Raw genomic sequence first — 57,027 nt, forward strand, 5'->3', positions numbered from 1 at the left:
TATCCATACAAAAACGCTACAAGCAAAAGTGTAACGATGAGATAAATCTCTTTTTGATGTATAATGATGAACTGCATAAGAGCCTCCGGTATCATTACTGTCCTGCCTGTGATACCTGTGTCGCTGCTCGGCGAGATTGCCCAAGGCTATTCATATATGCAATAAGTGCTACAATCTGTTTCACTTCGCCCTTTTCAAAAGCATCTTTCACATCTTGGCTTATCATATCATCAACAACTGCTTTTGCTTCTTGCATAAAGATTTCTTTTGCCTTTGCCAAAGATTCTGTATTGCCTTTTTGATAGCCTTCGGCACCGATTTGCACACCACCTTCAACATCATAAGGCACACCAAATACAACCTTTTGTGTATAGGCTTCAGCAAATGCGGTTTCAAAATCAGCATTTTTTGTAAAAAGATGTTCATACGCTGGCATAATGGAGCCGGGCACACGCGATTTTGGATCTCTCATATGCCCATCGTGCCAATCCGCCGCATTACGGCTATCGCCAACCCTATGCAAATCTGGTCCAGTGCGTTTTGAACCCCACAAGAAAGGTCTATCATAGGCATACTCCCCGCTTAAGCTATATGCACCATATCTATCTGTCTCTGCTTTGAATGGGCGGATAAGCTGCGAGTGGCAATTATAGCAACCCTCAGCAATATACACTTGTCGTCCAGCTGTTTCAAGCAATGAATAAGGCTTTAACCCCTCAATAGGTTGAGCCTTTTTAGCAAAGCCGGGCAGAATCTCAACAAGCCCAGCAATAGAAAACACTAATAAAAACGCAACCGTGAAAAAGAATGGATTTTTTTCTAAAAAACTAAACATCTTTCACTCCTTTATGCTGCCATTGGTGTGGCATTTTGTGGCTCTTTGTCAAGCACTCTACCTGATGAGATTGTCATCATAATGTTGTAAATAAACATAATGAATCCTATCAAATACATCAAGCCACCAATCGCACGGATAAGATAATAAGGGAATAGTGCCGTAACAGTGTCAATAAAGCTATACACAAGACTTCCATTCTCATCTACATCTCTCCACATCATACCTTGTGTGATACCTGCAATCCACATACTTGAGAAATACAAGATAATTCCTGTTGTCATAATCCAGAATTGCGCGTCCATAAGCTTTTTGGAGTAAATCTCACGCTTAAAGATTCTAGGCACCATATGGAAGCACGCAGCAATCACCATAAAGCCAACCCAGCCAAGAGCCGCATCGTGAACATGCCCGATAATCCAATCTGTGAAGTGTGCCAAGCCATTTACCGAGCGGATAGACTGAATCGGTCCTTCAAGTGTGGTGAGCATATACCAAGTAGAAGCAAGGATTAAGAATTTAATCATTGGCGATTCTTTGATTTGATGCCACTGCCCTCGCATTGTAAGAAGCATATTAATCGCCGTTCCCCAAGAAGGCAAAATAAGAATAACAGAGAAAACAGATCCAAGAGTCTGAATCCAATCAGGCGTAGTTGAGTAAATAAGGTGATGCCCACCCGCCCAAATATAAATAAACATAAGTCCCCAGAATGAGAATAGCGTGAGCTTATAAGAGAAAATAGGCTGTCCAGATTCTTTAGGAAGGAAGTAATAGATTAACCCGATGATACCTGAAGTAAAGACGAATGCAACGGCATTATGCCCCCACCACCATTGCACCATCGCATCATTTGTCCCTGCATAGAATGAAATTGAATGCAGCACACTCCCCACACCTGCGACAAAATAAGTAGGAATAGCAAGGTTATTAAAGATATAAAGTGCAGAGATTCCCACAAATGTAGCGATAAAATACCACAACGAAATGTAAATAGTCTGCTCACGCCTTACACCCATACTTCCAAAAAGGCTAACTCCCCACAATACCCACACAACAACCACGATAATATCAAGAGGCCAAATAAGCTCGGAGTATTCTTTTGATTGTGTTAAACCAGCAAAAAGCGAGATAACAGCAAGTGCCATAAGCACGATATAAATCCAAAAATGTGCTAAACCAACCGTACGCAAAAATGGATGCTCTTTGTAAGTAATCTTTAGCACTCTTTGTCCTAAATAATACCACGAAGCCCAAATCCCACTAAGAGTAAAACCATAGATAATACCATTAGTATGAAGCGGTCTAAGTCGCCCAAAAGTCCCGTATTCTGAAGCTAGATAGTTTAAATCTGGGAATGCCATTTGAAATGCGATAACTACCCCAATGAGTAGTCCCACAAAGCCAAATGCCATCGCAGAAAAAACAAATAACTTAGCAATTGAGTAATCATACTCGAGCGTATTTGTCTGCATGCAATCTCCTTGTTCGTGTTTTGAAAAATACGAGATTTATTCTAATGCCTTTGAAGTTATAGCTACCTTAAAAAGTTAATATAAAAATAACAAAACGCTTTCAAATGGCAAAAAAGTGGCTGATTTTTTTCATAAATTGCTTAAAATCGGCTTGTTTTTCTTTATTTTTTGATAGATTAGGATTTTTTTCATCATCTGCTTTTTGATGAGATTCTAATAGACAAAGCTCCGCAAAGAGCAGTTTTCTAAGCCTTGGTGGAATTTTTGATTTTTGACAAAAAGTTTTAAAATCCCTTGTCATCGGTGGAATCGTTACATTTTTATACATATCAAATATATCCACTGCCACAAAGAGAGCCGATTCACTATGTGTAACCATCAAATAATGAATCTTAACGCAAAATCCACCCTTCACAATCTCTTTGCGTTGAGCAAAACTTAGCACATAGCCGCAAAGCTTTGCTATCTTATCGCAGCCTTGCAAAAGCCTATTTTGCTCTATTCCCCTGCTTATGCTGTCGTTTTCACCCATATTTTCACGCTTGTTTTCCCGCCACAAAGTAGATTCTAGCTTAAAAATCACTCCGCCCTGACTACATATACAATCCTTAGAATCTTGCGTAAGCCTTGCCACACACTCTAGCCTTAGCCTTTTTACACTTGGCGTATTTAGGCGTTGCTTATCCTGCTTAAGATATTCTAGGCTTTTAGCAATCCCCCTGCCATACTCCCTTGTTAGCTCATTAGCAAATCTCACCCGAAAAGCATTCCGCTTAAAGCCTAAATCCGCATTGCTAGAATCTTCAAAATACTTTAGCCCTTTCTCCTTGCAGTAGGTATAAATCTCATCTTTGCTTATAGATTCTAAAGGTCGCACGATATGGTAGCTTATTTTAGCATTCCGCCAAGATTCAAAACCCAGCAGATTTTCCAGCCCAGCCCCACGCGTAAGCTGCATAAGCAACCACTCAAAGCGATCATTAAGCTGATGAGCTAAAATCAACGCCCCATAGCCATACGATTGCATAATCTCATCAAAAAAGGAGAATCTAAACGCCCTTGCTTGAGATTCAAAGTTTTGAGAAAATTGCGGTGCGTGGGAGATGAAGCAGTGTTTCTTATAGAGTTTAGCCAAATGCTGTGCGTGGGATAGCTCATCATCAGCTTCCTTGCGTGTGTGATAATGCACAATGGCTATATCAAAGGGAATCTTATATTCCACAAGCAAAAAAAATAACGCCGTAGAATCCACCCCACCAGAAAAGCCAAGCAGATTCTTAGAATCTGCTAAAGGCAAAATCTTTTCTTTCAAGCGAAGTGCTAAAGGCGATAAAAATGTGGGCATAGGCTAACCTTAAAGTAAATTACTAAAACGCCCCGAATTATAGCAGAATCTACTCTATGTAGAGATTCTAAAAACCTAGCTATCCTTTATAAAATCATCATTTATCTTTAATGTATGTTGGTAATTTTATCATTATGTAAAGCGGTAAGAAACTCGCTCATTTTCTCACCAAAATATTTTTTAAAGTTCTCCGCATTTATCATATCGCTCTTGGCATTGTTGCATAACGCACACGCAAAAACGCAATTATTAGGCTCATACCCAAGATTGGGATTAAGCCTATCAATATGAAGTGTCCCTGTGAAAGAGGGCTTTTTAGATTCTATTTTATGGGTTTTTACATTTTGTGTTTTATCGGTATTCTGCTGATTATCTTCATCTTTTTTAGGGAAAAGCTCCTTTAGCACTTCCTCTGTCGTGCCACAATAATAACAACTTTTTTCTTGCTCCTTATACCACTCATAAAATTCTTTAAATTCAAACCCACCGTTCTTTTTAATCCGAGACTTAAGGGAGCTGTATCTCCGTTTAGCGTCCCTTATTTCATTATTAATCTCATCTTGATTCTTTTCCAAAATTGTTTTATTTCATCTCTACTAGCTGATAGCCCTGCTAGGTTAAGTTGCTTTTCTACGCTGTTTATCGTATTGACAAAGCAATTCCCAACACATATAAGAAACTTAGCCATAATATCCATTTTCACTCCTTATTTTGATTTTGAATCTCTTTTGTGAGATTTTCTACTTGCTCCTCTAAAGCTTAAGACTTTATTGAAACAAACACACAAATTGCACTCACTTATGAAAACGAGTGCTTCCTAAAGCTGAGCAATCTCAGCTAATACCAAAACTCCCTATTTATAGTCTAATAGGCTAATACTCAACCTAAGACTCAAAGGATCTTACAAAAAAAACGCTGATTAAATTAATCTCTAAGGCTCCAGCATACAGCTAACATTGCAAACAATTTTTGGCTCAAGAAGCGAGAGTTTTGCTAAAAACTTCGCTTGTTTTCTTGCTTTGAAACTAACAAATAATCAAAAGAAGTGAATAATCCCCAAAGAAGCACCACAGCTTAAACATATCAATGAAACTCCCCAAACCCAAAAGAAACTTTTGCTGATGTGTTCTTTAATACTAACACCGCTAAGTCCGCACCCTAGCAGTGTTGCTGGGACAACAGGAGAAATAAAAGTGGCACAATTTCGTGCGACAACCATAATGATTGCAATACTCATAGGATCTATGCCTAAACTTTGGGTAATTCCAACCACGATGGGCATAATGCCAAAGAAGTAAGAATCCGTGCAAAAAATTAATGCCATAGGCACAGCACTCAAGCCAACGATTAAAGGGATTAAAACCAATGCCCAATGGGGTAGAATCTCCAAAATTACACTTGCCATAACTTTCATAATCCCAGATTTGTCAAATACCCCAATCAAGATTCCAGCGGCAAAAAGTGTAGTGGCCATCATAATAGCACTTTTAGAGTATTTGTCTATAAGTTTTTGAGCTATCTCCAACTTGGGATAATTAATAAACAAGATAAGACAGAACCCTAACATAAATAAAAAATAGCTAGGCAGGACATTTACAATGAGTAGCACCAAAATCCCCAAAAGCACAATGAGATTCAAGAAGAAGGACTTATCTCTTGTATATTCCCCTTTTTCTAGCTCGTGATGGCTTATGCTTATCTCAATCTTCCCAGCTCCTAGTGCTATTTCCCTTCGTGCCAAGATAAAGGCAACTCCAAATGCACAAAGCAGCCCGATTGCTTGAATGGGGATAAGGTTATACCAAATGTCATTTGCCTCTGCACCAATAATCGTAGCAGCCCTGAGTGTAGGACCACCCCAAGGAAGGAGATTCATAACACCCAAAGAAATCGCCATAATCGTCATTAAGGTTGTTTTACGCATTCCCAATTTTTCATAAATAGGCAACATTGCCGGAATTACTATTAAGAAGCTAGAAGCCCCAGAACCGTCTAAATGTGCAATAACCGAGATAAGCACGGTTAAAAAGCAGATACCATACACATTGTTTTTGCTAAATTTTAATAGATGATTGATGATTTTGTTAAATACTCCTGCTTCATTCAACAATCCAAAAAATAAGATAGCAAAGATAAATAACACTGCCGTGGAGCTAACGCTGCTAATCCCTTGTTTGATGAAAAAACTCAACGCCTTAAAGTCAAAAACGGGATTTTCTATTTTTGCGAAATAAGCAATTTCAAATTTATCCTTTAACAAGCCTCCAATGCCCAGCTGCAAGTTTATATCCAGCAAGGCAAGTCCAATAGCACTACAACCTGATACGATTATGAACGCCACGGCAGGATTTGTCTTTTCTGTTAGCAGTAAATACACAATGAGAATGAGCGAACCAAATCCAACAAATGCTAAGAAAAATTCCATTTGAACACCTTTGTAAGTATAGAAATAGGGAAAGAAATAAGGTAATGTAAAAATTTTTTTAAAATATTAATACGGTGAGAAAAGTAACCCAGATTTACTAAAATGTTACATAAAGTAATCTAGGAGATAGTAGCACATAAACAAGGTGTGAAGCCACCCTGCAAAAACAGAATCTTAGCTTAAAGTCTAAGCTTTGTGGGGATTGTGTGGGCTATGGGGATTCCCGTGTGGATTCCCACTACCGCCAACTTGCTTAATCTCACCATTTGGCAGAATATCATACGCCGCACCAAATCCCTTGACAAACCGCCCAAGACCAAGCTCTAGCCTGATAAGATGAAAATCACTCATTTTGCGTATGGTCTTTATGCCACCAGCTCCGCCCATAGCAGATTCTAAACTATCCAGTGCCTTTTCAAACTCGCTAGAATCTCGCTCAATAAACACCGCATTGACACGATATTTAAGCCGCTTACGCAAAATCACAGACTTTGCCTTGCTCTCATCTTCTAAAAACATCACCTCTACTTTGCTAGGATTTGCCGATATGCTTTCAAAATGCTCCGCCACTTCGCTAATGTAGATATACAACGCCCCATCAACCTGTATAAGCGGAGAATATGAAGATATGGCATTGCCCTGCTTATCAATACTTGCGATGATTATTGAGCCAAACTCTTTTTTAAAAGATTCTATCTCATCGGCTATACCGCTGACATCGGTGGCTTTAGCCGCCTGACACAAGGAAATAATAGAATCTTTAATGCTCTTTTCATCTGCCTTTTGTGGAAACTCCACACGCAAGGACAGATTCTCGTTATACACAATATCTAACCCCACAAAATCCACGCCTACAAGCTTGGCATTTTGCACTTCAACCTGTGGATTGCCATATTTTTTACACAACGCAATAAGTTCGCTTTGATGATGCTCATTCATATGGGCTAAAATACTTTCAAAACTCATAAAAACTCCTTTGATAATAAACTGAAGAGGGTTGCATAGAGGCTACCTTAAGGAGATAAGATAGCCTATTTATGCAATCAAACAACAAATAAGGAAGGAAAAGATGCTTTGCTAACCCGCCCAGCCCTACCAAACCATACTTTAGATTCTAGATTTTGCATTGTCTTTTTTGCAGTGTTCTTATCAGTCCTGTCGGCGTCTTTTAAGATTCCCTATCCCTTTCAAATGGGGTATGCCTTAAGCTTGGTAAATCAATCGCACATTTAAGACTCCAAAATCTCGTATGATTTCGTTAGCAATTTTAAAAACAATTCTCATTTTAATATATAAAAGCTTAAAGACAAATTAATAAGCATTATTATTTTAGTAGATTCAATATAGATTCTAGAATCTTACCGCCCCACACTCAACAAACACATTGAAACATTTTTAAAGTATTTGCCAAAATGCCCTACACAAGCCCTAGATTCTCAAACACTTTCCATAGTGTCAGCAGAATAGAAAAGGCATAGATTCCAATCAGCGCATAGCGGTGATTACTCAAAGTAACCTTGCTTATAAGGTAGATTCCAAGCCCCACGCCAACAGATGAGCTAAGCCCCACGATAAGCCCAGAGTGAAAGTCAATCAGCCCGTGTGAGCCAAGCGAGATACTCCCTGAAATTGAAGCAAAGATAATGAAAAAAAGCGAGATAGGCACGACTTTTTTAGAGTTAAACCCCAAGTAATACGCCAAAATGGGCGCGAGTATCAGCCCACCGCCCACGCCCAAACTCACGGCGAAAATCCCCGTAACAAGCCCAGCTAGAATCATCACAGCCTTTTGCCTGACAGAATCTGTGATAGGTGGCGTGGGGTTGGCATTTGTTTTGACATCAAAGACATATTTGTAAAAACTCACTAAAGAAAGAAGCAAAAAGGCTAAAAGCAAGGTAAAAGAAGAGAGAGAAGCCACGATTACCCCGCTAAATGCCGCCCCCATAAGCCCACCTAATCCCACAAATACGCCATCTCGCACATCTAGCTTTTTGTGATAGATATTAATCATTGAACCTACACTTGAAGAGAATATCATCTGCATAATGGATATGCCAATGGCAGATTCCATATCCACACCACAAAGCAAAAGCACAGGTACGATAATCACTCCGCCCCCTATGCCAAAAAACCCAGCCGCCGCTCCACTCACAACGCCCAAAATCACCAAAAACCACGCACTTAATGCCACTTCCATTTACAAATCCTTATATTTGATTTTCTTACACTTTTACACATACAAACGCGATAAAGCCCTACTCTAGCCTAAGCAATACAATCTCACTAGGGGTTAGAAAACGAATAGCTGGTCCCCAAAAGCCCACACCGCTACTGACATAGAGTTGCGTTTTGCCTGAATCTGCACACATAGAATCCTGAATAAGTCGCTTAGATTCCATATTCTTATGCGTAATGTCATATAACCCATAGACATAATGCTGATCTAGCCACACAAACAAAGAGAGAGGAAACACCTGTCCAGCGTGTGTATGTCCGCATAAGACTAAGTCAAAATCACTCACATCATTTTGATACACAAACTTTGGCTGATGGGAAAGTAGAATACTAGGCTTTTGCGGATTTAAGCCCTTTTTAGCAGATTCTAAATTTGGCTCTAGATTCTTAAATCTAACCCCTGCTAAATCACTCACTCCCGCAAGATTAAAGCCTTCAAGTTCAATGTTGGTATTATGTAAAATAGTAAGATTTAATGTGTGTAAATATTCTAAAATAGAATCTAGCCCGTGATAATACTCGTGATTCCCACAGACATAATACACACCCTCTTTGCTTTTTAGCCACTTTAAAGGCTCCAAATCATCTTTAATATTTTCAATCTTATCATCTGCTAAATCCCCCACAATCACCACAATATCCGCTTCCAAAGCATTAATCTTTTCTACAATCCCCTCCAAAAACGCCCTGCCTAGATTCTTGCCAATATGCACATCGCTTATCATCGCAATGCTTTTTTTAGCCTTTAAATGCGGAATCTTTATGCGAACTTCTTTAATGGGTGGCAAAGTAAGGGCAGCAGAAAAGCCCTTAAAAGTGAATAGCAAAAATAATCCAGCCACCGCATAGTCTTTGCATTTACTCAAAAATGTGCGTCTGCTTATGTTTGTGTCATTGTGCTTTGAATCTTGTTGTGTAGCTAAGGGGCTTGGTTTTTTAGATTCTCTATGTTGAATCTTGCTAGAAAATTTAAGGCTTAAATTTACCCCAAATCTTAGTATATCCACCGCCACACACGCCATAAAAAGTGTGAGTGTCAAAACCAAGCACGAGCTAATCATAAGATATTGCCAATGGCTAAAACGCACATCTTTTAGCACAAGCAAGGCTATCTCGCCCAAAGCCAAAGCCACTAAAATCCCAATCCCCGCCCATTTTGGCAAAAGCACACTATGGCGAAAAAATCGCATATACACATACACTTTCATCGCATTGAGAACAACAAACACAACACCCACAAAAACTAAAATCATTCTATCCCCACACTCAATCTATGACTAATATAGAATCTATCACTATACGCAACGCAAAATACAAAATTTATTATATATTGCAAATAATTAACGCCATTATTACGCTTCAACTACTTTCATTATATATAATTGAAAATAATTGACTTTCATCGTGGAGAGGTGTGTTATAGATCCCTATTTTGTTATCCTTTGCGTTTTAGCAATGGCGGTTGTCTCGGGCATTGTGCTAAGTTGGCTCAAAATCCCAACAATCATCGGCTATATCATTACAGGTGTGCTTACAGCGTATATTTTTGGCTTTAGGCTTGAAGATTCTGAAAGTCTTAATAACATTGCTGAGTTTGGTATCGTCTTTTTGATGTTTATGATTGGGCTTGATTTTAGTTTTAAGAGTATCACGGCAATGAAGCAAGAAGTGCTTGTGTTTGGCGGTATGCAGATTGGAATCTCCATTGCCTTTTTCTTTGTTGTGTGCTATTACTTCCTAGGTTTTAATTTCTCCACTTCTATCATTGTAGCAAGTGCAGTAAGCCTATCATCTACGGCGATTGTGCTGAAATTCCTTAATGAAAGTGGGCAAACTAAAACGCCCTATGGAATGTCATCTGTGGGGATTCTTATCTTTCAAGATATTGCTGTTATTCCTATTTTGCTGATGATTAAGCTTTTAAGCGATAAAGATTCAGAAGTTGTAGCCCTGCTTCTTACCACGCTTTTTTCGGCTATCATTGTGCTTGTGGTGCTTGTGCTTCCGGGTAGAATCTTGGCTAAAGTGTTTTTGCGTTTTTCAGCAAATATGAAAACCGATGAAATCTTTGTAGGGGCGGTGTTTTTAATCGTGCTAGGGGCTGCGTATATCAGCAAAGCTTTTGGCTTTTCACTTACACTTGGGGCGTTTTTGGCAGGTATGATTATCTCAAATACACCTTATAAATATCAAGTCTCATCCGTGCTGGTGCATTTCCGCGACATACTTTTGGGTGTGTTTTTTATCACGGTGGGAATGCAGGTAGATATTCTCTTTTTGCTTGAATATTTTATTGTCATCATCATTTTAGTAGCATTGATGATGGGAGCAAAAACGCTACTTATGTATCTCTTTTTGTGCTTCTTTAGGGGTGAGCGTGTGGGTATGCGTGTGGCGTTATCACTCGCACATATCGGGGAGTTTAGCTTTGCGATTTTTCTCCTTGCAAGTCAGCACAAGATTCTAAATCTTACACTTGATGGTGGAATCTTGGGTGTTATTTTTGGCAATGCGTTCTTTGCGGGTATTACTCCACAAGAGATTTATCAATTCCTAACACTTATGGTGATTTTCTCAATGATTGCCACACCTTTTATCCTTGATAGACTTGATAAGGTTACGGACTTTTTCTTACGATATATGCGACCTTTTAGCTTTTTACAGAAAAAAATCATAGAAAGTCAGCAAGATTCACAAGAAGAAGGGGAAGGGGGGAAAGCAGATATTGAGGGGCATATTGTTGTATGTGGCTATGGGGAGCTTGGCAAGGCGATTTTGGAATATTTCAAGGGCTGCAATGTGCGTTATGTCGCTGTGGATAAAAACTACAAAAAAGTAGAAGAAGGAATGAAAAAAGATGAGCCTGTTATCTATGGGGACATTACACATAGAAAGATTTTAGAGGAGCTTGGGATTAGCCAGTGTGCGGCGGTGATTATTGCCATAGATTCTATTGAAACTGCACAGAGGGCATACCAAGATATTCACTCTCTCTCACCTTTGTGTAAGATTATTCTTAAAACCAAAAGTTCCGCTTTTGCCCTGCAAATTCAATCGCAAGGGGCGTATGCTGTGGTGCAGGAACGCAGGGAAGTGGCTAAGATTCTAAGTGATTTGGCTCTCCAAGCAGTGGAAGAAGATATACAACATAAGCAGGAGTAGAATCTGCTTGTGCTATATGGTGTAGAGTTAAATCTCTAGTCAAACCAATCAAGCATATTTAATCAAATCTGCCCCAATCAATAGGGCTTTTAGAGCATTCTTGCAAATACACATTAGCATTCACAAAGACATTGCTCCCCACAAAACCTTGTGCCAGTGGGCTAGGGTGCGGAGCGGTGATAATCTTATGTTTAGTAGAATCTATCAAAACCGCCTTTTTCTTAGCATAGTTCCCCCATAGCATAAAGACAAGATTCTGCTTGTTTTGCGATAATGCCCTAATCACACCATCGGTAAAATCTTCCCAACCAAAATGCTTATGTGAAGCCGGAGAATGTGCCTTGACACTCAAAATGCTATTAAGCAATAAAACACCTTGCTTTGCCCAAGCACTTAAATCCCCGTGCAAGGGTGGCGTGATATGCAAAGTCTGTGCGAGTTCTTTATAAATATTTTTAAGCGAAGGTGGGATAGGCACTCCACGCGGCACACTAAAGCTTAAGCCCATAGCTTGTGGGACACACTCTCCATTCACCATAGCATAGCCGTGATAGGGATCTTGCCCAAGTATAATGACTTTGAGATTTTCAAGTGAGGTAAGGCAAAAGGCAGCAAAAATATCTTTTGGCAGTGGATAGACAAGTTCGCCTCTAGCAAGGGCGTCCATATAATGAGATTTAATCTCGGCAAAATACGGGCTTAAAAGCTCATCTTTAAGGAGATTTTTCCAATCCTGTGGAATCTTTACTTTATCTAACTCAATACTCATTCAATAATTTTTGGAACGATAAAAAAGTTATCCTGTGCGTTTGGTGCGTGATTTAGCACATCTTGGGCAATACCAGAATCTTTTGGCTCATCGGCTCTTAATGGTGTTTTAAGATTCTCTACAAAGCAGTTATTTTCCACCTCAACAGAAGCAATATTTTCAACAAATCCTAGAATCTCGCTTAGCTGCTCCTTGGTAGATTCACGCTTATTCTCATCTAGCTTTAGCATACTCAATCGCTCAAGCTTATTTAAAAGTGTATCATCAATAGTCATTTTCAATCCTTTATCAAAAAACTCGGCGATTATAGCATAAATATAGTCGTTATAAAACCTCGCCCATTATCTTTGCAATCTCACTTGGAGCAAGGGGGCATTCCTTGATAAAAAGGGCTAAGGCTAGGGCTGCTTGATAGATAAGCATTTCCCTGCCGTCCTTGCATTCTAAGCCAGATTCTCTAGCTAGGGCTAAAAATGGCGTTTGCTTCCCATAAATCAAATCAAAGGCATAACAAGAGTGTGTAAAAATCTCTTGTAGCTTCTGCTTTACAAGGGGCAAAGATTCATCATTTAGCCCAGCACTTGTGGTGTTAATCACAATGCTATATGCCCCATCCGCCCTAAATTCATCACTCACAAAGCATTCAAAGCCCTTGTTAGCAAAAAATTCTAGCTTTTCTTGTGAGCGATTGATGATTGTCGTAGAAATATTATGCGTTTTTAGAATCATCGCTACTGCCTTAGCTGAGCCACCAGCACCTAAAATCAACGCATTTGACATCTTAAAATCTTTCACAGATTCATAAAAACCCTGTGCGTCTGTATTGTAGCCAATGATTTTTCCATTTTCACGCACCCAAGTGTTACACGCACCAATCTCTTTAGCTATACCGCATACCAAATCACACTGCCTATAAGCCTCTTCTTTAAAAGGAATAGTAATATTTGCCCCACTTAAATGATGAGTCTTAAAACTCTCACGCAAATCTTTGCCATTTTCCAAAAGCAAACGCCCATAAAAAGCATTTATAGCACAGCGTGAAAAAGTGTGATTATGCAAAAGTGGGGATTTAGAATGTGCGATAGGATTGCCATAGACAGCAAAAAAACGCAACATTACCGCACACTTTTGCTGATGTGATTAAGCGAGATGTAGCCATACTGCTTATTTGGGAGCTGAATCTTTGCCCACTCCCCTTGTGTCTCAAGCACATAAATTCGCATATTATGGCTTAGTCTGCCTATAACCGCCCCTTGAGAATCTGCTTTTGAACGCACATTAAGAGCATTAGCCACAACAACATAAGGCTCACCATTTTGCAAACCTAGATTCTGAGTTAAAAGCCTAGAGGCGACATAGCCCTCAACACCAAAGCGACTTTTTACCTTGCTCCAACCATCTTGCTCATCACTTAGAATCTCCAACGCCTCACCCACCGCTACACGAGAGATAATAGCAGATTCAGAGCTTGGTGTTTGACGGATATTAATGCGATATTTTGCATAGCCATACTTTTGACTTGAAGCTTGACTTGGTGGAAGTTGGCTTGACGGCACTTGACTTGGTAGCTCTTGCTCTGGTGGTGTGGTAGCTTGAGTATCTACAACAGCTTGGGGATTTGTCTCTTGCGATTCTACAACCTGTGGGGCAGATTCTATCTCTGTGGTAGGCAAAGCAGGGGCTGGATCTTCAATCAGTGGCTCCATAGTAGAATCTACTTCTTTATTAGGTTCATTTTGGGCTATTTGCACAGACTCTTGTGGTGCGTTTAAAGGATCATTTTTAACAATATGCGAACCATTTGGACTGCGTTTGCTGATAATCAAATTTTTTTGATCCATTAGCATAATCACAGCCACATACACCCCTATCCCTAACGCAACAATCAAAAAGGGGAGCGAGTAAAGTTTAAAAAATTTCCGTGTATCCAATCTTAGCCTTTATTTTCAAATAAGCTTAACCCCGCTGCCCTCGCAAACTTCACCGATAATATAAACATTCAAAGACTTTGCAAGGTGCAGGATTTCATCTGCTTTACCACTCTCCACAGCAAGAATCATTCCAACTCCCATATTGAATGTGCGATACATCTCCTCTTTCTCCACATACCGACTAAGCAAATCAAATATAGGGGGCGTTTTTATGGCATTAAGTGAGATTTTTGCCCCTAGATTCTGAGGGAAGATTCTAGGGAGATTTTCCACAATCCCACCCCCTGTAATATGAGCCAAGCCGTGCAAAGAAGGACGCAGAGAGGAAGCATATATCTCTTTAAAAAGCGGAACATAAATCCTTGTAGGCTCTAAAAGTGTGTCAATTAACGCTCTACCTTCAAACTCTTCATCAAAAGACATACCTAATTTATCAAACAGCACTTTCCTTACTAGAGAATAGCCATTGCTATGAATCCCGCTACTTGGCAGGGCAATCAACATATCGCCCTTTTGCACCTTTTGAGATTCCACCTCTTCACGCTCGGCTATCCCCACAGCAAACCCCGCCAAATCAAAGTCATCTTTGCTATACATTCCGGGCATTTCTGCACTTTCCCCACCGATTAAAGCACATTGTGCGATTTTACAGCCCTTAGCAATACCGCCAATCACTTCTAACGCATTTGTCTTATCAAGTTTGCCCGTAGCATAATAGTCTAAAAAAAACATAGGCGTAGCAAAGTTACAAATTAAATCATTCACGCACATCGCCACAAGATCAATCCCCACGCCTTGAAGCCTTTTGGCATCAATAGCAAGGCGGAGCTTTGTGCCAACGCCATCGGTTGCTCCTAAAATCACAGGATTCTTATAGCCACTCGGCAGAGCATACGCCCCAGCAAATGAGCCAATCCCACCAATCACATTGCTATCAAAAGTAGATTTCACTAAAGGCTTTAGCCCCTCTACAAGTGCATTGCCTTCATCAATATCAACGCCAGAATCTTTGTAGCTTATCATTAGATTTCCTTTTGCTTAATGCTTATTAGGTTTGTGAAGTGGCGGATTGTAACATATTCAAAATAATATTTTGTCCGCTCGTGTTTTGAATGTGTTTTGACACTCGCACTTGCAAATCGTGTTTATTGTTTTTTTTGATAGAATGTGAGCTATAACATAGAATCAAGGAAGCATACAATGAAGTTTTACATTATCGCAATCACAATATCAACCGCAATGCTGTTAAGTGGCTGTATGACACACAGCACACTTAAAAAACGCACCGCAAGTGTCATAGGCTGTCAGCCACAAAACATAACTATCAAAAATAGCAATCTTGATTTTATGGGAGGGCAACATTATACCGCCCTTTGCAATGGACAAACTTTTTCCTGCACCGCTCAAGAAGGCTCTACCACTCAATGTGCTCCTATGAGATGATTCTCTTTAGGAGTCTAGATTCTGTATTATTCCTTTTAATATTTTAGCTAAGGTAGCGTTTTACGCAATTTATTTTACACGCTTCAACTCGTGCTTTAAGCCAACTCACTCACAATGTGTTTCTAAGGGAATTGCATAGTTGATTCTGCAATCTCCCCTGCTAATTGCTCGTGCGGTAGCGGAACTGCCCATTTTTAAACACAAGCTTTGCTCCACCTATGCCATATAACCATTTATTTTCAATAAAGTTTTTCAAAAATGCCGCAAACTCCCCACCGATACTTTTTTTATAGATAATCCCCACACCATCGGTATGTCCGATAGAACACACCGTGCCTCTGTGCTTAAACTTAAAAGGCTTCTTTTGCGTTGTGCCATTTAGAATCTTAATTAAGCTTTTCCCCACATAATCCCCCATTTGTGCAGCAAGCTGTGCGGTTGGTGCGTGGATAGCGTCCCTTGAAGCATACAAAGCACAATCCCCCACCACATAGATATTCTTATACTGCGGACATCGCAAATACTCATCAACCTTAATCCGCCCCTTTGTCGTCTCAAAGCTTGAGTTTTCAAGGCTATCATTGCCTTTCACTCCCGCACTCCATAAAATTGTATTGCCCTTTATGTGTCGTTCTTCCCCATTTTGCTTAATCACAACGCCATTCTCCTTGCACTCCACCACCTCGCCATCACAAATCACATCAACGCCAAAAGCTTCAAGCTTTTTCTTTGCTAATGCACTTGCTTTTTTACTAAACATCGGCAGGATTCTTTCACTCCGCCCAATGCAAGTAACCTTTGGCACTTCCCGTGGAATCCCACCAATCAAACATAGCTCATCTAGCCTAGAGCCAAGCTCAGCAGCAAACTCAATGCCTGTAAATCCCGTGCCACAGACAATCACGCTTAAATCTTCATCATTTTTCGTATGACAATATTCTTTGAATCTATACTCTATAAGTTTATCAAGCTTTAAGGCAGCATTGAGCGATGAAAGCTTGTGAGTGTATTCTGCCACGCCTTTAATGCCAAAATCATCAGGCTTAAAGCCAAGGGCAATAACCAAATAATCATACTCATACGCCCCACCATTGCCAAAGACGCGTTTATTTTCTGGGTCAAAAGAGAGAATCTTATCTTTTATAAAATGCACTTTGTCTAGATTTAGAATCTTGCGGAAGTAGATTCTAGCTTTTCTCGCGCTCAATGTGCCAATGGCGACTTTATGCAGGAGTGTAGTTTGGTAGTGATAATCGTGTTTGCTAATGAGTGTAATCTCTGCTTGAGTTTTAAGCTGCTCTTGCAGTGTGATAGCCGCACGCAGTCCCCCATACCCACCGCCAAGAATAAGAATCTTTGGAGCTTTCATAGAAGTCTTATGCTCTCCCATTTTTCACCTCCGCTTGAAGTTGTTTTTAGAATCTACAATCCGCTAAATCCTAGAATCCAAAGCTAAAAGCACAAACTAAAACTGCAATACTATCGCTTTTGTCCTAAAATCTCCACACTTTCAACAGCAAAAAGTAAAAAAATAATTTATTTTTGCGTTTTTACTCATCTTGTGTTTTTTAGCTATACTTGCCTTTATGAATACAAATCCCGCACACAAAGCAAAAGGCATTGCTAAACAATACCAGATTCAACTCTTAGAATGGTATGCGATACAGGGCAGAACTTCTCTTCCTTGGCGAACCCTAAAAGGTGAAAATGCCCCTTATGGCGTGTATGTAAGTGAGATAATGTTGCAACAAACGCAAGTAAAAAGAGTGCAAGAACACTATTTCACCCCATTTTTAAACGCCTTTCCCACACTAGAATCCTTAGCAAAAGCAAGTCTAGATTCTATACTCAAGCAATGGGAGGGCTTAGGCTATTACACTCGTGCGAGAAATATGCAAAAAGCGGCGATTCTTTGCTGTGAAAAATATAATGCTACTTTGCCTAATACACGCAAAGATTTGCTTAAACTGCCCGGAATTGGGGCATATACTTCAGGGGCGATTTTATGCTTTGGTTTTCATCAAAGTGTGAGTTTTGTAGATGGGAATATTAGACGGGTTTTGTGTAGAATCTTTGCATTACGCGAACCTAACCAAAAGCTTTTAGACGGGCTTGCATTTTTGCTTTTAGACACAAAACACAGCTTTGATTATAATCAAGCCTTGCTTGATTTGGGTGCGATGATTTGTACGCCAAAATCGCCTAATTGCCTTATCTGCCCTATGCAAAATCTCTGCAATGGCAAGGTAAATCCTACGCTCTATCCAACTCCAAAAACTTCTTCTTCAACCCCACTTACACTGCATCTTTTGTTATATAAAGATTCTAAAGGCAGGATTGCCTTTGTGTATGAAAAAGGGGATAAAGGTGGCTTGTATCAAGGCTTATACAATCTCCCACAACTTAAGCTAGAAGCACTTGCAAATAAGCAAAGATTCTATAAATGCGGCAGTTTCAAGCACCACTACACAAAATACGCTATCACCGCAAATGTATATAAACTAGATTCTAAACACTTAAATCTATTAACGCAATCCCTGCCACACACAAAACTATATTTCTTTTCACAAAAAGAGCTAGAATCTAGACCACTTTCATCACTCTGCAAAAAGGCATTGGAGTTTGTGTAGATTCTAAGTAGAATAAGAATCTACAAAAGCGATTAATTGCTTACGAGCATATCTCTAGCTTCCTGCACATCTGCAAGCTCCTTTTTTAGCTTTTTGACACCTGTTAGCATAAATCTCAAATACACTATTGGGAAAAATATGCCTCTAAGCAACCAGCCAATAACCTTACCTATCATAGAACCTAACAAGTAGCTACCATCAGTCTCCATTCTATGACGAGCCAATGCGTTATAATGAGCGTCTTCTGCGGATTGATTAGCTCTTGCTAACATTCTATCGCTAAACCCAGCACAACTCCACACCAAGATACCAATGATAATATACATAACAGAATCAGAAAAATACCCAAGCATACCTAAAGCCAATCCAATTACAAGTATGACAGACCAAATAATGCGTTTTTGAGCGATTTGACCTAATGCTGTTTGCAAATACGCAATGTGCGGGTCTATCACCACATCTAGTGTGCATTTTTGACACATCGGCTTATTGTCATCATCTCGCATAGCATCATTTATGCACTCCATGCAAAGCCCTACATTGCATTTGCCACAAGAACCAACAGCTACCACATCATTATGTTTAATACAATTATTTTTGCCCCTTTTGTTTTGAGTTTAAAAAGGCAAGAATACAAAAAAAATGGATTGTATATGACTTGCCTTAAAAATTAAAATGTGCGTGGCATAATGAGAATCCACCACTTCAAAGCTCCACGGATTCATACTTGCATTTTGTGCCATTTCTAGCTCGTCTTACTGCCACACCACCGGCATTTGCCTTGCGTTTATCGCCTATGAATTATACGCATTCTCGCCGTGCAGTCTAGAATCCAGCCCGTGTTTCTCCACTTCCTCATCTACACGCAAATCTGTAAAAAACGCTATGGCTTTGAAAATCACATAGCTTACCACAGCCGATAGAGCGATACAAATCCCGATTGCATAAAGCTGCTCAATAAGCAGCTCAAACTCCCCGCTTATAAACAAGCCCTCACCTAACGCCCCTTGTGCTACTACTGCTGGATTCACCGCACCATTTGCAAAAAGACCTGTGGCGATTCCACCCCAAATCCCACCAATGCCGTGCAAACTAAAGGCATCAAGCGAATCATCAAGCTTAAGCTTATCTTTGATAAAACTTAGCCCAAAGTAGCAGATACAAGCACCCAAAGCACCGATAAGCACACTTGAGCCAACACTCACAAAACCACAACAGGGCGTTATACTCACAAGCCCAGCTACAAGCCCACTAAGTGAGCCTAGAATCGTGGGGCGTCTGTGTATGACCCACTCTAATAGCACCCACATAAAATAGCCACTTGCAGCAGAGATAATGCTAACAACAAAAGCATTGACAGCAATAGAATCTACTTTTCCAGCACTCCCAGAGTTAAACCCAAGCCAACCGATGAAAAGCAGTATCGCACCCAAAAACGCATACGGCACAGAATGCGCACCTTGCGTATAGGGGATATTCTCTTTTCTCGCACCTACAATCAGCACTCCCACAAGCCCAGCCACACCAGAGCTAATATGCACCACACCGCCACCAGCGAAGTCTAAGCCACCTCGTGCAAGTAAAAAGCCATTTTCACTCCAAATCATATGTGCCAAAACATCATACACAAAAGTGCTCCACAGAAGCAAAAACACCACAAGCACACCAAGCTTGATACGCCCTACAAGTGAGCCTGTGATAATTGCCGTAGCAATGAGAGCAAACATCATTTGAAAGATGACAAACAAAATATTTGGGATTCCATTTTCATTGACACTAGTAGTGTTTGCGACAAACAAATGTTCCAAGCTCCCCACAATCCCAAACCAGCTATCCGTCCCAAAACTCAAGCTATACCCCACAACAATCCATTGCAGAGAAATCGCTCCAAAGCCAATGAAGCAATTCATAATAGTATTAAGCGTGTTTTTGGACTTCACCATTCCAGCATAAAACATCGCAAGAGATGGCGTCATAAGTAGCACTAGAAGTGAGCAAAGCATAAGGAACAAAGTATGGATAGGATTGATTGTCTCAATAAAAGCCATTTAATACTCCTTATCTTAAAAATCTTAAAAAAGCGGAGATAGATTCCAAACCTAACGATTTGGAATCTACTTAGAATCTACAAGCAGGGGTTAAATCACGCCTTGATCAATCATCGCTCCAGCAACCTTTCTAAATCCTGCGATATTTGCACCAAGCACAAGGTTTGTAGGATCGCCAAACTCTTTTGCTGTCTCACTCGCATTTGTAAAAATGCTTTCCATAATTTTATGCAAATGAGAATCCACCACTTCAAAGCTCCACGGATTCATACTTGCATTTTGTGCCATTTCTAGCCCACTCACTGCCACACCACCAGCATTTGCAGCCTTGCCCGGTCCGTAGCAGATTTTCGCGTTGATAAACTGGTGCACAGCCTCAATAGTTGAAGGCATATTCGCCCCTTCACTCACACATTTACAGCCATTAGCAAGGAGAATCTTAGCGTCATTGCCATTAAGCTCATTTTGCGTCGCACTTGGGAATGCCGCAAAGCAAGGCACAGCCCACACCGGATTACTATCTTTTGGATACTGGCTAATTGGCGTATAAACCGCTTGTGGTCGCTCTTTGGCATACTCGCTTAAAGAAGTTCTTCTTACTTCCTTAATCTCTTTTAACAACACCAAATCAATGCCATCTTTATCATAAATCATACCTTGAGAATCGCTTGCCGTTACAGGCTTTGCCCCAAGTTGATAAAGCTTTTCAATCGTGTAAATGGCTACATTTCCAGCACCAGATACGCTACAAATTTTACCCTCCAAGCTTTCGCCTCGTGCTTTTAGCATTTCTTGTGCAAAATACACACAGCCATAGCCTGTCGCCTCCGTCCTTACAAGGCTTCCACCCCACGGAATCGCCTTGCCTGTAAGCACGCCCTCAAAGCAGTTTGTGAGTTTTCTATATTGCCCAAAGAGATAGCCTATCTCTCGCCCACCTACGCCAATATCACCTGCTGGGACATCAGTAGTCGCACCGATATGGCGATACAGCTCATTCATAAAGCTTTGACAAAACCGCATAATTTCACCTTCGCTTTTACCCTTTGGATCAAAGTCGCTTCCACCCTTACCACCGCCCATAGCAAGTGTTGTAAGGGAGTTTTTTAGAATCTGCTCAAAGCCCAAAAACTTAATCACACCATCATTCACGCTTGGGTGGAATCTTAGTCCACCTTTGTATGGTCCAATAGCGGAGTTAAACTCAATGCGGTAGGCACGATTTGTTTGAATCTTGCCCTTATCATCAACCCAACTTACACGAAAATGAATCTCTCTATCAGGAATCGTAAGACGCTCAAGTATGGCATAAGATTCATACCTCTTATCCTTTTGAAGTGCCGGTTCAAGGGACTCAAAAACTTCCTCCACAGCTTGATGAAAAAGTGTCTGTGAAGGATATTGCTCTTTTAATTTGTTGAGAACATTACTTGCGTATGACATAAGTAACTCCTTATAGATAGTATATGCGTTAAACGCTCTGCAATTATAAGTCAATTATTCTTGTATATTCTTAATTAAGTTTAATTAAAGCTAAATTTTATAGCCCTAGTCCCAAAATTTCCCACAAATGATCCACTTCATCATCTTCAAGCAAAATCGTGCTTTGAGTTTGTAAAAATGAACTCATTTTTTCTAGTATAAATGCCCTGCCACCAATACATTCCTTGTGAGCAAGTAAAAACGCTCTGCCTAATGCCGCAGAATCTGCTAAGCGTTGCTGACACACAAAGCATTGCATTTGATTATTCATATCAATAAACGCTCTGCCCTCGTGATTAAGCAAAGCCGCATACATCTCTAACACTACGCGTTTGGGATTTTGCAACATAAGCTTATCCGCCCCAGAATCTAGCAATTCAAAATAAAAGCTATCAATCTCATACACATCGGCTAAATGCTTATATAAAAGCTTAATAAAATGCTGCCAAATATAATACCTATCGTGCCGAGATTCCCACCTATACCCAAGATGCACGATATGTTTGAGTTTGGGCAAAAAGCCTAGCTGGGTTTGCTCCTCAAAGTCAATCTTTCGCCCAATATTAATAATGCTATGCCTTGCCCCATAGAATCTATACAGCGTTTTTATATCCCTTTGAGTAAGAATCTTGACAATCATATCTTCTGTGCGTGTTTTTTGCATTTGGAGAATATAACCTTGCACTTGATTCCTTAATTTAAGAAGTTCTAACGCATAATTCTAGCTTAAAGTTTCTAAAAAATAAGGGCAAATATGAGTGCATTTTTACATCAAGCCTTAAAGGCTTCTTCAGTCATTATCGCTACATTACAACGGCAAGATTCATTGCTGTATGAAAAGCATACAAGAGGTGCAGGGGGCGATATTAGCATTGGTGTGGATTTATATAGTGAGAGAATCTACAAAGAGCATTTACTCACATTAGCAAGTATAGAATCCGAAGAGAGCGGGTTTATACAAGGTGCGGGGAGTGATTACATTGTGCTTGACCCACTTGATGGGAGTGATAACTTTCTCTCACATATCCCTTATTACGGAGCGAGTCTAGCCCTATGTGATAAAAATGACAAATGCAAGGAAGCTCTTATTATTAATTTCTGCTCCAAAGAATGCGTGATAAGACAAGACTCTCAATGTTTTAGATTCTATCTCTATGAGTATGAATCTAAGCAAGACAAGGCATTTATGCCACTAGATTCTACACCCATAAGCAAATGTGGAATCTTTGAAAAAGCATATAGCAACCCACATATTGCCAAGCTTTTGTATGAAAATGGCTTAAAATTCCGCTCTTTGGGGGCAAGTGCGTTATCTATGGCAAAGGCGTATGAAGTCAATTTTATGCTTTTTATGGGGGAAATAAGGAAGTTTGATAGCAAAGCAGGATTATTTTTGTGTGAGAATTTGCACCACATTTCTTCAAAGAATTGGACACTTATAAGCAAAGATAAGCATATTTTTGATATTATTCTCAACTTTTTAGATAACTCAAAAGGATAATTATGGGTCTTGGCGATTTTTTCAAAGGGAAAAAAGAAGAGGCAATGGAAAAGCAAAAAAACGATGCACCTAATCATTGGCTCAAATGCCCCGGTTGCAATGCTTTGATGTATTATAAAGAGGTTTTCTCACAATCCCATATCTGCCCTAAATGCAACTATCATTTTAGAATCTCAACACAAGAACGCCTAGAAATGCTATGTGATAAAGACACTTTTATTGAAATTGATAAAGATTTACGCCCTATTGACCCTTTGGAATTTATGGATAAAAAAAGCTATAAAAAGCGGATTGCTGAAGGGGAGGAGAAAACAGGCAGGGCAAGTTCAGTCATCGCAGGAGAAGCACTTTTAAATGGTATTGAAATGCAAATTGTGCTATTTGACTTTGCCTTTATGGGCGGCTCTCTCGGCTCTGTGGAGGGGGAAAAGATTGTCCGTGCTATTGATAGAGCGGTGGCTAAAAAGCAAACTTTAGTCATTCTATCCACAAGTGGCGGAGCAAGAATGCAAGAATCCACCTTTTCACTTATGCAAATGGCAAAAACTTCCGCTGCGTTAAATAAACTCGCCGATGCAAAGCTCCCTTTCATCTCCGTGCTACTTGATCCCACTTTTGGTGGGGTGAGTGCGAGTTTTGCGTTTTTAGGTGATATTATCATTGCTGAACCCGGTGCGATTATAGGCTTTGCTGGTCCTAGAGTGATTAAGCAAACTATCGGTGCGGATTTACCAGAAGGATTCCAAACCGCGGAGTTTTTGCTAGAACATGGGCTTATTGATATGGTCGTAGATCGCAAAGATTTGAAAAAAACTTTAAGTGATTTAAGTAAAATGCTTAACCCAAGCTATGCAAATCAACATCTATTCTATAGCTAAAAAAGACATAAAATACCAAGCGGTGCAAGAGGAGCTATGTATGCAGTGTAGGCAGTTTGGTGCTTATATAGAAAGCTTTGAGCTTATGCCCCAAAATGTGCTTAAAGCCCAAAAGATTTCAGCCACTTACGCTAAAAATGCTTACACACAGGCTTTTTTGCCATATATTAAGCCAAATGCCCTTAATCTCGCCCTGCACCCACAAGGGAAAAGCTATGATTCACAAGGCTTTTCACGCCTTTTAGATTCCCAAAATATCATTCAATTTTTTATCGGTGGAGCGTATGGCTTTGAAAAAGAATTTTTGAATCTATGTCAAAGCATTAGTCTTAGCACCCTAACCCTTAGCCATAAAATCGCTAAACTTGTGCTGTGTGAGCAAATCTATCGGGCATTGAGTATTTTGCAATCTCACCCTTACCATAAATAGAGATACATAGGAGGACACAATGATTGATTATCAATTTTTTGAAACACTTCTTAATGAACGACTTGACAAGCTCAGTGAAAGTATCAGCCACAAAAATACGCAGATAAAAAATATCCAAGATACGCATCATAAAGATGAGGGTGATATTGTCCGGGCTGGACTGCAGGGGAATTTAGAAATGGGTATGATTGATTTGTATCATAATGAAATGCGTGATATTCGCAACTCCTTGCAAAAGCTTAAAGATGGTATCTTTGGAATCTGTGAAATGTGCGATGATGAAATTGATGTAGAGCGTCTCAAAGTCAAGCCTCACGCAAAGTATTGCATTAACTGCCGTGAGCTTTATGAAAAATCTCAAAAAAAGGAGCGATAGATGAAACTCAAATATTATGTTATTTTCTCATTTGTCTTTATGTTTATTATGGGGCTATATGTGTATAGTTTGGAATCTAGCACTTATACTTATGATTTGCCCTTTAGCACAACACAGCTAACATTACCTGTGGCGGTTTGGATTCTAGGGATTGTGCTTGTGTTTTTTATAATGACTTTGATTTTCTTTGCTTCAGCGTGGGCGAAAGAAATGCTAGAAGATTATCATCGTAAAAGTGACTATGACAAACTCCTTACGCAAATCAACGAACAAGCACTCAATCAACCCATTAAAGACCGCGTATATAAACGCAAAGCCTTTGGGGATTTATCAAAAATTTTGCAAAGATTCTATCTTAAGCCTAGACTTGATTCTATGGAGAGTTTTAACCGAAAAATTGATAGCCTATTTGAAACCTACAAAGATGTGATGAGCGGCAAAGTTGTGGATTTGAAAAAATATCATTTAAGCAAGGACAATAAGTTTAATCTCCAAAATCTCAAAAATAAGATTAAAGCCGATTATAAAAATGGCTTTTCACTTTTAGATAAAGAATACCCAGATGAGCTGAAAAGCTACGCAGCACTTGAGATTCTAAAAAATGGTGATTCAAAAGATTTAGATAAGCTTGTAGCCCAGCTACCAAACCTTACCCTTGATAAAGCTTTGGTGCAGGAATTATTGCAGGTGTATTTGAAATATCCAAACACGATTGAAACTAAGCATTTAAGTGAAAGCTTCAAAAGTGCGGGGTGTGATGCGTTTGAATATATCCAATACGCCAAGGAAAGCAAAGGTATATTAAACCCTGATGAATGGATTAGATTCTTTGAAGAATGTGCGGATAATGATGAAAATGCGGAAATGGCGTTTTTCTATGTGCTGTTTGAACTAGAGATGATTGATAAGGCAAAAGAGCGACACAAATCCCACGCTAAGGGCGAATATACAGCTATTGATGCGTATTTAGACTTAAAAGCTAGTGGCAAAAACTATCCATTTGATATTTTTGTTTTATCATAAGCCACGGATTTTAGGATTACTTACCTTTGGCTAAGCCTTGAGTGAGTGTTTGCGTAGCTCTAGGCTTATCTCCCCTAGCCCCAAAAGCTTTGCCTTAGGCTTGGTAAAGCCATAATTCCAACTCAAAACTTCCATAAATGATTTTGTTTTATGTCTTTAGGCAAATTTAGAATCTTTCCAAATCTACCAAAGCAAGATTTACCCCCTCAAACTACGCAAGAAAGCCGAGTAGATTCTATCTAGTTCTTCTTTTTCATTTTGGTGTTTTTGTGATGTAGCATTTTCAGCAGAATCTGACATAGATTCTACAATCTGTGATTCTAAAATCTGTATGCGTTTTAAAAGATATTCAAACAATGCTCTATCAATATCAGGTAGCTTATTTATCGCACTTGCTTCTTTTGCCCTGCCTTTGACTATTACCCGTGCGGGAATCCCAACTGCCGTGCAGTCTTTAGGTACATCTTTTATCACCACAGAATTTGCCCCAATCTTAGCATTCTCCCCAACGCGTATATTCCCTAGAATCTTAGCCCCCGCTCCAATCACCACGCCATCTTCAATAGTAGGGTGTCTTTTGACTTTATCAAGGCTTGTCCCTCCAAGCGTTACTCCTTGATAAATCATCACATCATTGCCAACTTCTGCCGTCTCGCCTATCACCACACCAATGGCGTGGTCAATAAACACTCGCCTACCTATCTTTGCAGCAGGGTGAATATCTACATTTGTAATAAAACCTGTAAGTCCCATAATGATTCTAGCCACAACCTTGAATCCAGCCCTATGCAAACGATGTGCGATACGATAATGCACCAATGCAATAAGCCCGGGATAATTAAAAAATAGCTCTATACTGCTATTAATCGCAGGGTCTTTTTGCCGCACTATGCAAAAATCCTCTTTTATCATCTGCCACAAGCTAACTTTTTGCTCTTCTGCTTTTTGTGTTTCCATATCTCAAACTAGCCTATTGCTTTTTAGTCGTAATGGTGCGGAGATAGCCATTCTCACTTAGCATTACATATAATCGCCCTAGCATTTCCTTTTTGCCCTCACTATCAAGATTTTGATTTTCTTCAATATGTTGCTTTAGCCGCCGCTCAATATCCTTTGTATCATAATCTAAATCATCTAGCACATCTAAAATCGTCTGTGCCTCAATGAGATTTTCTAGCTCATAGCCTTTATTTAAATCATCATCAAACTCAACGCTAAATTCCGTTGGGTGCGTAAAAAGATTATGTCGCATTCCCAGCACCTCTTGATACGCCCCCACAAGGAAGAATCCTAAGAAATACTCCTCCTTTGTTACATCTACATCGTGTAAAAATAGGGGCGAACTCGCATTAAAAGCAATCTCACCATCACTATCACAAGTAATATCCCATAAACTAGCAGAACGGTTTGGGCGGCGATTAAGCCTATCAAGTGGCATAACAGGGAAGTTTTGTGCCAAGCCCCAATAATCAGGTAAACTTTGAAAAAAGCTACAATTAAGCAAATACCGCTCTTGCACCTGCTCTTGAATCTGCAAAATCTCATTATAGTTTTTATGCTTCAAAAGCTTTATAACTTTTTTGATAATCAAATGCACCAACACTTCGGTATTGCTCCTATCTTGCAAATCAATATAGCCCAAGTCAAAAAGTGTGAGTAAAGATTCCATATGATCAAGGCTATCGTGCAAATACTCAATGGCGTTTTTCTCAACCACGCTATTATACAAGTCAAAAAGCTCCTCTATAAGCGGTGGGTTGCTCTTTTTAAGACGCAGGGCTTTTTCATCGTATTCTTGTGAGAAAAGCTCTAGCACCGGTGCTACAAGCACGGCGTGGCTTGCGGCAATAAAACGACCAGATTCTATAAAAATATCCGGCTCTGGCTCTTTTTTATTTTTCGCAATTTCTCGTAGTGAAAACACCACATCACCGCTAAACTCACTTAATGTATAGTTGCGATTATTCTTGCCCTCGTGCTGGGTGTATTCCACCGCTAAGCCTCCGCCGATATTCACACATTGCAGGTTTTTTGCCCCCTTTTTTCTTAGCTCGGCATAGATGTTTCCTGCCTCTCGTATGGCTTTTTTAAGCGGTGAAATATCGCTGATTTGACTGCCGATGTGGAAGTGAATCATCGTAAATTTATGCAGTAATTGCTCTTTTTCAAGCATTTTAATGGCTTCTAGCAATTCTGTGCTTGTTAGCCCAAACTTTGAGTTTATACCCCCGCTTTTTGCCCAGATTCCCACACCTGTGCTGTGAAGGCGTATTCTAAGCCCTATATTTGGATAAGGCTCTCCTAGTTCGTGTGCCACTTCAATAATTGTCTCTAACTCATTTAGCCCTTCAATCGTTAGCGTAATGTCGTGTCCCATATTCGCCGCTGAAAAACCTAGAGAAATCATCTCCTTATCTTTAAATCCATTTACCGTGATGGGCGAGTTCTTATTCGTATAAGCCATAGCTAGGATAAGCTCGGATTTGCTCCCTGCTTCTAGTCCATAGCATTTATCTTGGCTTTGCTCCACAAGGGGCAAAACAAAATTTGGCATTTGATTAACCTTCAAAGGAAAAACCGCCTTAAACTTGCCCTTGTAGGAATACTCCTTAATCGCCCCTTCAAAAGCCTTAAACACCTTATCCACTTGATTTTTGATTAAATGTGGAAAACGCAAAAGCAAAGGTCCTTTATACCCCCGCTCTCTTGCGTCTTGAACGATATCAATAAGAGCTGGTCTATGCTTGTAATTCACCTTAACCTTGCCTTCAGAAATAATAAAGTCATTATTGCCCCAAAAGTTAATCCCATAATCCACCATAGCGATTCCTTGCTTACAAAAAATGAGTTTGCATTATAGCAAGTTGTGAGTTTTTATCAAGCTACAAGATTCTAAATAAGAGATTGTAAAAAGGGATTCTAAACTTGAGATAAATCCCATAAAAATGTATAATCCACACCAAAACGCCACACAAAATACAATCAATACAATGGAGATAACTTTGCAAACACGATACACTGAATCTAGCCCTATGCCACAGCTTGAGATAGATGAGAGTAGCCCTTATAAAAATGAGCTAGAGAAGCTTTTGCTTGAGATAGGGAATCTTGGGCTAATCAAGGGGGATTTTTCACATTGCAGTCTTGAAGTGGTTTTTGTAGATTCCAAAACAATGAGAGAGATTAACCGCACACATCGGGGCAAGCTTAGCACAACAGATGTGCTAAGCTTCCCTTTAGAATGTGATTTTATGGCGTGTGATTTTGCGGAGGGCGATTTTATGGAAAGCGATTTTGACTTTAGCCCCTTAGATAGCACCGCCCCATTTGAACGCCTTTTAGGAAGCATTGTGATAAACACCGAGCTTGCCAAAGCAATGAGTGAAAGCTACAATCATACCCTGATAGATGAGATAAGTTTGCTTTTTATCCACGGCTTTTTGCATATCTTAGGCTTTGATCACGAAGTGGATAATGGGGAGCAAAGAGCCTTAGAACAGTGTATTATAGAATCTATCGGGCTAAAACAAAGCTTGATTGTAAGGGCAGAGGCGGATTCTAGCAACGACAGCAAAAAAACACCCTTTCTCCGTCATTGCGAAGCTCTTTAGGACTGAAGCAATCCACAAAAACCGCAGAATCTTATCACGACTAAAGCGAAGCGAAGTATCTATTCTAAGATTCTAAGTTTTTTATTTTTTAAGGGGAGTATGGATTCCAAAACAACAGAATCTATCTATCAAGATTCACAAATATAAAAAATATTCTCTACCACTTCCGCAAAAAGAAAAAAGGTTTATCCCTCTTCGTTCGCAATCGTGTCGCTCACCCCTTAGCCCCGAAAAAGTCTCCGCTTTTTACCCTTATGGGATTTGCGAGACTACATCGGCAATCAAGGGGCGAGCCTCGCTATTCCTTCTACTAGCATAAAATCGGCAGAGGGACACTTCTGCCCGCCTTGAATCCGATTTTATACACTACAAAGCAGGCGAGAGTAATGGTTGCACACTTTGTGTGCAACCATTAATTCTATGGATTCTGTTAGCGCAGAATCTCAAGTAGATTCTAAAACTATAGCAGTGGCAAGGCACGACTTTGCCACATAAAATTAAATCGCGTGAAATGCAAACCTATAAAAGCGTTGTAGGGGTGAGCGACACGATTGCGAACGATATATAAGGGGGAGCGAGTGGCACGACTACGAGCCGACTTCGCGCGCAGTAGCGAAGCTACAAACCCACACTTGCAAATTCAAGCCCCTCCCCCCCTTATGAAAAGAAAGAAAGAAAAGAAAAACTCTAAAAATCAAAATGTTTCAAGCAGGGATACTTCGCTTACACTCAGTATGACAAAGGATAGAATCGGTTTTGGATTCTGTGGTTTGGTTTGGGGGCTAGATTCTAAAAGACACTACACGACACACAGCACTTCACGCACAACACGCTCTCCGCTATCGTATCTCTCGCCACACGGCAAGAAACTCCGCACTTATTTCTTCATCAATCACGCTTAAGCCCACACCCTCGCACATTATCCGCAAATGCCGCACTTTATAGGTGTATTCCATTTGATTCAAAGGATACAACGCATTATCAAGCCATATATACACACCCCACACGAGCATTTCACTCGCTGCCTTTGGATAGGCTACATTCAGTGAGCCATCGCTATTGCCCTCTTCTATCATAGATTCTACAATGGGCGTAAGATGTGTTTGTATGTGCTGTTGCTTATAGGCTAATGTCTGCATAGAACGCAAAAGCGATAATGAGCTTTTAATAATCTCCTTGTGCGTCAAAATATGCTTAAGATGAAGCAGGATAAGAGCTTTTAGCTTATCGCGTCCATTGATTTGAGAGCGTTCAATCTCCCAAATCTTTTCATTCTGCTCATCATACCGCCCCAAAATCGCATACAAAATATCCTCTTTATTTTTGAAATGATGATAAATTGCCCCCTTTGTGTATCCACTCAATGCTAACTTATCAATAATATCCTGCATTTTGACATTTTCAAAGCCATAAGTGCTAAAGAGTTTGAGTGAAATATCTAGAATCTTATTTGTCGTTTTTATAGGGGTTTTCAAAGCCATAACCTGCCTTTAATATCTCAATATAGAGTGCAAAAATCACGCCAAGATTCTAACATACTTTTTACAAACAAAAGTATGTTTATATTATTAAAATAACGCCTATAAAGGATTATTAGATTCTAAAAATCTTTCTAAAATCAAAGTCGCACTAAGAGAATCTAGCCGCCCATCTTTTTGAATCTTAAGCCGATTTTGCACTCCCATATACGCACTTGATTGCAAAGCCTCTAGGCTTGTATAATCTTCATCAATATAGGCTATCTCCCCGCCAAATGCAACAAGCCCCACAAAATGCAAGATTCTTTTACGCGTATCACTATGCCCCGCTTCCCCACCGCTTGGCAGTCCAACGACTAGAATCTCAATCTCACGCGTTTTTAATATCTCGCTTAGTTCCTTAGAGGCTTGATTGCGATTTTTGCGTATGATTGGCTCTATTGGCAGGATAATGCCAAGTTGTGTAACCGCTAAACCTATCCTTTTTAGCCCCACATCACAGGCTAGAATCTTTTTGTTTTCCATTAAAGCACCCGTATGCTTCCAGATTCACGCACGATTTTGCCTTCAAGCTCGTATTCATAAATCTTTTCACCAAATTTTAAATACGCCTCCTCAAAGCTAGGATTCTTCATACAAAATGCCAAAACCTCATCATTTTCTTGCAATTTCACGCCAAAAATCCCTTCCAAAAACGCATTTATATCATAAATACATTGTGCCTTGCCCTTGGCTAAAAGCTCTTGTGTCCCATCACTCTCCCCCAAACGATGAGGCAGGACAAAAAGCTCTTTTTTAAGCTCACAGGCGATTCTAGCACTCTGCATTGAGCCACTTTGCTTATCTGCTTGGGGGATAATCACCACATCACTTAGGGCAATCACAAGCCGATTGCGTTCTAAAAAGCTAAATCTATGGGGCATATATGGGCTTTCATACTCGCTTATTACCGCACATTCTTGCATCATTTTTTCAATCATTGTTTTATTTGAACGCGGATAGTAAATATCTAGGCTTGAGGGGGAGAACATTATCGTGCGTGGAAAAGCGTGAATATGTGCGATAATATCCACACCAATCGCCCCTCCGCTCACCACTACACCTTGAAGCTTTGCGATATTTGAAGCGAGTTTAGCAACAAAGGACTTTGTGTAAGGATTAGGCTTTCTTGTGCCGACAATGGCGATTTTAGGCTGTACTTGAAGCAGTGAATCTAATGCCCCACCCTTATAAAAAAGCTTTTTTGGTGGATTTTTTAATGCTTTAAGATTTAAAGGGATAGATTCTAAAGATTGTATATCTGCTTTCATCTTGCACCCCTTGAGATTTTTAACGCACATTAGAATCTAGAAAAATGGCGAACGCACATAGGACAAAGTGTTATTTTCACGCAAAAAGTTTTCTAACTCACTGGGTGAAACAAGCTCTAAGTTAGCATTTAGCTCCTTTTGCATTTGTGCTAACGCCTTAAAAGTGCTAGGGTGCGGGTGGCAAATGGCTATGGCATAGCCCTTTTTCTTTGCTTTTTGGATAAGTGATTGAAGTTGCTTTTTGGTATAAGCGATATTTGTTTGATTATCTAAAAATATATCCCTTTGCATTATGAGCCGCTTTTGCTCTTTAGCGAGAATCTCACTTGCGGGATTAGGAATTGTAACACTATCAATAAACTTCAAATCAAGCTCATCAAAGACTTCTAACAGGTTTTTCATATCCGTTTTGCTTTGGGTAAATTTTGATCCGGTGTGATTATTAAGATACACAAGCTGTGGGAAGTCCTGCTTAATCTGCAGAATCTGCTCTTTTAAACTCTGCTTATCAATGCCAACTTTTAAAGGCTCTAGCTCTTTTTGCATAAAATTTTGTGCCTCTAGGGGCAGGTGAATCATAAAAATTTTGCCATTTTGAATAACGCGTTTAGCGAGATTTGGCGTTATACCATTATGGCGAGTTTTAGGAAAAATGGAGGGTGTGATATTAAGGGGCAAAGATTCTAAAGCCTTAATTTGAGAGAGCTTTGAAAGGTCGTCCATTATCAGTAAAACCTTTGGCTTTGAAGCAAGGGGCAGATTCTGCGAATTTTGCGTGTTGAGATTTTGTGGATTTTGTGGATTCTGTGATGTGGTCTTATTGTCAATCGTTGAACCTTGCGTGGGGCTTTGCGTATCATTTTGATTAAAGTCATTAGAATCTGCAGATTCTGTGTTATTCTCTCGTGTAGGCTTATTGTGTTTCATCTCATCAAGCTCTATAAAATTATCCGAATGCAGTCTGTGAAATATTTGGCTAAAGCCCCGAATCAAAGGGTGGGCGATAACCTTAGAATCGCTCTTAGATTCTGCAAGGTTTGAGATAGAATCCGCCCTGCATAATGTAGCAGGTGTAAAAAGCGTAAAAACCCCACAAAGCACAAAAAGGCAAAATCTCACTTATACATTCCTTGTCGTGATTTGTCCTAGCGTGATCTGTACTTCAAGGGTGGATATGTGGCTATTGCTATTTGTGCTAAAATGTATGTCGGTTGCTTTTGTGTATTTCTGCACCACTTGCAGAATCTCTTTTTGCATATCCTCAAGGTAGGGGATATTTGCGGTGCGTTCGTGGGATAGCACAAGTTTAAGCCGCTCCCTTGCGTTTGTCGCACTTTTTTGAGAGCCACCAAACATACCAAACAAATTCATTTAAATATCCTTTTTAATGCCCCTAGCATTCCCTCACTCTCTAAGCTCTCAAAAGGCACATCTACTCCAAGAATCCGCTTTGCGGTATTTGCGTATGATTTGGCACTTGGGGCTTGTGTATAGATAACCGGCTCACCATTATTTGTCGCACTCACAATCTTACTATCTTCAGGGATTAGCCCAATAAGTGGCAATGCCAAAATCCCAAGCACATCTTCCACGCTTAACATCTCGCCCTTTTTCACAAGCTCTGGCTTAATGCGGTTAATGATGATATGCTTTTGCACCTCTTCATTATTTTGTGCCTTATGGCTTTTTGCATCAATTATGCCTATCACCCTATCGCTATCCCGCACGGAGCTAACCTCTGGCGTTACCACGATTAATGCCCTATCCGCCCATAAAATCGCGTGTTCAAATCCCCCTTCAATCCCAGCTGGAGAATCTATCAGCACAAAATCAAACTTCTGCCTTAGCTCATCAATCAATACGCCAACCTTATCCTTATCAAGTATCGTCTTATCCTTTGTTTGCGAAGCGGGGAGAAAGTAGAGATTTTTTGTCTTTTTATGATTAATAAGGGCTTGGGAGAGATTACACTTGCCTTCCATTACATCAATCACATCATACACAATGCGATTTTCAAGCCCCAGAAGCATATCAAGATTCCTAAGCCCTATGTCAAAATCAACCGCCACAACCTTTTTATTCTCTTTTTCTATCTCTTGGGCTAGTCCCACGGCTAAGTTTGCCGTAGCGGTGGATTTCCCCACGCCGCCCTTGCCTGAAGTAATGGTAATAACCTGCGACACTCTCTCTCCTTAAAAATATTTAAAAACGAAAACGCTTATTGTAAGCATAAAAACTTTACAACCCACTTATACCAAAAAAATATCTCTTAACTCATCAGCAAAATTTGCAATCGGCTTTAATTCTTTTAGATTCAATGTCAGCTTAAGATTGACCTGATTGCCCGGATTCATCATTACAAGTTGCTTGTCTTTGTCATTAACTTCAATATATTCTTTTCTTAAGGTGTGATTATAGTGATAATCTTGCTTTTTATTCACAATATAATAATGCACACTTTGCGTTGTAATACCTAGTAAAATAATATAGTCATAATTGTATTTTGGATTAATTCCATTAAATTGAAAAGTATTGTTATTTAAGCCTTTTCTTGCGGTTTTAATCTCCACTTTTTTACCACGAGAAAGCAGGTCAAACTCATCGTGGACAATTTCTTGTGGCAATTCATCAAGCGGTAGATTTAAGGCTTTAAACACTTCCTTAACAAATTTTTCTCCAATCTGCCCTATGGCATTGCCCTCAAAGTGCAAAATATTCTCAAAAATTCCGCTTTTTTGCTTCTTTTGCACTTCTTTATATTTTTGCTCTATAAGTTCTAATAAAAGTTTTTCTAAGTCCATCAAAACCCCGCTTCAGCTAAAAGTTGAAAAATATGTGATTTGCCAATATGCCTACAACCATTTGTAGCAAGTGAGCTATACTTTATCCAATCTGCGTTCAAAAACAACTCATTAAGCTTTTCTTTTGGTGCATTGTCGTTATAAATAATCGCCACTCCGCTTTTATATTTAACCCCAGAAAAATCCTTTACCACTGCATTTTCTTTAAAAAAAGTGCTAGAGAGATAAAAATTAGCTTTTTTGTTAAAAATCCACTCCTTTCCACACTCTCTATTTTTCGCTAAAGATACCGTTACTACTTTTAGAATCTTACTAAAAGGTTCTTGCTTTTCTTTTTGAGCATACCAGCTAAATTCTTGCCTCTCACTTTTATAATCTTTACTCCAAATTTGAAAGCAACATTTTACATCTTTTTCCCTACCACTTTCAAGATAAAAAGAATTATGTGGCAAAGCTTCTTCATAGAGTAAATGAAAATCTTTTATGCGGTAACGCACTGAGCCTTTGCCCAAGCTTTGAAAAAACATCGGCAAAATAAAACACACAAAATCCGCATTTTTAGAATGCTTAATAAACTCTAAGGCTAACACTCCACGATGCCCAAAAGGCGGATTTCCTATCACAATAAGGGGCTTTTTAGGCAACTCAAATTGCAAATAATCGCCTTGTAAAATATCAAATTTACTTGCATTTATATCAATACCGATTCTATTTTCAGGCAAAAGCGAATAAAAACACCCATCACCAACACTTGGTTCTAGCCAAGTGTATTTATCTAAATTTTCATACTTTGCTATGATTTTTTTAGTTTTTTCAAAAAGCATTTTGGCAATCTCTGGCTTTGTAAAATAGGCGTCAAAGTGATTATTGAGATTCTTTCTCATCACTCCGCCATTGACATAATGCAGAGTCATTGCTCCTACCTCCTGCTTTTCCCAGCGATGATAAAACGCAAGGCGTTTAGCTTAATAAACCCTGCGGCGTCCTTTTGATTATATACAGAATCTTCCTCAAAGGTGCTGTATGCGGCGTTAAAGAGTGAGTTTTTAGACTCTCTTCCTACGACAATCACATTGCCTTTATACAGCTTTAAAGACACCACGCCACTCACACGCTCTTGTGTCTTATCAATCAATGCTTGAAGTGCCTCTCGCTCCGGGCTAAACCAGTAGCCATTGTAGATTAACTCCGCATAGCGAGGCATAATAGAATCTTTTAAATGCGCTTCCTCTCTATCAAGGCATAGTGATTCTATCGCACGATGCGCCTTTAGATATATCGTGCCACCGGGCGTTTCATAGCAGCCACGAGACTTCATACCCACATAGCGATTTTCTACTAAATCAAGCCGCCCTATGCCGTGTTTGCCCCCTAGCTCATTGAGTTTCGCCCAGAATCTTGCCGGGCTTAATCTCTCTCCATTAATCGCCACGCCATCACCCTTTTCAAACTCAAGCTTGATAGATTCAGGCTCATTTGGTGCGTTCATCGGTGAGACACTCCAACGCCACATATCCTCTTCAGGCTCAGCATTTGGATCTTCTAGAATCTGCCCTTCATAGCTGATATGAAGCAGGTTTGCGTCCATTGAGTATGGCGATTTATTAGGCTTTTTCTCAATGCTAATACCAGCAGATTCCGCATAGGCTAAAAGCTTTTCTCGGCTGTTTAGCTCCCACTCACGCCAAGGGGCGATGACTTTTATATCAGGGTTTAGCGCATACGCTCCAAGCTCAAATCGCACTTGATCATTGCCCTTGCCCGTTGCGCCGTGTGCTACTGCGTCCGCTCCAACGGCTTTTGCTATCTCTACAAGCCGCTTTGCTATCAAAGGTCGCGCGATACTTGTGCCTAGCAGATATTCGCCCTCATAAATGGTATTTGCCCGAAACATAGGAAACACAAAGTCCTTGATAAACTCTTCTCTCAAGTCCTCAATGAAAATATTCTCACTCTTAATGCCAAGCTTTAAAGCCTTAGCCCTTGCGGGCTCTACTTCCTCTCCCTGCCCAATATCTGCGGTGAAAGTTACCACCTCGCAGTTGTAATTATCCCCAAGCCACTTTAAAATCACGCTTGTATCAAGCCCACCGCTGTATGCCAAAACGACTTTTTTAATTGCCATAATTCTCTCCCTTTGATGTGATGTGAATACAGAATCTAGACCACGCATTATAATGAAAATTTTGCCTTTTGTGTGAAAAATCTATCCCAACGCCTTTAATCCCACGCTAGAAGCGATAATCACACATACGCAAAAAAGCTTCAAAAATGACTTATCCTCTTTAAAAAACACAATCCCCACAAGCACACCACCAGCCGCACCAATGCCCGTCCATATCGCATACGCCACGCCCATAGAAATCTCTTGCATAGCAATAGATAGGCAGGTAAAGCTCCCTGCAAAAATCAGTGCAAGACATAAGATATAGATTTTATTTTTGGTATCGATGAGCTTTTTCATCGTCCATACACCAGCGATTTCAAACGCCCCAGCAATAAAAAGTAAAATCCAAGATAGCATTATTTATCCTTTGTAGAATCTGTATTAGAAGCCCTAGATTCAGCTTTTTTTGAACCATTTTTAGAATCTTGCTTAATATTGTGTTGAAAATCCTGCGTATCGCTAGATTCTATAAACAAAGATTCTAGCTCTTGGGGTAAATGATCGTGTATGTCTTGTGCGGTTTTACTCTCTTTGACGCTACATTTTAGCCCCAACACTCCAAGCATAAGCGTTGAGATAAGAGCGATTTTTATGAGTGATGCCTCCTCGCCAAATAGCACAATTTCAGCGATCACCACACCACCCGTGCCAATGCCAACAAACACACTATACACAATGCTAACCTCTAGCCTTTTCATCGCTAGAACCGCACAAGTAAAGGAAAAAGCAATGCCAACACCGGTCAAAGCTTTTAGCGGTAGTGTGTCGGCATACTTTAGCCCACTCACCCACGCTACTTCACAAATCCCACCAATAAGGATTAAAAGCCACGCTAGATTTTTACCCATAGTGATTTTTGTGTTGATTTTTTGAATCATTTTTACCCTTTCAACTCCCAAAATACACCCGCAATTCTAGCCTTTGCGTATTAATCATTTTTAATCATAATCATTTGTAAGAATACTAACCCACAAGGCTACATAATGACTACACAGCAAGATACATCATACAACCACCGCTCTTATGGCACAAGTGTGCGGAAATACAAACAAGATTCTAAGCCAGATTCACTAAATCACACAGAATCTAAACATTCCACAACACAGAAGCAAGACAAGCATAAAGCACAGATTCTAGCCTTAAAACACGCCCTTAAGACAGATTCTAAAAAAGCCGCACAAAAAGAGCAGTTTGTCCTTAAAGTCTCAATGTATAGTGCGTTAATCCTAGCGATTTTTGGCATTAGCTTTGGAATCTTTGTCAAATCTATGGCGGTGATTTTTGATGGCTTTGTAGCGTTAATTAGCGTGGGGCTTGGGGCTTTAAGCGTGATTACTTCTCGCTACATTTATAAAGAAGATGATGATATTTTTCAATACGGCTATGTCCGCTTTGAGCCTATGGTAAATCTCTTTAAATCCCTTGTGCTAGTCTTTGTGTGCGTGTATGCTTTTATAAACGCTTTGCAGAGTATCATTCACGGCGGCTATGCGGTGGAGCTTGGCGGGGCGGTGGCGTATAGTCTGTGTGCGTTTGTGTTTTGTGCGATTTTGTTTATTTATACGCTGTTTTACACGCGACTTTTAGAATCTGATTTGATTAAAGTGGATAATACGGAGTGGAAGATTGACTGCGTGCTGTATTTGGGGGCATTGGGGGCTTTTGGTGTGATTTATTTCTTACTTAGTCCTAAGAGTGCTTTAGCGATGTATGTTGATCCCTTGCTTTTAGCGGTGCTATCGTTAATGCTGTGTGTCTCGCCTATCCGCATAGCCATTGCGAATTTTAAAGATTTGATTATGGTTGCCCCAAGTGAGATTGATTCTAAAATCACGCAGATTATGGAATCTTTGAGTAAAGATTTTGGCTTTAGCGATTATGATACGCATGTGGCGAAATCGGGGCGATTCTATATGGTGGAAGTCAATATCTTAATAGATAAAAATTCCAAGATTAGCTCGGTAGCGGAGTTTGATTCTGTGCGTGATAGGATTGAAAAATCCCTTGATATTCCAAGCTATAAGATTTGGCTATCTGTAAGCTTTACAGGGAATGCGAAATGGTTGTAGGGTGCAAAAATTTAGCTTATTTGATAGCAAAGATTCTAAGTGCGAGACTTTGGAATATGTTCTAAATGAAGTAATAGAATCCGCCCCCTTAGCCCCACTTGCAAAAAACTAAGATTCTATATTCGTTAGCCAACATTTGCTTATTTGTGATTATTTCTCCCCCATAAGCTCTTGTGCGATAAGCTCGGCTTGTTTGATGGCATTATCTACGCCTAGCTGTATGCTATTTGGCGGATAGCCGTATTTCTTTAGCACCTTTTTCACCGCAAGTCTTAGCTCTGCCCTCACACTCTCACGCAAAGTCCAATCAAGCGTAACATTCTCTTTAATCGTAAAAAATACCGCTTTGCTTAGCTCACGCAGTTTCTCTACGCCCATAATCTCTTCTACTTCCTTAAACTCACTCAATGCTTCATAAAAGGCGTATTCATAATCGCTTAAGCCTGAATCTTGCTTTTTCTCATCACTTGCGATGAGTTCTTGGCTTAGCTCTATTAGCTCTTCAATGACTTTTGCAGCGTCTATGAGTTTATTTTGATATTGCATTAGAATCTGATGAAGTTTTTCATACAAACCTTTGCTTTTTAGCTCTTTTGGGATTCGTGCTTGCAGCTCGTCATTTAAGAGTTTGCGTAAAGTCTCTAGTGCGATATGTGGATATTTATAATGTCTCATACCCTCTAAAAACTCATTTGAAAGGATAGAGATATTTTCTGTTTTAATTTGACTTTTATCTAAAATATCTATCATACCCTCACTTACTAGCTCTTTGTCAATGACTTGCTTAATAAGGCTTTGTTTGAGTGCATTATCAGCTTGGGCTTTGGAGTATTCACTCTTTTTAATGCGATTTTTTAGCAACTCAAAAAAGGCAATTTCTTTTGAAAGCTTTTGTATCTCATCATTTGGTAGCACCATAATATAGGCTTTCACTAGCTTTACCACTTCATCTAAAAATCGCTTTTTTAACTCTTCATCACTTAAAATCTTATCTGTGATTTGTGAGAGTAAGTCAAGCTTGCCCCTTGTGTCTGCTTGAAAATACCCCATATACTCAAAGCCGTGCAACATTTGCTTTAATACTTCGTGCTTTTCATAGACGACTTCTACTAGCTTTTGCTTATCTACAAGGAAGTTTTGCGATTTACCCTGTGTGTAAAACTGCAGGGCTTTTTGGAGTTCTGCCATAATGCCTATATAATCTACGATTAAGCCAGAGGGCTTGTCCTTATACACGCGATTTACCCTTGCGATTGCTTGCATAAGGGTGTGTCCTTTCATAGGTTTGTCAATATAGAGTGTATGCAAGGGTGGTGCGTCAAAGCCTGTTAGCCACATATCACAAACGATGATAAACTCTAGGCAGTCATTTATATCATTTGCCCTATTTGCGATATATCTTTGCTCTTCTTTGCTTGTGTGAAACTTTGATAGCTTTGCACCATCACTTGCACTTGAAGTGATGATGACCTTTGCCCTGCCTGTTGTGTAATCATCACTATGCAAACTTGGCTCAAGCCCTACTAGCTCATTATACAAATCCACGGCAATTTCTCTGCTAGAACACGCTATCATTGCCTTGCCTTTAAGCTTTTCTTTTCTCGCGTTAAAATGCTCTAAAATATCTTTGGCAATGTTTTTTAATCGCTCTTTTGCCCCGATAATATCTTGCAGCTTTAAGAGACTGCCTTGCGTGTTATCTGTATCAAAAGATTCTATAAGCTTTTTGCCCTCTTCGCTTAGATGAAGCTTTGCTAAACGACTTTCATAAAATAAAGGCAGGGTTGCACCATCATCTACGGCTTTTTGAAAATCATAAATGTCTATATAGTCTCCAAACACATTTCGCGTATTTGCATTATCTTTTTCTAGCGGTGTGCCACTAAAGCCTATATAAGTAGCATTCGGCAGGGCATCGCGGACATTTTGTGCGTAACCATAGGCAAGGGATTCACTACGCAGTCTTGCACTAAAGCCATATTGTGTGCGGTGGGCTTCATCAGCAATGACGATAATATCTCCCCTTTGGCTTAAAAGCTCAAAGCGTTCGTTTTCATCTCTAAACTTTTGCATTGTGCTAAAGATTATCCCGCCTTTTCTTTGCTTAAAAGTTTCTTTTAACTCTTTTGTGCTTTCACACTGCAAGGGCTTTGTTTGTAAAAGTGTGCTTGACTTTGCAAAGGTATTAAAGAGTTGATTATCTAAATCCGTCCTATCTGTGAGTAGTAAAAGCGTGGGGTTATTAAGCTCTTTTAGGGCTTTAGCACAGAAAAACACCATTGATAGACTTTTGCCACTGCCTTGAGTGTGCCATACTACACCGCCTTTTTTGTTTGTTTCACTGCTTTGCATAGCCTTTCTGGCACTCTCTATTGCCTTATTTACAGCATAGTATTGATGATATGCGGCGATCTTTTTATTGAGTTTAGATTCTTTATAGCCTTGTGTATCTTGTGTATAGCTTTGCTCATAAGTGATAAAATAGCGTAAGAAATCAAGTAACACGCAAGGCTTTAATACTTCGCAAATATCCACGACACGCGTATTTTCACTTAGCATATCCCCTTGCCCCTGCCATTTTAGAAAGCGTGTAAAGTCTGCATTCAAACTACCGAGCCTAGAATCTACCCCATCGCTTATGATACACAACGCATTTGGGATAAACAGCTCTTTTGCCTTTTCCTTATAGGTTTCTATCTGCAAATATGCTTTGTGTAAATCTGCGTTTATATCAAGCGGGTGTTTTAGCTCACATAGCACCAAAGGCACTCCATTGACAAATACCAAAATATCACATCGCACAGAATCTTTGGGGCTAAATACAAACTGATTGAGTGCTAAAAAGGCGTTATTTTCTACATTCTCAAAGTCTAGTAACTCTAGGTTAATCCCCCTTTGCTCACTATTTACCATTGCCTCTAGTGTAATGCCACCTATCAAGTATGCGTGCATTTTCGCATTAGCACTCATTAAGTCTTCTTCATCGCTTAAGGCTAGAATCTTTTTATACGCTTCAAGGGCTAAATGCTCTTTTTGCTCCAAGCTTAAAAAGTCATAATTGCTTTTAGATTCAAAGTTTATACGCATAATAGAATCTAAAAATATCTCTTTTATAATCCATTCATCTTTTTTCCTTACGACTTCTTTTGCATTTTTGCATTCATAGCCAAAACTCCCCAAAGTCTCTAATAATAGCTCTTCTATGCTCTCTTCGTTAATTTTTGACATTGTTTATCCTTTCCATTTCGTTTTCAATAAGCTTTCTCAAGTCCCCAAACTTATACTTACCCTCTTTTAAGTTTTTTGCAAACTCATCAAGAAAAATTACTTTACCACCCATACCTTTGGCAACATTCAAATATCCCTGTCTTTTGCCTTTGCCCTGCTTGCTGTCGCAAGTGATGACAAAATAATCTAATAGGCTATGAAGTGCTAAGTCAAAATCTGTTTCTTCTTTATATAAATCGTTGCTTTTTCTTGTATCTTGTTTGTTTCTGTTTGGGTATAGCTTATCGTATTTATCTTTCAGTTTTGTAGCCATTTGATTCATATTGTCTGGAGCAAATCCAAATCCAAATCCACCATTTCTTTGATAGCGATTATTTGCATTCCCAAATCCAAAATATTGAACATCTTTAAATTGAAAACTGCTAATAAATTCATAAAATGCAGGGTTTTTATCGTTTATAGGCTTTAATTCTATTTCCACCCGCTTTGTTATAAATAATTTATATTGTTCCTGTGGTAATTCTTTTTTAATATCAATTCGTATTTGACCCATATCCTTGTCAAACAATAAATCAAATACATTAGAATCTAAAAGTATGGATACCATTTATTTATTCCCTCTCTTTAAATATTGCTTTTAATAGCACATCCCGCATTGCTTGGAGATTTTGAATCTGTTTTGTGTTATTGTAGATTTTATCAAAAAAGGGCAGAGTTTCTGTATGGAATCTTAAGATTTCTTTCTCTCGTGGAAGTAAAAGTTTCATATTTGAAAAATCTGTCGTGTTGAGATTTGCAGTTGCTGTTCCACCACTTGCCATAGCTTCTAACTCATCAAAAGAAGATTTCATAGAACAATACAAAAAATATCTATAATGCTCTTTGTGAGGCACAATGGAATTGATTTGCTGATTAGTCTGTGCGATATTAGCATTCATAGACACTACGCCTATGGTTGCGATACAGCTTACACAAACACTAAAAGGCGGCAGTGTTTTTGCCTTTTGAGAATCTAGTCCTTGTTGCGTAAGAGAATCTGCTGTTTGAAACACAAAAACATTATTATGCATATCAGGGATTTTTATGAAAGGATATGTGCCATTGAAATATTCCTTTTGATTTTTCGGCGGTGTTTTGCCACAGATGATATTCCCAAAATATTTTAAAGGTTTTTCTTCCCATTCACTGCGGTTTGGATTGTCTATAAAATAATGGCGAAAAAGGGTAAGGGCTAGAGATTCTAAGGTTTTGTTTTGTCTATGGAGTAAATCTATCTTATCATCAAAACTACTTAGAATCTCTGCTATTTTTTGTTGTGTGGTAAGTGGTGGGAGTAAAAAGGTAAAATTAGAAATTAATCCAACATTAAGATTTTGTTGTGCCGCCCCAGAAGTCATTTGATCAAGCCTATCAAAACTATCAAGCAAAGTATAATAAATGAAATTGTAATTTGCTTTTTCTGAATCAACTGAAATATTGCAACAAGCTTGGTTGGTAGTCAAGGGAATTTTATTTATTGCTACTTTTCCAGCTGTTGCACCATACATTGCCACTATCACAGAATTTTTATCAATCCACTTTGCCGATGAGTTGCAAAGTCCAAGTTCTGTTATTTGGCGTTCTGTTGCATAAATACGACAATTTTTTACTTCTTTTGTATTAAGCCAAGGAATATTGCCATTATAATATTCAGCTTGTGTTGATTTTGGTGTCCCGCCCGATACGATTTGTTTTGCAACTTCCCCAAGCCTTACTTCCTGCCATTGCTCTTTATGGAGAGATTGTAGAAAATTCTCACAATGCTGTTCTTTTAGATTCACAATCATTTCCCACCTATAAGCTCTAAATTGTTTAGAATCTTTTCACTTAAGATTCTCTCTTCTTTGATTTGAGATTCTAGCTCGGCTTTTAAGCGTGTAAATTCTCTTTCAAAGTCAAAGTCTTCATCATCTTCTGCCAAGCCCACATAGCGACCGGGTGTGAGGACATAGCCTAGATTTGCCATCTCTTCTTTGCTTACACTTTTACAAAAGCCTAGAATATCGCTGTAATCCCCATTTTGCTCTTGTGCCTTTTGCCATTTGTGATAAGTCTCTGTGATTTTATCAATATCATCTTTATTTAGAATCCTATTTTTGCGATTGATGAGTTCGCCTAGACTTCGCGCGTCAATAAAAAGCGTGTTGTTATGGGGTTTATTGCGTTTGATAAACCACAGACACGCTGGAATCTGCGTATTTAAAAAGAGTTTTGCGGGGAGATTGACAATACATTCTATAAGGTTAGATTCTATTAAGTTTTTGCGGATTTGCCCCTCTGTGCTTGTGTTGCTTGTAAGAGAGCCTTTCGCAAGGACAAATCCCGCCCGACCTTTTGGAGCTAAATGGTGGATAAAGTGGCTTATCCACGCATAATTGGCATTTGTGCTAGGGGGTGTGCCATACTGCCAACGCACATCATTTTCTAGTGCTTCACTGCCCCAATCTGTGGCGTTAAAAGGTGGGTTTGCGATGATGAAATCTGCCTTTAAATCCTTGTGTGCGTCATTGAGAAAGCTTCCTTCACTATTCCATTTGAGTGAGCTAGAATCTATTTTTCGCAAGGCAAGATTCATCTTTGCTAGTCGCCAAGTGGTTTGATTACTCTCTTGCCCATAGATTGAAATATCGCTGATTTTACCCTGATGCTCTCGCACAAATCGCTCACTTTGGACAAACATTCCCCCGCTTCCACAGCAAGGATCAAACACTCTGCCATTATAAGGCTCTAGCATAGCTACTAATAGCTCTACAACGCTTTTTGGCGTGTAGAATTGCCCGCCTTTTTTGCCCTCACTCAAGGCAAACTCACCTAAAAAGTATTCAAAAATATGCCCTAAAATATCGCTTGTATTTTCTTGATTTAGTGAGATAGAATCTATTAAGTTTATCAAATCGCCCAAAGTCGCACTATCTAGGTTATCTTTAGCATAGACTTTAGGCAGCACACCTTTTAACTGCGGATTATCCTTTTCTATCAAGTCTAGGGCGTAGTCTAAATCTTTGCCAATTTGTGGGCTTTTTGCTTTGCTTAAAAGAGTGCTCCATCTAGAATCTTGTGGCACAAAAAAGATATTCTTTGCGATATATTCGTCCTTGTCTTCTGCATCTTCATTCTGTGAAAGCAACTCTTTATGTAAAGATTCAAAACTATCGCTAATGTATTTTAAAAACACAAGTCCAAGCACGATATGTTTATACTCTGCGGCGTCTATGTTTTTTCTAAGTTTATCAGCGGCACTAAAAAGGGCGGCTTCTAGCTTTTGTGTTTGTTTGACTTTTGCCATTCTATTCCTTTGTGTTTTTGTCCTTTATGTTCTTGTAGTGAAATAGTAGCATATCATTGTAGATTCTATGAATAGGTTGTTTTGAATGGGGTTTGAATGTGAATATAGTGGGTTTCAATATAGCAATAGAATCTGCTCTTTAGCCCTGCTTTAAGAAAGCTAAGATTCTATATCTTTGCCTAGCTCATACAGCCTAGATTTAAGCACAATCTCATTGCGATTTGTCTCAATTAGCCCTTGTGTTTTTAGCTCTTTTATCACTCTTGTAACTGCTTCTCTCGCACTGCCGATATTATTTGCTATGCTTTCTTGACTTGCTTCTACGCGGTTATTTTTAGCATTGCTTAATAGAAACTTTATTACGCGATTTTTAAGACTTTTAAAGGTTACATCATTAATGGTATCAAAGGCTTGTTTTAGGCGTTTAGAGACCAGTGAGAGATTAAAACGCATAATAGATTCATTACTATGCGTGAGTGTCTCAAAAATCTTATTTGGCAGGATAAACACGCTAGAATCTTCCATAAACTCAAGCACCACATCAGCCTTAATGTTTGATAAAATACAGCTTGTAGAGATGAGACAGCTTTCCTTATCGCTTATGGTAAAAATGGTGATTTCCTTAGCATTACTTGATACGCTAAAAAAGCGGATTTTCCCACTCAAAACATACAAAAAGCCTAGCATTCATCGCTATCTGGGTAGATTCTATATCCTTTTGTGTAGGCTTTTACAATGCCTTTCTTCTGCAATACTTCAAGGCTTCTCTCATCGCCGCATATTGTGGTGTTTATCTGCGTTAAACTCTCTTTAGTTAGTGGTTGCATATTTCCCTTTTGTGATAAAGTTAAATTTTTTCTAGTATTTCAAAGTGGTTGTGAAATTCCTTAAAGCATTCGTAGCTATATTTTTTGCCATTATTTAGAATTTCACCTTGCTTGTTAATACGCAGGGTTGTCTTTTGATTATCAGTGATTTGATAGGTAGGCAAACTCATATCATCAAACCTGCTTACATCGCTTGAGTGAAAAATATAATAATGGATAATGGATTGTTCTAAGTTTTCATTTTCTGCAAAGACAGCTATCCACACATAAAATACGCAATTATCTATGTCATAGCGGATTTTAGGGTGGAAGCTAAATTCTCGTGCATTTGGCTTTTTACTAGGCTTACCCTCACTCGTCTTAACTTGCAAATATTTTGTAACAATATCTAGCTTCGTTTTTTTGCAAAATTCGCATAGATTTGTTACACATTTTGCTTTTTGCCCCTGCCAAGATTCTTGCCTAATAAATTGATTACTAAATTTCTCACACACTTTGCAATAATATTTTGAAATCACAAAGTCAATCCCTTCATCAATGTAGCCCCTATGCACTTGCCATCCTAAGCCATGTAGCTTCATCGCTAGTTGCATTTCGCCATAAAGTCCTATGACTTGCTTTTTCTTTTCATCTTCTAAACTTAATTCTATATTTTTCTTACTCATAGCTCATACTCCCCTAAATTTTTCTTACCCAAAAATTTATATACACTCTCTTTTAAACTTATATCTCGCTCTATGCCTATACCAATTCGCCCTAGTTTATCTGCTACTTTCACACTTGTGCCAAGCCCCATAAATGGGTCCAATACTCGCTCTCCCTTGTAGCTAAACATTTTTATCGCAAATTCTGGAATCTCTTTTGGAAAAGGTGCGGTATGTCCTAGTGTATTTTGCCCTTTAGAATTTATCTTTATCACAGGATTTATTGCCTTTATATCCCTACGCCACGCATAAATGAAGTCCTTATCTATCTCATTGCCACGATTAAACGCTTCGTTTTGCGTGAAATAAGTTTTTGCACTAAATCGCTTCCCACGATTTGCCTTGCTTCGCTCAAAGCAGTCCAGATTCTTACACTCCCAGCTTCTAAGCCCTTTTTCTGTATAAGCATTACCATTGACTTGTAAGCAGCCGCACACAGGGCAGGGGTAACGCGTCTCATCGCTTCTGTGTTTATGAAAGATTAAGATATGCTCATAGCAATTCATAGGGTATTGATAATAGGGATAGGGCTTATCGCCATTTTTATGCCTTTGGCTTTGCACTTGACCTTTATCCCAAATAATATCATCTACAAAGCTAAAGCCTACTTTTTCAAAAAGCAGTATAAAATATGCCCCCAAAGGTAGCCGTCTCTTACCCCAAGTGGAACGAGTGAAAAGGTTATCGTTATCAAAAATATCGCCCACATTAAAGACAAATACGCGGTGATTATCAAGCACCCTATAACACTCTCTTAAAATCGCTTCCATATCACTCATATACGCATTTAAATCACTCCATTGTGCGTAAGCTCTAGCATTATAGTAAGGTGGGCTTGTTACCATTGCCCCCACTGATTCACTTTTCATCTGCTTTAAACCTTGCAGGCAATCCCCCCACAAAATCTTTTTAGAATCTTTATTTTGTAGGAAAGATTCTAGGCTTGCATCGTGTTTATAGCGTGATTGATAGCATTCTTTTACAAAATCATAATAGCTTTTTTCAAAAGCTTTTATAATCTCTTTTGTATCATTTAGGGCATATAGGGGCTTAATTCTTGCGTGAAATTCCATAAGCTCACTTTCACTAAAAGTTTGCTCCAAATACTTTTGCGATTTTTGCAAGATAGTATGTAAGTAGCTATCATTTAATACCATATCATTATGTTTGCGTAGTATTTGTGTCAAAGCCGTCCTTTAGGACATATTGTCATTTAGAATCCTTTTTGTATTTTAATCAATCCTGCCTTAAAAGCCATTTCCCTTTTGTGATAAAGTTACACACAAAGCTTATAAACTTGCATACAATGCTAGAAAATTATATCTCAAAAAGGTTAGTTCTATGCAAAGACGCAACTTTTTAAAATCCCTAGCACTTACCCCCGTGATGGTCGCTGGAGCAAATGCTAAGTCTAGCGATTCTACAAAAGATGGCAAAAAAGAGAAAATATCACTTATAGATTCAAGTGAGTTTAGCAAAACAAAAGGCAAGGCAAGTATTATAAACCTTGATAAATGCGATGGCTGCAAAGGCTATGAAATGCCACAATGTGTGAGTGCGTGTAAAGAGAAAAATGCCCCTAGATTCCCCGAGCCGATAAAAGACATTCCGCAATATTTCCCGCGTAAAATCTATGAAGATTATTCTAAAAATAGAGATGATATTTTCCGCTTAAGCCCGTATAACTGGACTTTTGTAGAAGAGCTAGAGATAGATTCTAAAAAGGTGTTTGTCCCACGCCGCTGTATGCATTGCGATGATCCTACTTGTCAAAAGATTTGCCCTTTTGGGATTATCGGTAAAGATGATAATAATGCTGTAAATATTGATGAGCATTACTGCTTTGGCGGGGCAAAGTGTCGCGATGTCTGCCCGTGGGGGATACCGCAGAGACAAGCTGGAGTTGGAATCTATCTTAAAATCGCCCCAAAGCTTGCTGGTGGTGGAACGATGTCTAAATGCGATATGTGTGCGGATTTACTCGCACAAGGTAAAAAACCTGCGTGAAAGAGTGAAAAATATCTACCTGAACAAAGACTAGCATATTTTTTCATCGGGCTTGTGCTTTTGCTTTTAATCATTACCGGCTTAATTAAAACGCTTAAAAACCTTGCTGGGTGGAATATAAGCGATAGTATGTATCTATGGAGTGCGCAACTGCATAATCTTGGAATGTTTCTCATCATACTTGGAATCATCGGGCATTTAATGGCGTTTGTGTTTAAGGCAAATCGCCCACTTTTAAGGGCAATGTTTAGTGGCAAGGTAGATTCTCACTATATTGTGGAGCGACATAGCTTGTGGCAAGAGGGTGTTGAAATGGCTAGGGATAAAGTAGCAGAAAACAATATAGATTCTAAAACAACCGCTTGTCATATTGAGCCTTTAGGCGAAGTATCTAAAGTTTAGAATCTACAAGAGATATTTCGCCTTTTTCGTAATGCTCAATATGACAAGAATCTAGAATCTAAACAAAATAAGGACTAAGCTATGCAAAATGTAAATACAGAATCTAGCCTAGATTCTACAAGCCAAACACAAGGCAAAGCAGAATCTAATATTAAAGAGCCACACAATGCCATATCAGTAAAATCTAAACTCGCAAATTTGCCTATCGCATTATTTGCTTCAGTTATGGGGATAGGCGGACTTAGCCTTGTGTTAAAAAAGCAAGTGTGATTTTTGGTAGCGTAGCACTTGCAAATGCGTCCTTTAATAGCACAACACTTCATAGCGGAGCAAACGCACTAGAATCTAGCCTAGATTCTAGCCCATCTTGGCAAAGGGCAGTCGCACCATTTCTATGGTGGGGAGCGTATGGCTTTGCGGTGTTAGCAGTGGTTATTTTCGCCCTTTTGCTTGTGTGCTATGGTGCGAAAATACTCTATCATTTCAATGCGTTTAAGGCGGATTTAAAACACCAAGTAAAGATTAACTTCCTATCAAGCATTCCTATCAGTATGCTTATCATCGTGGCGTTTTGGAGTGATTTAAGTAGTGGGGTAGATTTGCTATGGCAAGGGATTTTGGGGCTTTTTTTATGTAGCAAATGCCTTGCAACTTATACTTAGCCTTTATGTGATGTCTTTTTGGTTTAAAGAGAGTATGAAGAGTGCTTTGCTATCCCCTGCGTGGTTTATACCTATTGTAGGGAATCTAATCGTGCCTTTAAGCGGTGGTTTAATCAACGCACCAAAGGAATTATTACTCTTTTTTTTCTCAATCGGTTGCTTTTTTTGGATTCTGCCCAGTGCGATGATTATGCAGCGATTAATCTTTGAGCAGAGTTTGGAATCTAAATTTATCCTTACACTTTTTATTTTTATCGCACCACCTAGCATTTTTGTGGTGGATTTTCATAGCCTTTTTGGATTCCATAATGCGTTGAGTTTTATGGGCTTTAATGTGGCGTTGTTTTTCGTGCTATTGCTTTTAAGTTTGGGTAATATCTTTACTAAGCTAAACTTTGCACCATCGTGGTGGGCTTTTACCTTTCCGCTGTGTGCCTTTGGGATAGCGAGTTTTGATTTATATATGATTGATTTTAAGTGTTTTTACGGGCTTTTGGGGATTTTAGGGCTTGTGATGGCATTTTTTGCGGTGGTGTTTATCTCATATAAGACTTTAAGGGCTGTTGCAAGTGGAGCTATTTTTAAAGAGTAGATAAAAAATAGCTAAATGTATTGGAATTTGTAGATTCTAGCTTAATTTCCATTGACACAAGCATAATTGACTATCCGTTTTTTTTTTTTTTGTAAATTGCGGATCTATTTTAGAATCTGCAAGGATACACTATGCTAAAACGAGCCATTAGATACGCTTACAAAAAAGTGCCAAATCGTTTAAAATCTAAGCTTTACAACCTTATGGATACCGATTCTTTTTACACGAACAAGATTCAGAATCTTATAGATTCTATCACTATGCTAAGCACACCTATCACAGATAGAGAATCTCAAAAAAGAATCTTGAAGCAATTTTTACAAGCAGTGGAGATAGAAATCGCAAGTTTTTGTAACCGCACTTGTTACTTTTGCCCAAACTCACATATTGATAGGAAAAGCAAAAGCATAGAGCTAGATGAGGTTGTGTTTTTAAAGCTTATTGATAACCTAAGCGAGATTGACTATGATAAATTTTTGAATTTTCATAGATTTAATGAGCCTTTAGCCAATAGAGAGCTGATTTTAAAGCGTGTGAGGCAAGCAAGACAAAAGCTTCCAAAGGCAAAGTTTTGTATTTTTACAAATGGCGATTACGCAGAAAAAGCGTATTTTGAAGAGCTAAGGGAAGCTGGGGTAACTCATATATTAATGTCATATTACCCTACAAATAAGGATTATGACAGAGAGAAAATTATAAAAGCAATGGAGAAAATGCAACAAAAGCTAAGCTTAGAATCTAAGCTTATGTATAATACTTTAGAAGAATATCGTGTGTGTTTTATGATGGAAGGTTTAGAGATAGAGTATCGCTCGTGGAATCCAAATGTTACGGGACAAAGTCGGGGTGGCTCACTGGATTTTATGAAGCAAAAACGCGATATTCAATCTGGCTGTTTTCAGTCTGCAATGAGTTTTTATGTGGATTACAATGGGCTTGTGATGCCCTGCTGTCATACACGAAGTGATGAAGAAACACATAAGCCTTTTATTCTTGGTGATTGCAATAAAAATGATATGTTTGAGATATTTTTCTCCACCACCTCTACAAATCTCCGCAAAGAGCTATTTGCCAACACCGCTAAAACCTGCAATAAGAATATACAAAAGATTTGCCAAGATTGCACAGATAGGCGTAGGGAAATGTTTTTTCAAGCCTCAAATAGTTAAATAGCAATTATTCTGTACAAATAAGCTATAATGCCTTGAATTTCTATGCTTAGTTTCTATCTTAAGGAGGTATTATGCTTATTATCCATACCACAACACCCACAAAAAAGGAAGCAAAAAATCTTATTAAGATTCTTTTAGAATCTCGCCTTATTGCCTGTGGGCAGTATTTTAAAATAAAAAGTCATTATGTTTGGAAAGATTCTAAAGGTAAAAGGAAGCTTTGCAAAGACAAGGAATATTTACTGATTTTAAAAACGCTGTCAGAGTGCTATGAAAGAATAGAATCTACAATTCTCTCTCATCATAGCTACGAAGCCCCAGAGATACTATCCTTTGAAGCAAAGGCTGAAAATGTGTATAATGCATGGTTAGAGCAGAATCTTGCCTAACTCTTATCTAGCCCAACACTTACCCAATCTCACCTATTTGATCCTATCTAACTCTAAAGTTGTTCTTGCCCACTTTTTTGTATTTTATTGCTTTTTATTTTACAAACATGCTTTTCCCACTCTTTTCATTCTTTGAACCTGAATCTTACTCCATCATCATAATTTTGAGTAAAAAAGTAACTCTAAATTACATATTTTTGTGATTACATATTGTATTTTTAAAAATATGTGTGTATGATAACGGCTGTTGCAACACAAGATTCTAAAACGGAGAACAATATGGGATTAACAAAACAAATTAGCTTTAATGCTTTTGAGATGAATTGTATTTCGCATTTAAGTCCGGGGCTATGGCGATACCCTAACGATCAAGCCCTAAAATATAAAGACATTGAATATTGGCAGAATATCGCACAAATCGCTGAAAAAGGGCTGTTTGATGCGGTGTTTATCGCTGATGTTTTGGGCGTGTATGATGTGTATGGGGGCAATGATTGTGGGGCGTTAAAGACTGCCCTGCAAGTGCCTGTCAATGATCCCGCTCAACTTGCTGTGATTGGTGCGGCGGTTACCAAACACATAGGCTTTGGAGTTACTGCTGGTGTGCCTTTTGAGCATCCTTATCCATTTGCTAGACGCCTTAGCACACTCGATCATCTCACAAAGGGGCGGATCGGCTGGAATATCGTTACGGGCTATCTGCCAAGTGCCAATAAAAATATGGGCTCAAGTGAGCTGCCCCACGATGAACGCTACGATGTGGCTGATGAATATATGGAAGTGATTTATAAGCTTTTAGAGGGGAGTTGGGAAGATTCTGCGGTGATTTTAGATGAGAAAAGTGGGGACTTTGCCGATCCAAATAAAATCCATCACATAGGACATCACGGCAAATATTTTGATGTCCCGGGTATTCATCTCTGTGAGCCAAGTATCCAACGCACACCGGTGCTATTCCAAGCGGGGAATTCTACGCGTGGTAGGCAGTTTGCCGCTACTCACGCAGAGGCTATTTTCATCGCCCCTCCTACAAAGGAATACGCTAAAATCGCTGTAAAACAAGTGCGAGATACTTTGATTCAAGCAGGACGCGATCCGTATAGTGCCAAAATCTACATTCTAGCCACCATTATCACTGATGAGAATGAGAATCTAGCACAGGCTAAATATAATGATTTACTTAGTTATTCTAGCAAGGAAGGCTCTTTGGTTATCAATTCTGGTTGGCTGGGCGTGGATTTAAGCCGCTATGACTTAGAAGATCCATTAAGCAACATTAAATCAAACGCCATGCTCGCACAAGTAGAAGCCTTGAATAACTCCACAACAGAATCTGGCAGGGAGTGGCGACTAAAAGACTTACTCAAGCTCACAGGGCTAGGCTGTCAAGGACCAAAGTTTGTAGGCTCACCTACGCAAGTTTGCGATATTTTACAAGAAGTGATTGCTTATAGCGATGCTGATGGCTTTAATCTAGCTTATGCGACAACACCCGGGAGCTTTGAAGATGTCGTGCGTTTCATCGTGCCAGAGCTTCAAAATCGCGGCGTGTATAAAAGAGAATACACGCAAGGCTCACTGCGACACAAACTCTTTGGCAGGGGTGATAGGCTAGATTCTAGTCATATCGCTTCACGCTATCGTGTGGGCGGGGCAAAAAGCACAATCAATGATTATGCGAACACAGGGCGATTTAAACACAATAAGGAGCAAGACTATGTTATATGATTGTTTGCCGCAAGGCATTTACATAATCCACGAGAATCCCGAGTGGATACCGCCTTTTAAGGAGGCATTTGATAGGGCTGGGGTTAATTTCAATGAAATCCTTCTCACACAAGGGGGCATTAGTTTAGATTCTATCCCACCAAATGGGGTGTTTTGGAGTAGGCTTAGTGCCTCAAGTCATACGCGTGATAATGCCTTTTCTAAGGAATATGGTCGTGCGTTGTTAGCGTGGCTAGAATCTTACGGGCGTTGCGTGATAAATGGCAGCTCTGTGCTAGAGCTTGAAGTCAGCAAGGTTAAACAGGCTTTACTTTTAGAATCTTTTTTTAAAGCAAAAGGCTGTGAGTTTAAAACGCCACAAACACTTGCGGTATTTGGGAAAACTGATTTAATCAATGCGGCAAGTAGCTTTGCTAAAGATAACAAGCCATTTATCACAAAACATAATCAAGGCGGCAAGGGCTTAGGTGTGCGACTTTTTGAAAATGTTGATGAGTTTAGGGGCTATGTGGAATCAGCTGAGTTTGAACTACCCATTGATGGTATTACACTTTTACAAGAATATGTAGAATCTAGGGAAGCTTTTATTACGCGATGTGAGTTTATCGGCGGGAAGTTTCACTATGCGGTGCGAGTGGATACGAGTAATGGGGCGTTTGAGCTATGCCCTGCTGATGCGTGTCAAATAGATTCTTTAGATTCTAAAGTGGATTCTAGTAGGGATTCTAAGTTGGCGGATTCTAAAGCAGAATCTACAAAACGCCCCGCTCTTGCTGGGGCGGCGTGTGAAGTGGGAGCTGGGGATAAATTTAGCCTAAGAAAAGAGATAGATTCTAAAAGCCCTATTGTGCGGTGTTTAGAGCAGTTTTTAGCACTGCATAATATCGCTGTGGCAGGGATTGAATTTATTGAAGGTGTGAGCGGGGATATTGTGGTCTATGATATAAACACAAACACAAATTATAACTCCACACTAGAATCTAAAATCCGCTCTAGTGGCGGAGTGGCGGCGGCGGATAGGTTGGTTAGCTTTTTAAAAGAGCAGTTTGACAAACAATAAAGGAGTGAAAATGAAGTTTGGGTATTGGAGTCCGGTATTTGGCAGTTGGCTTAGGAATGTAGATGATGATAGTACGCAGTGTTCTTGGGAGTATATCCGCGATTTAGCCATAAAAGCGGAGAATCTAGGCTATACGCTCACCCTTGTGCCAGAGCTGTATCTCAATGACATTAAGGGTGAAAAAGCCCCAGCTCTTGATGCGTGGGCTATTGCCAATGGTTTAGCGGCGGTTACACAAAGCATTGAGATTCTAGCCGCTTTGCGTCCACAGTATCATCAAGTAGCTTTGACTGCCAAGCAGATTGCTACCATTGCACAAATTTGTAATGGGCGATTTTCTATCAATATGGTATCAGCGTGGTGGGAAGAGGAGGCTAGGCAGTATAGTATAAACTTTGACGCACACGATGATAGATATACGCTCACACACGAATACACCGATGTTTTGCGAGGATTTTGGAGTAAAAGCCCATTTCATCACAAGGGCAAGTATTTTAGCTTTGAAAATTCCTATAATGAGCCAAAACCACCCAAGATTCCGCTTGTGTATGCCGGAGGTGAGAGTGAGATAGGCAGAAATGCTATCACACAATTTGCGGATTTTTATCTCTTGCACGGCGGCACACTTGAAGAAGCGCAAACAAAAATAGCGGATATGAAAGAGCGAAAGAAAAGAGCGGGATTGCCTCCATTTAAGGGCTTTGGTATGGCGGTGTATATGATTGTGCGTGATAGTGAAGAAGAGGCACAAAATGAGCTAAAGCGGATTACTACCATTAAAAATTACGCTGATTATGAAAACTCGTATAAGAATTTCACAGACAATTCACAGCTTGATGTAGAGATTAGCAAGCAGGAATACAGCGTGTCTAATCGCGGACTGCGACCAAATCTAGTTGGCACACCCGAAAGCGTGGCACAAAAGATTAGGGCGTATAAAGAAGCAGGGCTAGATTTGCTTATCATTCAGTGTGCTAATATGCAAAAGGAGCTAGAATATATCGCTAAAAAGGTTATGCCGTTGGTAAAATAGAACCTTTAAGGAGTTTTGATGATTTGGTTGCGTCAGCTTTATATCGTAGGAATTCATACAGATGTAGGTAAAACACACTTCAGTGCGGCTTTTTGCAAGGCATTTTCATACACTTATTTTAAACTTCTTCAAGCAGGAAGCCCAACGGATGAGCAACGCGTGAAAGAACTCTCTCCACATACGCAGATTTTACCATCTGCACTTACTCTTCGCACTGCTGCTTCTCCTCACATTGGATATAAATATGAGAATCTAACATACAATGGCTTGCATTTAAAGATTCCGCAATCCGATAGACTTCTCATTGAGCTTGCTGGAGGGCTTTTCACACCACTTGATAATACACATACTTTTTTTGATTATATCCTTGCTAATCCTCGCCCTATTATTGTTGTGGGAAGATATTATCTTGGTTGCATTAATCATATCTTACTTACATTACACGCTCTGCAAAATATGCCTATTCTTGCA

Annotated in this window: 62 protein-coding genes and 2 pseudogenes (2 of these 64 only partly in view); 23 read left to right on the forward strand and 41 right to left on the reverse strand. The window is 39.4% G+C overall.

Going from position 1 to position 57,027, the window contains the following annotated elements:
* The 7 genes from HCCG_RS02965 to HCCG_RS02995 form a co-directional block, all read right to left on the reverse strand.
* Positions 1-95: the start of a cytochrome c oxidase, cbb3-type, CcoQ subunit gene (locus tag HCCG_RS02965; protein WP_002955937.1), read on the reverse strand. It extends 136 nt beyond the left edge of the window; only the first 95 of its 231 coding nucleotides appear in the window; it begins with the start codon at positions 93-95; its stop codon lies beyond the left edge, outside the window.
* Positions 95-835 (reverse strand): cytochrome-c oxidase, cbb3-type subunit II, encoded by a 741-nt coding sequence (gene ccoO / locus HCCG_RS02970; protein WP_002955938.1) that lies wholly within the window; start codon positions 833-835, stop codon positions 95-97. Before ccoO ends, HCCG_RS02965 begins: the two co-directional genes overlap by 1 nt.
* A gap of 11 nt (positions 836-846) precedes the next feature.
* Positions 847-2,310 (reverse strand): cytochrome-c oxidase, cbb3-type subunit I, encoded by a 1,464-nt coding sequence (gene ccoN / locus HCCG_RS02975; RefSeq protein ID WP_002955939.1) that lies wholly within the window; start codon positions 2,308-2,310, stop codon positions 847-849.
* Between the two features lie 100 nt (positions 2,311-2,410).
* The gene (gene tilS, locus HCCG_RS02980; RefSeq protein ID WP_002955940.1) at positions 2,411-3,655 is read right to left on the reverse strand and encodes a tRNA lysidine(34) synthetase TilS; all 1,245 of its coding nucleotides are present in this window, start codon (positions 3,653-3,655) and stop codon (positions 2,411-2,413) included.
* 107 nt (positions 3,656-3,762) lie between these two features.
* Complete coding sequence (locus tag HCCG_RS02985) at positions 3,763-4,230, reverse strand: hypothetical protein (protein ID WP_002955941.1); 468 nt, start codon at positions 4,228-4,230, stop codon at positions 3,763-3,765.
* Between the two features lie 461 nt (positions 4,231-4,691).
* Complete coding sequence (locus tag HCCG_RS02990) at positions 4,692-6,080, reverse strand: CitMHS family transporter (protein WP_002955943.1); 1,389 nt, start codon at positions 6,078-6,080, stop codon at positions 4,692-4,694.
* Between the two features lie 186 nt (positions 6,081-6,266).
* The gene (locus tag HCCG_RS02995; protein WP_002955944.1) at positions 6,267-7,046 is read right to left on the reverse strand and encodes a HugZ family heme oxygenase; all 780 of its coding nucleotides are present in this window, start codon (positions 7,044-7,046) and stop codon (positions 6,267-6,269) included.
* A 108-nt stretch (positions 7,047-7,154) separates the two neighbouring features.
* Here HCCG_RS02995 and HCCG_RS11910 point away from each other — a divergent pair, with 108 nt between their 5' ends.
* On the forward strand, positions 7,155-7,313 hold the full coding sequence (locus tag HCCG_RS11910) for a hypothetical protein (RefSeq protein WP_002955945.1): 159 nt from the start codon (positions 7,155-7,157) through the stop codon (positions 7,311-7,313).
* Positions 7,314-7,497: 184 nt separating this feature from the next.
* Here HCCG_RS11910 and HCCG_RS03000 read toward each other — a convergent pair whose 3' ends face one another.
* Together HCCG_RS03000 and HCCG_RS03005 are read right to left on the reverse strand one after the other, a co-directional pair.
* Positions 7,498-8,280, reverse strand: a complete 783-nt coding sequence (locus HCCG_RS03000; RefSeq protein WP_002955946.1) for a sulfite exporter TauE/SafE family protein — start codon at positions 8,278-8,280, stop codon at positions 7,498-7,500.
* A 58-nt stretch (positions 8,281-8,338) separates the two neighbouring features.
* A complete protein-coding gene (locus tag HCCG_RS03005; protein ID WP_015453876.1) occupies positions 8,339-9,571 on the reverse strand; it encodes a metallophosphoesterase in 1,233 nt (410 codons plus the stop codon).
* A 202-nt stretch (positions 9,572-9,773) separates the two neighbouring features.
* Between HCCG_RS03005 and HCCG_RS03010 the strand changes: the two genes are divergently transcribed.
* The gene (locus HCCG_RS03010) at positions 9,774-11,480 is read left to right on the forward strand and encodes a cation:proton antiporter (RefSeq protein WP_034548030.1); all 1,707 of its coding nucleotides are present in this window, start codon (positions 9,774-9,776) and stop codon (positions 11,478-11,480) included.
* Positions 11,481-11,538: 58 nt separating this feature from the next.
* On the opposite strand, the gene ung is transcribed toward HCCG_RS03010, so the two are convergent.
* Genes ung through purM form a run of 5 tightly spaced genes read right to left on the reverse strand, consistent with a single transcriptional unit; the run spans position 11,539 to position 15,203 of the window.
* Positions 11,539-12,249, reverse strand: coding sequence for a uracil-DNA glycosylase (ung, locus tag HCCG_RS03015; protein ID WP_002955949.1), 711 nt, complete (start codon positions 12,247-12,249; stop codon positions 11,539-11,541).
* On the reverse strand, positions 12,246-12,524 hold the full coding sequence (gene gatC, locus HCCG_RS03020; protein ID WP_002955950.1) for an Asp-tRNA(Asn)/Glu-tRNA(Gln) amidotransferase subunit GatC: 279 nt from the start codon (positions 12,522-12,524) through the stop codon (positions 12,246-12,248). The genes ung and gatC overlap by 4 nt, the downstream gene beginning before the upstream one ends.
* Before the next feature lie 49 nt (positions 12,525-12,573).
* Complete coding sequence (locus HCCG_RS03025) at positions 12,574-13,365, reverse strand: shikimate dehydrogenase (protein ID WP_002955951.1); 792 nt, start codon at positions 13,363-13,365, stop codon at positions 12,574-12,576.
* On the reverse strand, positions 13,365-14,180 hold the full coding sequence (locus HCCG_RS03030; RefSeq protein WP_002955952.1) for an SH3 domain-containing protein: 816 nt from the start codon (positions 14,178-14,180) through the stop codon (positions 13,365-13,367). The genes HCCG_RS03025 and HCCG_RS03030 overlap by 1 nt, the downstream gene beginning before the upstream one ends.
* 15 nt (positions 14,181-14,195) lie before the next feature.
* Complete coding sequence (gene purM, locus HCCG_RS03035) at positions 14,196-15,203, reverse strand: phosphoribosylformylglycinamidine cyclo-ligase (RefSeq protein ID WP_002955953.1); 1,008 nt, start codon at positions 15,201-15,203, stop codon at positions 14,196-14,198.
* A 177-nt stretch (positions 15,204-15,380) separates the two neighbouring features.
* Between purM and HCCG_RS03040 the strand changes: the two genes are divergently transcribed.
* Positions 15,381-15,623, forward strand: coding sequence for a hypothetical protein (locus tag HCCG_RS03040; RefSeq protein WP_002955955.1), 243 nt, complete (start codon positions 15,381-15,383; stop codon positions 15,621-15,623).
* A gap of 160 nt (positions 15,624-15,783) precedes the next feature.
* Here HCCG_RS03040 and HCCG_RS03045 read toward each other — a convergent pair whose 3' ends face one another.
* Positions 15,784-17,013, reverse strand: a complete 1,230-nt coding sequence (locus HCCG_RS03045) for an NAD(P)/FAD-dependent oxidoreductase (protein WP_015453880.1) — start codon at positions 17,011-17,013, stop codon at positions 15,784-15,786.
* A gap of 196 nt (positions 17,014-17,209) precedes the next feature.
* Here HCCG_RS03045 and mutY point away from each other — a divergent pair, with 196 nt between their 5' ends.
* The gene (gene mutY / locus HCCG_RS03050) at positions 17,210-18,253 is read left to right on the forward strand and encodes an A/G-specific adenine glycosylase (RefSeq protein ID WP_002955957.1); all 1,044 of its coding nucleotides are present in this window, start codon (positions 17,210-17,212) and stop codon (positions 18,251-18,253) included.
* A gap of 32 nt (positions 18,254-18,285) precedes the next feature.
* On the opposite strand, the gene HCCG_RS03055 is transcribed toward mutY, so the two are convergent.
* From HCCG_RS03055 to recO, 5 genes are all read right to left on the reverse strand, one after another.
* Complete coding sequence (locus tag HCCG_RS03055) at positions 18,286-18,780, reverse strand: hypothetical protein (RefSeq protein WP_015453881.1); 495 nt, start codon at positions 18,778-18,780, stop codon at positions 18,286-18,288.
* 90 nt (positions 18,781-18,870) lie between these two features.
* A complete protein-coding gene (locus HCCG_RS12795) occupies positions 18,871-18,996 on the reverse strand; it encodes a hypothetical protein (RefSeq protein WP_268257950.1) in 126 nt (41 codons plus the stop codon).
* Between the two features lie 51 nt (positions 18,997-19,047).
* Positions 19,048-20,283 carry an ammonium transporter gene (locus tag HCCG_RS03060; RefSeq protein WP_172580143.1) on the reverse strand — a complete coding sequence of 412 codons (1,236 nt, stop codon included), beginning with the start codon at positions 20,281-20,283 and terminating at the stop codon, positions 19,048-19,050.
* A gap of 108 nt (positions 20,284-20,391) precedes the next feature.
* Complete coding sequence (gene gdhA, locus HCCG_RS03065) at positions 20,392-21,744, reverse strand: NADP-specific glutamate dehydrogenase (protein WP_002955960.1); 1,353 nt, start codon at positions 21,742-21,744, stop codon at positions 20,392-20,394.
* Positions 21,745-21,841: 97 nt separating this feature from the next.
* Positions 21,842-22,468, reverse strand: coding sequence for a recombination protein RecO (gene recO / locus HCCG_RS03070; RefSeq protein ID WP_014667427.1), 627 nt, complete (start codon positions 22,466-22,468; stop codon positions 21,842-21,844).
* A gap of 69 nt (positions 22,469-22,537) precedes the next feature.
* Here recO and HCCG_RS03075 point away from each other — a divergent pair, with 69 nt between their 5' ends.
* Genes HCCG_RS03075 through HCCG_RS03095 form a run of 5 tightly spaced genes read left to right on the forward strand, consistent with a single transcriptional unit; the run spans position 22,538 to position 25,991 of the window.
* Positions 22,538-23,284 (forward strand): inositol monophosphatase family protein, encoded by a 747-nt coding sequence (locus tag HCCG_RS03075; RefSeq protein ID WP_002955962.1) that lies wholly within the window; start codon positions 22,538-22,540, stop codon positions 23,282-23,284.
* 2 nt (positions 23,285-23,286) lie between these two features.
* Positions 23,287-24,162: an acetyl-CoA carboxylase, carboxyltransferase subunit beta gene (gene accD, locus HCCG_RS03080; protein WP_002955963.1), complete on the forward strand. Its 876-nt coding sequence runs from the start codon at positions 23,287-23,289 to the stop codon at positions 24,160-24,162.
* Positions 24,134-24,592 (forward strand): 23S rRNA (pseudouridine(1915)-N(3))-methyltransferase RlmH, encoded by a 459-nt coding sequence (rlmH, locus tag HCCG_RS03085; RefSeq protein WP_002955964.1) that lies wholly within the window; start codon positions 24,134-24,136, stop codon positions 24,590-24,592. The genes accD and rlmH overlap by 29 nt, the downstream gene beginning before the upstream one ends.
* 19 nt (positions 24,593-24,611) lie before the next feature.
* Complete coding sequence (gene dksA / locus HCCG_RS03090; protein ID WP_002955965.1) at positions 24,612-24,968, forward strand: RNA polymerase-binding protein DksA; 357 nt, start codon at positions 24,612-24,614, stop codon at positions 24,966-24,968.
* Positions 24,969-25,991: a hypothetical protein gene (locus tag HCCG_RS03095; RefSeq protein WP_002955966.1), complete on the forward strand. Its 1,023-nt coding sequence runs from the start codon at positions 24,969-24,971 to the stop codon at positions 25,989-25,991.
* Between the two features lie 198 nt (positions 25,992-26,189).
* Here the strand turns inward: HCCG_RS03095 and cysE are convergent, their stop codons facing one another.
* Positions 26,190-26,948: a serine O-acetyltransferase gene (cysE, locus tag HCCG_RS03100; protein WP_014667432.1), complete on the reverse strand. Its 759-nt coding sequence runs from the start codon at positions 26,946-26,948 to the stop codon at positions 26,190-26,192.
* Positions 26,949-26,961: 13 nt separating this feature from the next.
* On the reverse strand, positions 26,962-28,812 hold the full coding sequence (speA, locus tag HCCG_RS03105) for a biosynthetic arginine decarboxylase (RefSeq protein ID WP_002955968.1): 1,851 nt from the start codon (positions 28,810-28,812) through the stop codon (positions 26,962-26,964).
* Between the two features lie 124 nt (positions 28,813-28,936).
* Between speA and ybeY the strand changes: the two genes are divergently transcribed.
* Both ybeY and HCCG_RS11915 read left to right on the forward strand, forming a co-directional pair.
* Positions 28,937-29,602: an rRNA maturation RNase YbeY gene (gene ybeY / locus HCCG_RS03110; protein WP_230197842.1), complete on the forward strand. Its 666-nt coding sequence runs from the start codon at positions 28,937-28,939 to the stop codon at positions 29,600-29,602.
* A 578-nt stretch (positions 29,603-30,180) separates the two neighbouring features.
* A complete protein-coding gene (locus HCCG_RS11915) occupies positions 30,181-30,504 on the forward strand; it encodes a hypothetical protein (RefSeq protein ID WP_133247155.1) in 324 nt (107 codons plus the stop codon).
* Here the strand turns inward: HCCG_RS11915 and HCCG_RS03115 are convergent.
* The 11 genes from HCCG_RS03115 to HCCG_RS03165 form a co-directional block, all read right to left on the reverse strand.
* A complete protein-coding gene (locus HCCG_RS03115) occupies positions 30,442-31,083 on the reverse strand; it encodes a TetR/AcrR family transcriptional regulator (RefSeq protein WP_002955971.1) in 642 nt (213 codons plus the stop codon). The genes HCCG_RS11915 and HCCG_RS03115 overlap by 63 nt on opposite strands.
* Before the next feature lie 99 nt (positions 31,084-31,182).
* Complete coding sequence (gene ruvX, locus HCCG_RS03120; protein ID WP_002955972.1) at positions 31,183-31,605, reverse strand: Holliday junction resolvase RuvX; 423 nt, start codon at positions 31,603-31,605, stop codon at positions 31,183-31,185.
* The gene (locus tag HCCG_RS03125) at positions 31,605-32,390 is read right to left on the reverse strand and encodes a DNA-processing protein DprA (RefSeq protein WP_002955973.1); all 786 of its coding nucleotides are present in this window, start codon (positions 32,388-32,390) and stop codon (positions 31,605-31,607) included. Before HCCG_RS03125 ends, ruvX begins: the two co-directional genes overlap by 1 nt.
* Positions 32,391-32,426: 36 nt before the next feature.
* Positions 32,427-33,509, reverse strand: a complete 1,083-nt coding sequence (locus HCCG_RS03130; RefSeq protein WP_015453883.1) for a divergent polysaccharide deacetylase family protein — start codon at positions 33,507-33,509, stop codon at positions 32,427-32,429.
* Positions 33,510-33,761, reverse strand: coding sequence for a cell division topological specificity factor MinE (gene minE, locus HCCG_RS03135; protein ID WP_002955975.1), 252 nt, complete (start codon positions 33,759-33,761; stop codon positions 33,510-33,512).
* A complete protein-coding gene (gene minD, locus HCCG_RS03140) occupies positions 33,758-34,573 on the reverse strand; it encodes a septum site-determining protein MinD (protein WP_002955976.1) in 816 nt (271 codons plus the stop codon). The genes minE and minD overlap by 4 nt, the downstream gene beginning before the upstream one ends.
* 66 nt (positions 34,574-34,639) lie before the next feature.
* Positions 34,640-35,191, reverse strand: a complete 552-nt coding sequence (locus HCCG_RS03145) for a hypothetical protein (RefSeq protein ID WP_002955977.1) — start codon at positions 35,189-35,191, stop codon at positions 34,640-34,642.
* Positions 35,191-36,105 (reverse strand): hypothetical protein, encoded by a 915-nt coding sequence (locus tag HCCG_RS03150; RefSeq protein ID WP_002955978.1) that lies wholly within the window; start codon positions 36,103-36,105, stop codon positions 35,191-35,193. Before HCCG_RS03150 ends, HCCG_RS03145 begins: the two co-directional genes overlap by 1 nt.
* A 5-nt stretch (positions 36,106-36,110) precedes the next feature.
* Positions 36,111-37,316 carry an argininosuccinate synthase gene (locus HCCG_RS03155; protein ID WP_002955979.1) on the reverse strand — a complete coding sequence of 402 codons (1,206 nt, stop codon included), beginning with the start codon at positions 37,314-37,316 and terminating at the stop codon, positions 36,111-36,113.
* A gap of 81 nt (positions 37,317-37,397) precedes the next feature.
* Positions 37,398-37,715, reverse strand: a complete 318-nt coding sequence (locus tag HCCG_RS03160; RefSeq protein WP_002955980.1) for a DMT family transporter — start codon at positions 37,713-37,715, stop codon at positions 37,398-37,400.
* Complete coding sequence (locus HCCG_RS03165) at positions 37,715-38,236, reverse strand: DMT family transporter (RefSeq protein WP_014667441.1); 522 nt, start codon at positions 38,234-38,236, stop codon at positions 37,715-37,717. The genes HCCG_RS03160 and HCCG_RS03165 overlap by 1 nt, the downstream gene beginning before the upstream one ends.
* 105 nt (positions 38,237-38,341) lie before the next feature.
* On the opposite strand from HCCG_RS03165, the gene HCCG_RS03170 reads away from it, so the two are divergent.
* Both HCCG_RS03170 and HCCG_RS12800 read left to right on the forward strand, forming a co-directional pair.
* On the forward strand, positions 38,342-39,427 hold the full coding sequence (locus HCCG_RS03170; RefSeq protein ID WP_015453884.1) for a cation diffusion facilitator family transporter: 1,086 nt from the start codon (positions 38,342-38,344) through the stop codon (positions 39,425-39,427).
* Positions 39,411-39,539: a hypothetical protein gene (locus HCCG_RS12800; RefSeq protein ID WP_268257951.1), complete on the forward strand. Its 129-nt coding sequence runs from the start codon at positions 39,411-39,413 to the stop codon at positions 39,537-39,539. Before HCCG_RS03170 ends, HCCG_RS12800 begins: the two co-directional genes overlap by 17 nt.
* Before the next feature lie 38 nt (positions 39,540-39,577).
* Here the strand turns inward: HCCG_RS12800 and HCCG_RS03175 are convergent, their stop codons facing one another.
* The 8 genes from HCCG_RS03175 to HCCG_RS03205 form a co-directional block, all read right to left on the reverse strand.
* Positions 39,578-42,655: a type I restriction endonuclease subunit R gene (locus HCCG_RS03175; protein WP_002955983.1), complete on the reverse strand. Its 3,078-nt coding sequence runs from the start codon at positions 42,653-42,655 to the stop codon at positions 39,578-39,580.
* Positions 42,642-43,262, reverse strand: a complete 621-nt coding sequence (locus HCCG_RS03180) for a hypothetical protein (protein ID WP_002955984.1) — start codon at positions 43,260-43,262, stop codon at positions 42,642-42,644. The genes HCCG_RS03175 and HCCG_RS03180 overlap by 14 nt, the downstream gene beginning before the upstream one ends.
* A 4-nt stretch (positions 43,263-43,266) precedes the next feature.
* Entirely contained in the window at positions 43,267-44,481 is a 1,215-nt protein-coding gene (locus tag HCCG_RS03185) for a restriction endonuclease subunit S (protein WP_002955985.1), read from the reverse strand.
* A complete protein-coding gene (locus tag HCCG_RS03190) occupies positions 44,478-45,980 on the reverse strand; it encodes a type I restriction-modification system subunit M (RefSeq protein WP_002955986.1) in 1,503 nt (500 codons plus the stop codon). The genes HCCG_RS03185 and HCCG_RS03190 overlap by 4 nt, the downstream gene beginning before the upstream one ends.
* Before the next feature lie 159 nt (positions 45,981-46,139).
* Positions 46,140-46,667 (reverse strand): Crp/Fnr family transcriptional regulator, encoded by a 528-nt coding sequence (locus HCCG_RS03195; RefSeq protein WP_002955987.1) that lies wholly within the window; start codon positions 46,665-46,667, stop codon positions 46,140-46,142.
* Positions 46,661-46,807, reverse strand: coding sequence for a hypothetical protein (locus tag HCCG_RS12500; protein WP_002955988.1), 147 nt, complete (start codon positions 46,805-46,807; stop codon positions 46,661-46,663). Before HCCG_RS12500 ends, HCCG_RS03195 begins: the two co-directional genes overlap by 7 nt.
* A 20-nt stretch (positions 46,808-46,827) precedes the next feature.
* Positions 46,828-47,472 carry a hypothetical protein gene (locus HCCG_RS03200; RefSeq protein WP_002955989.1) on the reverse strand — a complete coding sequence of 215 codons (645 nt, stop codon included), beginning with the start codon at positions 47,470-47,472 and terminating at the stop codon, positions 46,828-46,830.
* Positions 47,469-48,698 (reverse strand): DNA-methyltransferase, encoded by a 1,230-nt coding sequence (locus HCCG_RS03205; RefSeq protein ID WP_014667445.1) that lies wholly within the window; start codon positions 48,696-48,698, stop codon positions 47,469-47,471. Before HCCG_RS03205 ends, HCCG_RS03200 begins: the two co-directional genes overlap by 4 nt.
* A gap of 154 nt (positions 48,699-48,852) precedes the next feature.
* Between HCCG_RS03205 and HCCG_RS03210 the strand changes: the two genes are divergently transcribed.
* The 10 genes and pseudogenes from HCCG_RS03210 to bioD all read left to right on the forward strand — a co-directional run.
* Complete coding sequence (locus HCCG_RS03210) at positions 48,853-49,518, forward strand: 4Fe-4S dicluster domain-containing protein (RefSeq protein ID WP_014667446.1); 666 nt, start codon at positions 48,853-48,855, stop codon at positions 49,516-49,518.
* 18 nt (positions 49,519-49,536) lie between these two features.
* A pseudogene (locus HCCG_RS03215) lies at positions 49,537-49,920 on the forward strand (cytochrome b/b6 domain-containing protein); the annotation flags it as partial.
* A gap of 81 nt (positions 49,921-50,001) precedes the next feature.
* Complete coding sequence (locus HCCG_RS03220) at positions 50,002-50,190, forward strand: hypothetical protein (protein WP_002955994.1); 189 nt, start codon at positions 50,002-50,004, stop codon at positions 50,188-50,190.
* A 158-nt stretch (positions 50,191-50,348) separates the two neighbouring features.
* Positions 50,349-51,174 (forward strand): annotated as a pseudogene (locus HCCG_RS03230) (SLAC1 family transporter).
* A gap of 131 nt (positions 51,175-51,305) precedes the next feature.
* Positions 51,306-52,343, forward strand: coding sequence for a radical SAM/SPASM domain-containing protein (locus HCCG_RS03235; protein ID WP_002955996.1), 1,038 nt, complete (start codon positions 51,306-51,308; stop codon positions 52,341-52,343).
* Positions 52,344-52,417: 74 nt separating this feature from the next.
* On the forward strand, positions 52,418-52,735 hold the full coding sequence (gene cutA / locus HCCG_RS03240; RefSeq protein WP_002955997.1) for a divalent-cation tolerance protein CutA: 318 nt from the start codon (positions 52,418-52,420) through the stop codon (positions 52,733-52,735).
* A gap of 279 nt (positions 52,736-53,014) precedes the next feature.
* Entirely contained in the window at positions 53,015-54,463 is a 1,449-nt protein-coding gene (locus HCCG_RS03245; RefSeq protein ID WP_002955998.1) for an LLM class flavin-dependent oxidoreductase, read from the forward strand.
* On the forward strand, positions 54,453-55,523 hold the full coding sequence (locus tag HCCG_RS03250; protein WP_015453886.1) for an ATP-grasp domain-containing protein: 1,071 nt from the start codon (positions 54,453-54,455) through the stop codon (positions 55,521-55,523). The genes HCCG_RS03245 and HCCG_RS03250 overlap by 11 nt, the downstream gene beginning before the upstream one ends.
* A 10-nt stretch (positions 55,524-55,533) precedes the next feature.
* A complete protein-coding gene (locus tag HCCG_RS03255; protein ID WP_002956000.1) occupies positions 55,534-56,556 on the forward strand; it encodes an LLM class flavin-dependent oxidoreductase in 1,023 nt (340 codons plus the stop codon).
* Positions 56,557-56,574: 18 nt separating this feature from the next.
* On the forward strand, positions 56,575-57,027 hold the 5' portion of the coding sequence (gene bioD / locus HCCG_RS03260; RefSeq protein WP_015453887.1) for an ATP-dependent dethiobiotin synthetase BioD. Its footprint extends 174 nt past the window's final position; the window shows 453 of its 627 coding nt (coding positions 1-453); its start codon is at positions 56,575-56,577; its stop codon lies off the right edge, out of view.

Source organism: Helicobacter cinaedi CCUG 18818 = ATCC BAA-847 (genome assembly GCF_000155475.1).
Lineage (GTDB): Bacteria > Campylobacterota > Campylobacteria > Campylobacterales > Helicobacteraceae > Helicobacter_C > Helicobacter_C cinaedi.

Excerpts from the sequence above, each read along its gene's own strand:
- ccoO (WP_002955938.1), bottom strand. The coding sequence starts at position 835 with ATGTTTAGTTTTTTAGAAAAAAATCCATTCTTTTTCACGGTTGCGTTT.
- ccoN (WP_002955939.1), bottom strand. The coding sequence starts at position 2,310 with ATGCAGACAAATACGCTCGAGTATGATTACTCAATTGCTAAGTTATTT.
- tilS (WP_002955940.1), bottom strand. The coding sequence starts at position 3,655 with ATGCCCACATTTTTATCGCCTTTAGCACTTCGCTTGAAAGAAAAGATT.
- HCCG_RS02990 (WP_002955943.1), bottom strand. The coding sequence starts at position 6,080 with ATGGAATTTTTCTTAGCATTTGTTGGATTTGGTTCGCTCATTCTCATT.
- HCCG_RS02995 (WP_002955944.1), bottom strand. The coding sequence starts at position 7,046 with ATGAGTTTTGAAAGTATTTTAGCCCATATGAATGAGCATCATCAAAGC.
- HCCG_RS03000 (WP_002955946.1), bottom strand. The coding sequence starts at position 8,280 with ATGGAAGTGGCATTAAGTGCGTGGTTTTTGGTGATTTTGGGCGTTGTG.
- HCCG_RS03005 (WP_015453876.1), bottom strand. The coding sequence starts at position 9,571 with ATGATTTTAGTTTTTGTGGGTGTTGTGTTTGTTGTTCTCAATGCGATG.
- HCCG_RS03010 (WP_034548030.1), top strand. The coding sequence starts at position 9,774 with ATGGCGGTTGTCTCGGGCATTGTGCTAAGTTGGCTCAAAATCCCAACA.
- ung (WP_002955949.1), bottom strand. The coding sequence starts at position 12,249 with ATGAGTATTGAGTTAGATAAAGTAAAGATTCCACAGGATTGGAAAAAT.
- gatC (WP_002955950.1), bottom strand. The coding sequence starts at position 12,524 with ATGACTATTGATGATACACTTTTAAATAAGCTTGAGCGATTGAGTATG.
- HCCG_RS03025 (WP_002955951.1), bottom strand. The coding sequence starts at position 13,365 with ATGTTGCGTTTTTTTGCTGTCTATGGCAATCCTATCGCACATTCTAAA.
- purM (WP_002955953.1), bottom strand. The coding sequence starts at position 15,203 with ATGATAAGCTACAAAGATTCTGGCGTTGATATTGATGAAGGCAATGCA.
- HCCG_RS03040 (WP_002955955.1), top strand. The coding sequence starts at position 15,381 with ATGAAGTTTTACATTATCGCAATCACAATATCAACCGCAATGCTGTTA.
- HCCG_RS03045 (WP_015453880.1), bottom strand. The coding sequence starts at position 17,013 with ATGGGAGAGCATAAGACTTCTATGAAAGCTCCAAAGATTCTTATTCTT.
- mutY (WP_002955957.1), top strand. The coding sequence starts at position 17,210 with ATGAATACAAATCCCGCACACAAAGCAAAAGGCATTGCTAAACAATAC.
- HCCG_RS03055 (WP_015453881.1), bottom strand. The coding sequence starts at position 18,780 with ATGGAGTGCATAAATGATGCTATGCGAGATGATGACAATAAGCCGATG.
- HCCG_RS12795 (WP_268257950.1), bottom strand. The coding sequence starts at position 18,996 with ATGGCACAAAATGCAAGTATGAATCCGTGGAGCTTTGAAGTGGTGGAT.
- gdhA (WP_002955960.1), bottom strand. The coding sequence starts at position 21,744 with ATGTCATACGCAAGTAATGTTCTCAACAAATTAAAAGAGCAATATCCT.
- HCCG_RS03075 (WP_002955962.1), top strand. The coding sequence starts at position 22,538 with ATGAGTGCATTTTTACATCAAGCCTTAAAGGCTTCTTCAGTCATTATC.
- accD (WP_002955963.1), top strand. The coding sequence starts at position 23,287 with ATGGGTCTTGGCGATTTTTTCAAAGGGAAAAAAGAAGAGGCAATGGAA.
- rlmH (WP_002955964.1), top strand. The coding sequence starts at position 24,134 with ATGCAAATCAACATCTATTCTATAGCTAAAAAAGACATAAAATACCAA.
- dksA (WP_002955965.1), top strand. The coding sequence starts at position 24,612 with ATGATTGATTATCAATTTTTTGAAACACTTCTTAATGAACGACTTGAC.
- HCCG_RS03095 (WP_002955966.1), top strand. The coding sequence starts at position 24,969 with ATGAAACTCAAATATTATGTTATTTTCTCATTTGTCTTTATGTTTATT.
- cysE (WP_014667432.1), bottom strand. The coding sequence starts at position 26,948 with ATGGAAACACAAAAAGCAGAAGAGCAAAAAGTTAGCTTGTGGCAGATG.
- speA (WP_002955968.1), bottom strand. The coding sequence starts at position 28,812 with ATGGTGGATTATGGGATTAACTTTTGGGGCAATAATGACTTTATTATT.
- ybeY (WP_230197842.1), top strand. The coding sequence starts at position 28,937 with ATGTATAATCCACACCAAAACGCCACACAAAATACAATCAATACAATG.
- HCCG_RS03115 (WP_002955971.1), bottom strand. The coding sequence starts at position 31,083 with ATGGCTTTGAAAACCCCTATAAAAACGACAAATAAGATTCTAGATATT.
- ruvX (WP_002955972.1), bottom strand. The coding sequence starts at position 31,605 with ATGGAAAACAAAAAGATTCTAGCCTGTGATGTGGGGCTAAAAAGGATA.
- HCCG_RS03125 (WP_002955973.1), bottom strand. The coding sequence starts at position 32,390 with ATGAAAGCAGATATACAATCTTTAGAATCTATCCCTTTAAATCTTAAA.
- minE (WP_002955975.1), bottom strand. The coding sequence starts at position 33,761 with ATGAATTTGTTTGGTATGTTTGGTGGCTCTCAAAAAAGTGCGACAAAC.
- HCCG_RS03145 (WP_002955977.1), bottom strand. The coding sequence starts at position 35,191 with ATGGACTTAGAAAAACTTTTATTAGAACTTATAGAGCAAAAATATAAA.
- HCCG_RS03150 (WP_002955978.1), bottom strand. The coding sequence starts at position 36,105 with ATGACTCTGCATTATGTCAATGGCGGAGTGATGAGAAAGAATCTCAAT.
- HCCG_RS03155 (WP_002955979.1), bottom strand. The coding sequence starts at position 37,316 with ATGGCAATTAAAAAAGTCGTTTTGGCATACAGCGGTGGGCTTGATACA.
- HCCG_RS03160 (WP_002955980.1), bottom strand. The coding sequence starts at position 37,715 with ATGCTATCTTGGATTTTACTTTTTATTGCTGGGGCGTTTGAAATCGCT.
- HCCG_RS03165 (WP_014667441.1), bottom strand. The coding sequence starts at position 38,236 with ATGATTCAAAAAATCAACACAAAAATCACTATGGGTAAAAATCTAGCG.
- HCCG_RS03170 (WP_015453884.1), top strand. The coding sequence starts at position 38,342 with ATGACTACACAGCAAGATACATCATACAACCACCGCTCTTATGGCACA.
- HCCG_RS12800 (WP_268257951.1), top strand. The coding sequence starts at position 39,411 with ATGCGAAATGGTTGTAGGGTGCAAAAATTTAGCTTATTTGATAGCAAA.
- HCCG_RS03175 (WP_002955983.1), bottom strand. The coding sequence starts at position 42,655 with ATGTCAAAAATTAACGAAGAGAGCATAGAAGAGCTATTATTAGAGACT.
- HCCG_RS03180 (WP_002955984.1), bottom strand. The coding sequence starts at position 43,262 with ATGGTATCCATACTTTTAGATTCTAATGTATTTGATTTATTGTTTGAC.
- HCCG_RS03185 (WP_002955985.1), bottom strand. The coding sequence starts at position 44,481 with ATGATTGTGAATCTAAAAGAACAGCATTGTGAGAATTTTCTACAATCT.
- HCCG_RS03190 (WP_002955986.1), bottom strand. The coding sequence starts at position 45,980 with ATGGCAAAAGTCAAACAAACACAAAAGCTAGAAGCCGCCCTTTTTAGT.
- HCCG_RS03195 (WP_002955987.1), bottom strand. The coding sequence starts at position 46,667 with ATGCTAGGCTTTTTGTATGTTTTGAGTGGGAAAATCCGCTTTTTTAGC.
- HCCG_RS12500 (WP_002955988.1), bottom strand. The coding sequence starts at position 46,807 with ATGCAACCACTAACTAAAGAGAGTTTAACGCAGATAAACACCACAATA.
- HCCG_RS03200 (WP_002955989.1), bottom strand. The coding sequence starts at position 47,472 with ATGAGTAAGAAAAATATAGAATTAAGTTTAGAAGATGAAAAGAAAAAG.
- HCCG_RS03210 (WP_014667446.1), top strand. The coding sequence starts at position 48,853 with ATGCAAAGACGCAACTTTTTAAAATCCCTAGCACTTACCCCCGTGATG.
- HCCG_RS03220 (WP_002955994.1), top strand. The coding sequence starts at position 50,002 with ATGCAAAATGTAAATACAGAATCTAGCCTAGATTCTACAAGCCAAACA.
- HCCG_RS03235 (WP_002955996.1), top strand. The coding sequence starts at position 51,306 with ATGCTAAAACGAGCCATTAGATACGCTTACAAAAAAGTGCCAAATCGT.
- cutA (WP_002955997.1), top strand. The coding sequence starts at position 52,418 with ATGCTTATTATCCATACCACAACACCCACAAAAAAGGAAGCAAAAAAT.
- HCCG_RS03245 (WP_002955998.1), top strand. The coding sequence starts at position 53,015 with ATGGGATTAACAAAACAAATTAGCTTTAATGCTTTTGAGATGAATTGT.
- HCCG_RS03250 (WP_015453886.1), top strand. The coding sequence starts at position 54,453 with ATGTTATATGATTGTTTGCCGCAAGGCATTTACATAATCCACGAGAAT.
- HCCG_RS03255 (WP_002956000.1), top strand. The coding sequence starts at position 55,534 with ATGAAGTTTGGGTATTGGAGTCCGGTATTTGGCAGTTGGCTTAGGAAT.